We start from the raw sequence: 56,991 nt of genomic DNA on the forward strand, positions 1-56,991 counted from the left end.
TCGCCATGCGAGAGTAGGACACTGCCAGGCACCCAATACAAGAAACCCCGCTCATAAAGCGGGGTTTTTTATTGCCTGAAAATCAGCAAATCGCCTGATAATTGACCGTTCATTCTCTCTTCTCTGCCGTTTTCTCTGTTTTCCCTCCCTGATTTTCTCCGGTTATGCCATCGCGGCTGGCGGTGGTTGCCGTTATAATGGCCGCCCTCAAGCAAGGTGGTGGTATGAAAGCAGAATATCTACAGCGATTCGGGGGCATTGCCCGTCTTTATGGTCAGAGCGCACTGCGTTCCTTTAGCCAGGCCAAGGTCTGTGTGGTGGGTATCGGTGGCGTGGGCTCCTGGGCAGCAGAGGCGCTGGCCCGCGCTGGTATCAACCAGATCACCCTTATCGACATGGACGATATCTGCATCACCAACACCAATCGCCAGATCCACGCCATGCAGGGGACTGTTGGTCGCCTCAAAACCGAGGTGATGGCCGAGCGTATTCGCGCCATCAATCCTGATTGCGAAGTGATCGAGGTGGACGATTTCGTCACCGCTGATAACCTGGCCGAGCATATCAAGCGGGAGTTTGACTATGTGGTGGATGCCATCGATTCGGTCAAGGCCAAGGTGGCGCTGATTGCCTTCTGCAAGCGCAACAAGATCCCGGTGATTGTGGCGGGTGGTGCTGGCGGGCAGATGGATCCGACCCAGATCACTGTGGCGGATCTGGCCAAGACTATTCAAGACCCGTTGGCGGCCAAGGTGCGCTCCGATCTGCGCCGATTGCACAACTTCAGCAAGAATCCGGCGCGCAAATTCGGGGTGGAGTGTGTCTTCTCAACCGAGCAGCTGAGCTATCCGGATGGCAATGGTGGCACTTGCCAGGCCAAGGCAGCCAGCGATGGCACTATGAAGATGGATTGCGCCTCCGGTTTTGGCGCCGTGACGCCGGTGACGGCAACCTTTGGGCTGGTTGCCGCGTCCCGGGTATTGAAGAAGATTGCCGAGCGGGGCGCCCGAGTCGAGAAAGAGGCAGGGAATGAAGATGCTGGGTCGATTGGCGAAGCGTAATAGACCACTGAACAAGGCGGGTTAGACCGCTTGTTCCCGGATCGCCAGCACGATCGCTCTGAGCCCGTTACCTCGTGACGGGCTCAAGTGTTTCTCAAGTCCCAGTTCGGTGAAATACCCTTCCATATCAAATGCCTGGATCGCCGCAGACGATTGGTGGTTGAGTGCCGCCAGCACGATGACGATGAGGCCACGCACGATGCGAGCATCGGAATCACAGGCAAAGTGCCAGCAGCCATCCTCGCTTTGTTCTCCCTTCAGCCAAGCCTGGCTTTCACACCCCTTGAGGCGAAACTCCTCCTGCTGCCATTCGCCGGGTAGCGCTGGCAGCTGTTTGCCGAGCTGGATGATGAGCCGGTACTGGTTCTCCCAGCCGTGAGCGGCAGCAAACTGCTGGCGGATGGTGTCGGCGTTGGGCTCAAGGCCAATCTGGGTATAGCTTGCGAGGTCACTCATTCGGTTGTCTGCCTTAGAAGAAGTCACTGAGTTTGTGCAGGGCGGCCAGCAGGGCGTCGATATCATCCCGATTGTTGTAGCAGGCCAAGGAGGCGCGCATGGTGCCACCGATCCCGAGCGATTCCATCAGCGGCATGGCGCAGTGATGGCCGACTCGCAGGGCGATCCCCTGCATATCGAGCAGGGTGGCGGCATCTTGCGGGTGAATGTCATCGAGCAGGAAAGAGACCGCACCGGCGCGTTGGCCGGGTTCGCCTATCAGACGCAGCCCTGGTACCTGTTGCAGACCGGTGACCAGATAGTCGGTCAGTACCTGCTCATGCTTGGCGAGCCATTGCCGGTCTAGCCCCATCACAAAGTCGATGGCCGCAGAGAGGCCAATAGCACCAGCGATATGGGGGGTGCCCGCCTCGAACTTGAAGGGCAGAGTATTGAAGGTGGTACCGCTGAAACTGACCCGATCGATCATCTCGCCACCGGCTTGCCAGGGCGGCATCCGTTCCAATAGCTCGGTGCGGCCCCACAACACGCCGATGCCGGTCGGGCCATAGAGCTTGTGACCGGAGAAGGCGTAGAAGTCGCAACCGATGGCCTGCACATCCACCTCGAGATGAGCCACCGCCTGAGCGCCGTCGATCAGGGTCAGAGCGCCGACTGCCTTGGCCGCTGCCACCATCTCTTTGACTGGATTGACGGTGCCAAGGGCATTGGAGACGTGGGCCACGCTTACCAGTCGGGTGCGTGGCCCCAGCATGGCGTGATAGGCGGCCATATCGAGATCGCCCCGCTCATCGAGCGGGATAACCCGGATCACCGCTCCGGTACGTTGGGCGACCAGTTGCCACGGGACGATATTGGCGTGATGCTCCAGCGTGCTGAGGATGATTTCGTCCCCCGCTTTGAGCTCGCTCATCCCCCAGCTCTGGGCCACCAGATTGATCGCTTCTGTGGTACCACGGGTCCAGATAACTTCGTGGCTGCGGGGCGCATTGATAAAGCGGGCGACCGTCTTGCGGGCATCTTCGAAGGCGCGGGTCGCGCGGCCGCTCAGGGCGTGAGCAGCACGGTGCACGTTGGCGTTGTCGGCCCGATAGTAGTGAGCGATGGCATCCAGTACCGCGTGCGGCTTCTGGGTGGTGGCGGCATTGTCCAGATAGACCAGAGGGTGGCCGTTTACCGCCTGCGCCAAGGCCGGAAACTGGCTGCGCAGTTGGTCATGCTGTTGCTGATTCATGCTCCCCTCATCATCTGGAAAAAGTCATCATCTCGAAAGGTCGGCCATGATCCTGAAAATAGCGCTCGAACACAAGGCGCGATAAGCCCGATTGGCGGTTGCCTGCCGTGCAGCAGGTACGGCTCGTCGGGTGATTTCTGGTACAATGCCGCCCCTCATCATAAGCCAAGAGATCCGGCCCATGAAGCTCAACCCCAATCAGAACGAAGCGGTCAAGTATGTTTCCGGCCCTTGCCTGGTGCTGGCGGGTGCCGGATCGGGCAAGACCCGAGTCATCACCAACAAGATTGCCTATCTGGTGCAGCAGTGCGGCTACAACGCGCGCAATATCGCCGCCGTCACCTTCACCAACAAGGCGGCGCGGGAGATGAAGGAGCGGGTTGGCCAGACCTTGGGTCGCAAGGAAGCGCGGGGGTTGATGGTCTCCACCTTCCATACTCTGGGGCTCGAGATCATCCGACGGGAGCACAAGAGCCTGAATCTCAAGGCCAACTTCTCCCTGTTTGACGACACCGATCAGCTGGCTCTACTGAAAGAATTGACTGAAGATGAGCTAGACAACGACAAGGACAAGCTCTCGGCCCTCATTACCCAGATCTCCAATTGGAAGAACGACCTTATTCTGCCTGCCCGCGCGATGCGCATTGCCCGCGGGCCGGAAGAGGTGCTGATGGCTCAGCTCTATGAGCGTTATCACCGCCAGATGGTGGCCTACAACGCGCTGGATTTTGACGACCTCATCGTGATGCCGACCCTGCTGCTCAAGAGCAACGAGGAGGTGCGCACCCGCTGGCAGAACAAGATCCGCTACCTGCTGGTCGACGAGTATCAGGACACCAACACCAGCCAGTACGAGCTGGTGAAGCAGATCGTCGGTGAGCGTGCCCGCTTCACCGTGGTGGGGGACGATGACCAGTCCATCTACTCCTGGCGAGGTGCCAAGCCGCAGAATCTGGTGCTGCTGAATGAAGACTTTCCGAACTTGCGGCTCATCAAGCTGGAGCAGAACTACCGCTCCAAGGGGCGCATCCTCAAGTGCGCCAACATCCTGATCGCCAACAACCCCCATGTGTTCGACAAGGCGCTCTTCTCCGAGCTCGATTACGGGGTGCCGGTCAAGGTGCTGTTTGCCAAGAACGAGGAGCACGAGGCGGAGCGGATCGCCGCGGAAATGATGGGCCACAAGTTCATGAATCGCACCCGGTTCAAGGATTACGCCATCCTCTATCGGGGCAACCATCAGTCGCGCATCTTCGAGAAGGCGCTGATGACCAACCGGATTCCCTATCGCATCTCCGGCGGCACCTCGTTTTTCTCCCGCACCGAGATCAAGGACATCATGGCCTACCTCAAGTTGCTGGTGAATCCGGATGAGGACACAGCCTTCCTGCGGGTGGTCAACCTGCCGCGCCGCGAGATTGGCCCCACTACCCTCGAAAAGCTTGGCCAATACGCCAATCAGCGCGGCAAGAGCCTGTTTGCCGCCAGCTTCGAGCTGGGGCTGGAACAGCACCTCTCCGGGCGTGGCCTCGTGGCCCTGCAGGCATTCACCAACTGGTTGGTACGCCTTGGCGATGAGGCGTTGCGCGGCAATCCAGTGGAGGCGGTGCGGGACATGATCAAGGAGATCCACTACGAAGAGTGGCTCTACGAGACCTCGCCCAGCCCGAAAGCAGCCGAGATGCGGATGCAGAACGTCTCTACCCTCTATCGCTGGATCACCGAGATGTTGGAGGGGGATGAGCTGGAGGAGTCGATGACGCTGGCACAGGTGGTCACTCGCCTCACCCTGCGTGACATGATGGAGCGCAACGAGGGGGAGGATGACGCTGATCAGGTGCAGTTGATGACGCTGCACGCCTCCAAGGGGCTGGAGTTTCCCTATGTCTACATGGTGGGGATGGAAGAGGGCTTGCTGCCCCACCAGACTAGCATCGACGAAGACAACGTGGAGGAGGAGCGGCGTCTCGCCTATGTGGGCATTACCCGTGCCCAGACCGAGCTGACCTTTACCCTTTGCAAGGAGCGGCGTCAGTACGGCGAGTCGGTGCGTCCGGAGCCGAGCCGCTTCCTGCTGGAGCTGCCACAGGATGATCTGGAGTGGGAAAACCAGAAGAAGGTGACGGCCGAGGAGCGTCAGCAGAAGGGGCAGATGGCGGTGGCCAATCTGCGAGCCATGTTCAAGAAGGATTAACCCTAAAGGCTGGCCGGGGTAAGCAGCGGGACTATGTCGGTGCCTGGCATGGGCGGTGAGATATAACGCCCCTGTCCCATCCGGCAGCCAATATCGATTAGCTTCTGCAATTGCTGCTGGTTCTCTATACCTTCCACTACAAGGGTGTAATCGAGATCCTGACAGATGTCGCGCATGGCGCGGATTAGCGCGAGGTCTTTGGGGGACTGCAACATGCGCTGGGTAAAGCTGTCATCCACCTTGATGTAGTCCACCGGGAAGTGGAACAGAGCGTTGAGGGAGGAGAAGCCGGTCCCAAAATCGTCGAGGCTGATCTGGATGCCCTTGGCGCGCAGCTCGTGCAGCGAGGCCAGCGCATCGGAATCCTGCCGTGACAGCTCCCGCTCGTTGAATTCAAATATCAGGTAGCTGGGGGAGACCCCCTCCTCTTCCAGAATGGTTATCAGCCGCATGATATGGTCGTGGTTGACCAGATGCTTGCCGGAGAGATTTATCGCTACCTTGAACTTGCTCTGTCCCGACAGTGGCAACCAGTTTTTCAGCTGCTGGCAGGTGTGGCGCAGGATCTGGTAATCCAGCTCGAGAATAAGGCCGCACTGTTCCGCCAGCGGGATGAAATCAAAGGCATCTTTCAGCACACCTTCTTCCGTCAGCCAGCGAGCCATCACCTCAAGGCCGGTCAGCCGGCTGTCCTGCAGCCGGATCACTGGCTGGAAGTAGGGGACGATACGCCCTTCGCGCAGTGCTCTGGCCAGCATCTCTTCCGGCGAGTTCCAGTTCTGGTTGATGCAATCCTCCGAGTAGCTGACGATACGGCTGCGGCCATTGCGCTTGGCCTGATACATGGCGAGATCGGCCTGATGAAGCAACTGGCTGATGTCCGTTGTTTGTTCGGATGCGATGGAGACGCCCAGGCTGACGGTGATGCTCAGCTCGTTGCCGAGCAGCCTGAAAGGGTAGGAGAGCCGGCTGATGATCCGGTTCAAAACTGGGCTAATGTCGTCATCGTTCTTGCTGCTGTCCAGATAGATGACGAACTCGTCCCCTCCCAGCCTTGCCACCAAATCATTTTGCCGGATGCAGGTTTGCAGGCGGCGGCTTACCTCTTTCAGCAACTGATCCCCGGCGCTGTGGCCCAAGGTGTCGTTGATCTGCTTGAAGTGATCCACATCGATAAAAATCACGGCAAACCCGGGCGATTTGTAGCGGTTGTAGTGGGTCATGGCGTGGTTGAGGTGATTCATCAGCAAAGCCCGGTTGGGCAGCTGGGTGAGCGGGTCGTGCAGGGCGTCAAATTGCAGCCTGCGTTCCAGCTCCTGATGCTGTTTGAGCTGCTTTTGCAATCTGAGGTTGGTCTGGCGCAGCTGCTGGAGACGCTGGTTGATGGAGTCTTCGGTATTGATGTCGTTAAGCTGCTGGCGGATCCGCTTCAGCTCAAGCAGCAGCGTGAGCTGGCCACGCAAAAAATCGAGGAAAAGTTTGTCATCTGCTTCCAATGGGGCGGACGTGCTGATGATGAAGTGGGCGAAATACTGTTGTTGCAGGCGCAGCGGCATGCTGTGCCAGAACAGCGACTCTTTGCTGACCTCGATATTGCTGGTGCTATGACACAGACCGCTGATGAACTCATCGCTCTGATGCGGAGTCGCCGGGTAGACCTTTTCCAACTTGTGAGTATTGAGCCGAACCAGCAGCATGTCCTCAATGGCCAGCATCTGGCGCAGCACAGCTTCCAGTTGGGAGAAAAGGGCCTGACCGGGAAGGGTATTGGCCAGTCGCATGATGCGGCTGATGCTCTCGATTTTCTTCTGCCAGTTGGGGTCTTTACGGATCAGCGGAGAGGGGGGCTCTGCCAGATGGGAGCCTGCCTGGGTTTCGGTCAGCCGTTTGGCCAGACATTCGAGCAGCAGGCGCAGGGTCGGGAGATCTGTTGGTGTGCTGCGTGCCAGCAACCACTGTACCTGGCCATGTTCGATAGGAAAAACGCACCAGCCATCGGCTTCATCCAGCTGGGTCAGTTGATCGGTGATCCGGGACTGCTCCCGTCCCAGCTGCTGTTTGAACGAGTCACTGATCTTGTGGGCATAGACCCAGTTCAATCCGGTATCGGAGAGGCCAAGCATGCCAAAATGTTGCAGAGGGCAGAGTTGATCAATCTGCTGGATCAGGGCGTTGTAGTTGTCGGTCGTTGCTGTGTGCGGCGCGGGAAAGTCCATAATGGCCGAGACCAACGCCAGCAAAGGAGTTGAATAGTGGGATTCAATGGATTGGGACGACATGAGATGAGCAACTCCCGAGTATGTCTACCATACAAGAGTAGCTGGAAGGCGATAGATTGAAAGGGCCGCATATGCGGCCCTTTCAAATACTTAGAGCTTGTCGATCATGTAGTGGATGGCGTTCTCAATCTCTTCGTCACTACAAGTTGCGCAGGTGCCGCGCGGAGGCATCATGCCGGATTTGCCGGTAAAGCCACCGATGGCATGCTTCTTGAGCGTTTCAATGCCCTGGGCGATACGGGGCTCCCAAGCCGCTTTGTCGCCACGTTTGGGCGCGCCGGCTGCACCGGTGTCGTGACAGGCGAAGCAGGCGCCCTTGAACACGGTTTCGCCATCGCGCGGGCCGGAAGAAGCGGCTGCCGCAGGCGCTGCGCCTGCACCGGCAATACCTTCCAGATCCTTGGCGGTATAGACCTGACCGACCGGTTTGATCCGTTCGGCAATGGCATCCGGTGACATATCGTCAGCAGCAAATGCTGCCCCGGACAGGCTGACAGCGGTCATACCGACAGCCAGCAGATAGCTCAGTTTTTTCAGCACGCTCATATACTCCCAGCACTCTCTTATTATCCCTGTGAACCGGACGGATTATAACCGAATAGTTACAGCCATTTAAACGCTTGTGTGTGAAGTGTTAAACACTCTGCAAGCAAACTTTTGGCCCGTATCACGCTGTCTGACTGTGTGCTTCTGAAAAAGAAACCCGGCTGATGCCAGGTTTTAACAAGTTAAGGGCAACAGGTTAGTTATCCCAGCTCAGAATCACCTTGCCGGAGTGGCCGGAGCGCATGGCATCAAAGCCTTGCTGGAACTCGTCGATGTGGAAGCGGTGGGTGATGATGGGGGAGAGATCCAGTCCTGACTGGATCAGGCTGGCCATCTTGTACCAGGTTTCGAACATCTCGCGGCCATAGATCCCTTTGATAAACAGCCCCTTGAAGATCACCTTGTTCCAGTCGATGGCCATGGTGGAGGGGGGGATGCCGAGCATGGCAATCTTGCCGCCATGGTTCATCTTGTCGAGCATCTCCTGGAAGGCGCTCGGTACGCCGGACATCTCCAGCCCCACGTCAAACCCTTCCGTCATTCCCAGCTCGCTCATCACGTCGGCGAGCTTCTCCTTGCCGATGTTGACGGTACGGGTGGCGCCCATCTTGCGTGCCAGTTCCAGTCGGTATTCGTTGACGTCGGTGATCACCACGTGGCGGGCACCAACATGACGGCAGACGGCGGCAGCCATGATGCCGATAGGGCCAGCGCCGGTGATGAGTACATCTTCACCCACCAGATCGAAGGAAAGGGCGGTGTGAACCGCATTGCCAAACGGGTCGAAAATGGCGGCCAGTTCGTCCGGGATATTGTCCGGCAGCTTGAAGGCATTGAAGGCAGGGATCACCAGATATTCGGCGAAGGCCCCCGGCCGGTTGACGCCCACTCCCGTGGTATTGCGACAGAGGTGGGTACGGCCGGCGCGGCAGTTGCGGCAGTGGCCACAGGTGATGTGACCTTCACCGGAGACGCGATCGCCGATGGCGAAGCCGCGCACCTCCTGGCCGATAGCGACGACTTCACCGACATATTCGTGACCCACCACCATGGGGACAGGAATGGTCTTCTGCGACCACTCATCCCAGTTGTAGATATGGATGTCGGTGCCGCAGATGGCGGTTTTGCGAATTTTGATCAGCAGGTCGTTGTGGCCCAGCTCCGGTGTGGGAACGTCGGTCATCCAGATGCCGATCTCGGGCTTGAGTTTGGACAGGGCTTTCATGGCGGATCCTTTGCTATGAATGCAGAAAGAAGGGAGGGGCACAGGGCCCCTCGATGCAAATCAGATGATGGCGAGTTCGCGGCCAATGCGGATGAAGGCGTCGATCGCCTTGTCCAGCTGCTCTCGGGTGTGAGCGGCGGACATCTGGGTACGAATGCGCGCCTGACCTTTCGGCACTACCGGGAAGGAGAAACCTACCACGTAGATACCGGCCGCCAGCATGCGGCTGGCCATCTCGGCAGCCAGCTTGGCATCGCCCAGCATCACCGGAATGATGGCGTGATCGGCCCCAGCCAGGGTAAAGCCGGCAGCACTCATGCGCTCGCGGAAATAGCGGCTGTTTTCTTGCAGGCGGGCGCGCAGGTCGTGACCTTCGGCCAGCATGTCGATCACCTTGATGGTGGCTGCAACGATGGAGGGGGCCAGCGAGTTGGAGAAGAGGTAGGGGCGGGAGCGCTGGCGCAGCCAGTCGATCACCTCTTTCTTGCCCGAGGTATAACCGCCGGAGGCGCCACCGAGCGCCTTGCCCAGAGTGCCGGTGATGATATCGACCCGATCCATCACACCGCAATATTCGTGGGTGCCACGACCGTTTTCACCGATAAAGCCGACGGCGTGGGAGTCATCCACCATCACCAGCGCATCGTATTTGTCGGCCAGATCGCAGATAGATTTGAGGTCGGCGATAACGCCATCCATGGAGAAGACGCCATCGGTGGCGATCAGCTTGAAGCGGGCGCCATCGGCGTCAGCCTGTTTCAGCTGGGCTTCCAGCTCGGCCATGTCGTTGTTGGCGTAGCGATAACGCTTGGCCTTGCACAGGCGCACACCATCGATGATGGAGGCGTGGTTGAGTGCATCGGAGATGATAGCGTCTTCGGCGCCGAACAGGGTCTCGAACAGACCTCCGTTGGCATCGAAGCAGGAGGAGTAGAGGATGGTGTCTTCAGTGCCCAGGAAGGCAGACATCTTCTGCTCCAGCTCCTTGTGCTGATCCTGGGTGCCACAGATGAAGCGAACCGAGGCCATGCCGAAGCCGTGGCTGTCGAGGCCCTGATGGGCTGCAGCGATCAGATCCGGGTGGTTGGCCAATCCCAGATAGTTGTTGGCACAGAAGTTCAGTACCTGCTCCCCACCCACGGCGATGCTTGCCTGCTGGGCGGAGGTGATGATGCGTTCCTGCTTGTACAACCCTTCAGCTTGCACCTGATGCAGTTGCTCGGTCAGGTGACGATAGAATCCGTTAGACATCCTCGATCCTTATTAGCTATTTCAGCTGAGTATCAACAGAGGGCCACATTTTACTGCAGTTTGTTGCGGTTAATTCAAATTATTGTTCTGCAATTAAACAATTGTGAAACAGATCTCACCCAGCTGGTTGGGCCAGTTGGCGGTAGTGCTGCTCCAGCTGCTTGATCTGTTCGGCGACTTGCGGTTGCACGTAGGGGCGCAGTAGAAACAGCACCTTTAGTACTCCCTGATAGAGCAGTGGCTTGGTGATGCGGGTATTGGGGGCCTGGGCAATCTGGAACGGGATCCAGCAGGTGACCACCATCTTGATGGTTTGGCCGAGATCCGGCAGATCCGCGTCAGTCACATCTATGATGCCCCCTTCGCGCAGGCTCTTGAGCAGGGTCACGACCGAGGATCTCATCTGCTCCTGCGCCTTGAGGTATTTCTGCTGCAGTGGCTCGTCCCGGCTCAGGATGTCCGGCAGGTTGGCGTAGAAGAAGCGGAACTGCCACATCAGATAGAAGATGGCATCCAGATAACCCATCAAATCCTGCAGAGTGATTTCACGGTTGCGGGTCGGGATGAAGCTTTCGCTCAGGTGGCGGGCATATTGATCGAAGATGGAGTGGATGATGTCCTCTTTATTACGGAAGTGGTAATAGAGGTTGCCCGGACTGATGCCCATGTGCGCCGCAATATGGTTGGTGGTGATGTTGCGCTCACCCTGATCGTTGAACAGCTCGGTGGCGCTGTGAATGATCCTGTCTCTGGTCTTCATCACTCATTCCTCCAACGGGTTCCGTCCGGGGCAAATGGAACAAGGTCGAATCCCCAGACTGCCCGTGATAAACTTTTCGGCAATTTCAAATTGGCTCACTATACACAGCTTTAACAAGCAGTCACATGTAGCCATCAACGTACGAGAGGCAAACTCCATGATCGTAGTAACTGGCGGTGCTGGCTTTATCGGCAGCAATCTGGTCAAGCAGCTGAACGCTCAAGGACGGACCGATATCGTGGTCATTGATGACCTGACCGACGGCACCAAGTTCGTCAATCTGGTCGATCTGACCATCGCTGACTACATGGACAAAGACGAGTTCCAGGCGCGTATCGTTTCCGGCGACGAATTCGAAGAGTGGGACGGCATTGAGGTGATCTTCCACGAAGGTGCCTGCTCGGCGACGACCGAGTGGAACGGCAAGTTCATCATGGAGGTCAACTACGAGTACTCCAAGGACCTGTTCCACTACTGCATCGAGCGTGAAATTCCGTTCATTTACGCCTCTTCTGCCGCCACTTACGGCGGTCGCAACGACAACTTCATCGAAGATCCCAAGTTCGAACAGCCGCTCAACGTCTATGGCTACTCCAAGCAGCTGTTCGACCAGTACGTGCGCCGCTGGATGCCGGAGATCAACTCTCAGGTCGTTGGTCTCAAGTACTTCAACGTCTACGGCCCGCGCGAGCAGCATAAAGGCTCCATGGCCTCTGTTGCCTTCCACCTCAATACCCAGGTGAAGAAGGGCGAGAATCCCAAGCTGTTCGAAGGTTGCGATGGTTTCCCCAACGGCGGTCAGATGCGTGACTTCATCTATATCGACGACGTCTGCAAGGTAAACCTCTGGTTCTGGCAGAACCCGCAGCACTCCGGCATCTTCAACTGTGGTACCGGTCGCGCCGAGCCGTTCCAGAACGTGGCCGAAGCGGTGATCAAGCATCATCAGAAGGGTTCTATCGAATACATCCCTTTCCCGGATCACCTCAAGGGTCGCTACCAGAGCTTTACCCAGGCCGACATGACCAAGCTGCGCAACGCAGGTTATGACGCCGAGTTCAAGACTGTGGCCGAAGGGGTTGCAGATTACATGGCGTGGCTCAACCGCTAACGGGCGAGCTTTACACTGCCATGTAGACAAGCCGGAAGCAGGTTCTACCTGTTTCCGGCTCTGTTGTTTGTCACTGTTTTTCTCAGTTTCTACCGGGTAACCACGCAATGAACATATTGATGGCACTCTCCCAGCTCGAAGTGACGGGCGCCGAGGTTTATGCCACCACGGTCGGCAACGAACTGACCCGGCGTGGTCACAACGTCTTTTATGTGTCGGATACGCTGACCAAGCCAACCCTTGGTCCCGTCTTCAAGCTTCGGTTCAACAAGCGCAGTATCCTGCGCCGTTTCTGGCACGTCTTTTACCTTATCTATCTGATCAAGAAGCACCATATCCAGTTGGTACATGCTCACTCCCGTGCCTCCGGCTGGAGCAGCTATGTTGCCTGCAAACTGACCGGTACCCCGATGATCACCACGGTACATGGTCGTCAGCCGGTACACGCATCCCGCAAAGCCTTCCATGCCCTTGGATTCAGGGCGGTCGCCGTTTGCGAGGATATCGCCCGGCAGATCATCGACAACCTGGGGGTTGATCCCGCTATCGTTCAGGTTCTGCGCAACGGTATCGAGACCGACAAGTTCCAGCCCGTGCCGGCGCCGGATAATGACAAGCCGGTGATCGCCATCATTGGCCGTTTGAGCGGCCCCAAAGGGGAGCTGTGCTACCGCCTGCTCGACGAAGTACTCGATCTGGATGCCTGCAAGGTACGGATTGTGAGCGGTACCCGCGTGCCCGAGCGTTTTGCCCGTTTTCAGGATCGTGCCGAGTTTGTCGGTTATATCGATGATGTGCCAGCTCTGCTGGCGGGTTGCGACCTGGTAATTGGTGCCGGTCGGGTAGCCATGGAAGCGCTGCTCTGCGGTCGGCCCGCCTTCGCTATCGGCGAAGCCAAGGCCATCGGTCTGGTGACCGAACAGAATCTGGATGATGCTCTGGCCAGCAACTTCGGCGATATCGGTCCCAAGGATCTGGCTATCGATTTTGCTGCGCTGAAGGGCGAAATCAAATCCGCCCTGGCTAGCAAGGTGGTGCCGGAAGCCATTCGCCAGCGGATTCAGGACGAGTACGGCTTGCAGGGGGTAGTATCCGGCCTCGAAACCATCTATCAGGATGCCGTGGTCCAAACCCTGCGCCGCGAGATGCCGGTCATCATGTACCACCGCTTTATCGAACACGAGAGCGAGAAAGGGGTGCACGGCACCTGGATGCCGATCGCCATGTTCGAGAAGCACCTGCGCCTGATGAAGTGGCTCGGCTACGAGGCACTGACTTTCCGCGATCTGGCGGACAAAGGCTTTATCCACCGTCTGCAATACGGCAAGAAGTACCTGATGATCACCGCTGATGACGGCTATCAGGACAATCTGACCCGCATGCTGCCGCTGCTGGAAAAATATGGTTACAAAGCAGTGGTGTACGTGGTGACTGGCGAAGGTTATAACCGTTGGGATGTGGAGCATCCGACCAATCCCGATACGTCTGTTCCCCTGATGAATGGCGAGCAGATTAAGGCATTGGCAGCGAGTGGCCATGTGGAGATTGGGGGGCACACCCTGACCCATCCTCGCCTGAGCAAGCTCTCGCCAGAGCAGCAGTCCCATGAAATTCAGGAGAACAAACGCCAGCTGGAGGCCTTGCTTGGCCAGCCGTTGCTCTCGTTTGCCTATCCTTACGGAGACATCAATGAGAGTGCCAAGGAGCAGGTCATAGCCGCAGGGTATCGTTTTGCCGTTGCCACCAACAGTGGCCCCAAAGCGATGCACCAAGACCCCTACCAGATCCGCCGGATCGCCATCTTCCCCCGCACCGATGTGTTTGGGTTGTGGCGCAAAATCCGCGGGAATTATGTTTTCAGGGCATCAAAGTGATATCAAAAAACGTCATAAGCATGGAGCGATTTGCTCTTCTGATCTTTTCATTCACTCTGATTTTTGCATTCAGTGGAATGTTTTTCTTTATTGATGGCAAAACATATCTATCTAACCTCATTGTCGTGGCATCCATAATTGGCATGGTTTCTTTTTACATCCATCGTTATCCGGTGGGGCTTAGAAATCGTTATATAATATTGGTTTTATTATCTTATGCTATTTATATTTTCGTAAATAGACAGCTTCACGGTGACCAATATGGCATTATGCGGAGTATAATATATATTGTATGTTTCTCATTTTTAATGCCGCGGCACATTACTTTGCTCAAAGCTGGTTCTTATGGAATTATTTTTGGTGGATTTGGCTTGGGGGTTATTAGTATATGGCAGTATACTCATGGAGTAGCTAGGGTAGAGGGTTTTACAAACGCGATAATTTTTTCTCAAGCAGCCCTGACATTGGCAATTCTCAATTTTTGGTTTTCGGTTTATTTCTCAGGAAATCGCCTTGAAAAATGGCTTTATATTATTTCGGCACTATTCTCTCTCTGTGCTCTATATCTTTCACAAAGTCGTGGTGCTTGGCTAGCATTCATAGTTGTGATCACATGTGTTTTATTATTTAAAATTCAAAGAAAGCCATTGAAATATATTTCAATCACGCTAGGGTTATTCTTGGTATTCGGAATGCTATGTTTAAACAGCAATATCGTTAAAAATAGAATAGATGCTGGATTTTCTGATGTTGTAAACATGGAAAATGGAAATTACAGTACATCTCTTGGGCTCAGAGCGGTTGCATGGAAAAGCGCTTGGTTGGGGTTTATCGATTCGCCATTAATAGGCGTGGGTACCGATGGTTTTGATGCGTTAAAGCAAGAGCAAGTGAAGCAGGGTCTTGTGCCGCAAGCGTTGCTAAACCCCGAACTTGCGCATTCACACAATCAGTATTTACAGACTTTAGTTATTCGCGGTGGTATAGGATTCATTTTCTTACTGGGTATACTTATATTGCCGGCAATGTTTTTTGCGAAAGAAATGGGGTTTGTGTCTGCAGGCGTCTTTATCCCTATATCATTCGCTGTCGGAGCAGTATTTGATGTGCCTTTCGAACACCAAAGTATGATGTATTTATACTCATTAAGCCTAATATTTATTTTATTTTGTCATGAAATCAAGCAGGATTTATCATAACTATGATTCCCGTATTTATTATTAGTTTGACACGTAGTGCTGACAGGCGGGCGATGGTAGAGAGACAGATGTCTCATTTGGGGATTGCCTTTGAGTTTTTCGACGCAGTTGATGGCAAATCATTACCATCAGATCGCTTAGCGAAAGTGGATTTCAATCTGGCAAGAGAGACTTGCGGCCATGACCTTAGCTTGGGTGAGGTCGGTTGTGCCATGAGTCATATTAATGTATATGAAATGATGGTTGAGAGAAATATCCCTCGTTGTGTCATTTTAGAAGATGATATTTACGTCCACATGCATTTCAAAACTATTGTTAGAGAGATTATTAATAAAAATAATTCTGATATTGTATTTTTGCATCATGGCAAGGCGAAACATTTTCCAATATACTCATCTTTGCCAGAGGGGTACCGTTTGGCAAAATATTTAACACCCAGTAAAAACTCACAAAGAGGAATTATATCTACAGGAGGATATATTCTTACACAGGCTGGCGCTCTCAAGCTGCTGAAGATGGCTTATCCAATCAGAATGCCTGCTGATTATCTCACTGGGCGGCTGCAGTGGAATAAATTGAGAGCCGCTGGTGTTGAGCCATGCTGTCTGGATGTTGGACTATTCCAATCGACTATTGATGACAGAAATTATGGCCAACATATAGAGTGATGGAGGTGATTACTGTGATTAAAACCTTTCAATTATGGAGGGATGTCCTGCGCCGCAAGCTGGGTATTTTACTTTTTGATCGTCATTCATCAGTGAGATCATTATCGCACGGTGCCACTGTTTTTGTTAGGTGGGATGCTAAGCTTGGTGATGCAATCGTCTCTTCCTGGGTGGCAAGGGAGATTAAAAATAAATTTCCTGAGCGAAAAGTCTACGTTATTACCAGCTCTGGTATGGCGCCATTGTTTAGAGACTTTTTTAACTTTGATTGCGTCTTTGAAATACCCAAGAGAGCTGGCTATAGGGAGCTCAAAAAATTAGCCAATGACATGGGGAATGTAGATTATCTTGTGCATTTTAGCCAAAAAATGAAGATGAAGGACCTTTATTTCATCTCCAAAGTTGGGAGCAAAAATGTAGCAGGGATTGATGATGAGCTTGACTGTATTAATATCAAGCTGGGTAAAAAAACTACAGGGATGCACTTTGCGAAGAAATTTAAGGTGCTTTTGGAGCATATGGGGATTGCTAACCCTGATACCAGTTATATAGTGCCTTCGTGTAAGGGTGCTGAGGATTGGGTTGGCTCTTGGTGGCCAAGTAATAAAACGTTGTGCTTCAATCCATATGGCAGTGGGACATCCCGTTGTTTCAGTGTTGAGAAAACCATAGAGTTAATCAACACGATGCTTGATTCATCAAATTACAATATTTGTCTATTGTATCCACCTGGGCGTGAGAGGGACGTTGAACGAGTTTTATCTCATGTTTGTGACCCAGCCAGGGTTGTTATTGATCATGAGAAACCATCTCTTGCTTCGCTCTTTGCACAGACAAGGCATTGTGCCGGTATGGTGTCTGTGGATACTGCTACAGTGCATATTGCAACCGGTTTGAGTAAACCTGTTCTCGGTATTTACAATGATAATTTCGGGATGCCAGAAAATGTGGAGTGGCATCCAAATAATCCTCGCTCAAGTGTTATCTACGCAGAAACCAGGTCTGCACAACAAGACGTAAACTTTATAAACGTTGCTGAATTTAAAATGGCATTTAAAAAGTGGGTGGCTGATTATCTATAGAGAGTTGGGGTTTTCCCCAACTCTTTCTCATAAAGATATAAATTCTTCGGTCACTCTTTCACTAGAAAAAGGTTGATAATAGTTTGAATGAATGGGGATTCTTCTTCGCTCCATGCTTGTAATTGCCATAGCCAGTTCACTGATATCTTCCATCGGGATTAGAAATTTATCGAGTGGTGTTGTCAATATTTCAGCAGGCCCAGATGGGCAATCCACACTGATAACCGGTGTGTGGCAGATAAGTGCTTCAATAAGCACTGTTGGCAACCCTTCTGCATCTGATGTCAGAATAAGCGCTTGGGAAGCTTTGATATAGGGATAGGGATTCTTCTGAAAGTCGATGATCTTCACCTTGTTGGCAAGGTTCATATCCTCGATCATTGCTTCAATTTTCGGACGTAGTACCCCTTTGCCCATCAGCACGAGTGGCGTATCAACGCTGCTTAGCTGGTATGCCTGCAAGAGACGATCATGGCGTTTTCGCTCTTCGAAGGTGCCGACATGGATAAAATACTTGTCGAATGGCTTGCTGAAAGGCTCATTGGCCAACGCCTGAATTTTCTCGATATTAAACGGATTGTAGATAACCTGACACGATTTTGGTGTGGCTTTTACATTTTGTAAAATGTCGTCTGCGATACCACGGGATACGCAGATCAGTTTTTTTCCATTATAGAAGCGCTTGAATTTTTCATATCCCTTGGCATTGTCTTTGGAAAAACCGGTGACATTACCGTGGATCCAGTAATAAATATTCAGTGTTTCAGGAAGGTGTCTGGTAATTTTGTCACATGAACATGAGATGATGACGTCAGGTGAAATATCTTTGATTCTTTTCAGGATCAGTGACGCTTGTATTTTTTCAACCGCAATATTGGATATGGCTTTGGTCAGTTTTGTGACAATGCCAAGATCAATCGGATGGATATTATCGGGCAACGTATGATCTATTTTTTCCCGCAAGGTAAACAAGGTTACATCGGCACCGGCATCTTTTAGCAATGATGCAGTATTGAGCAGAACCTTTTCCGCACCACCACCATACAAGTCTTCAACAATGAATAAAAACTTTTTAACTGGTGGGGTCATAACTGCTCCGCAGGTCTCATAACTGACTGGTAAATCTACTAAAAATGTGAATCGTAAACGAGCAAAATCAGGTGGCAACTGTTAAAGTCGTTAGCAATTTTTTCAATAGGTGTGGATCAATGATTGGTCTTAGTGGGCGCTACCATAACGCATTATTCGCGGCCTGTATATTTGTCGGGCTGCTGCTCTCCTGGTTGTTTTCCGATCACCAACTCCTCACCGGCGATCAGACCCAGATGCTCTACAAGGGTTACCTTGGGGCCTATGAGGGGGTCTGGCTCAGCTATGGCAATGCGGCGAGTGCGGTGGGCAATGTGCCGGGCAGCTTGTCGGCCTGGCTGATCGGTGGGCCGCTGCTGCTGTGGGATTCTCCCTATGCCCCCATGGTGTTGCTGCTGGCGATGCGCTTGGTCGGATTCCTGCTGTTTGATGCTGTGATCCGTCAGGTGTTTGATGACAGGGTGCGCCTGCTGTTTCTGGTGCTCTGCTGGCTCAACCCCTGGTTCCAGTACGAGAGTCTGCTCTACAACCCCTCCTATCTGTTCCTCTTCTCGGCCATGCACTGCTGGTCAGCCTGGCATATGCGCGAGCGGGCCTCCTTCTGGCACATGATCGTGCACCTGCTGGCTATCGGCATGGCGATGCAGTTGCACTACTCCTGGCCGCTGCTGGCGGTGATGTCCACCTATCTCTTCTGGCGCCGCATTCTCAAGGTGAGCTGGAGCGGGGTGGTGGTGGCTGCCCTGCTGATCGGTGCTTCCCTGATCCCTTACGCGATGGAAGTGATGAGCAACAGCCACATCACCCAGAACGTCGATCCCGAGGCGCGGCAGCGCTATATCGGCTGGGGGCTGATGCATGTCTATCCGGTGCTGAAATCAGTGCTCTACTGGCTGCGCTACGGCTCCTGGCTGTTTGCCAGCAAGCTGGTCAACGACACCCAGTTTATCTGGCTGGCGGGGCACGAATACCTGCAGATGGCAGCGATCTGGCTGTGGCGGATCGTGATTTACGGCGTGGGTTCCGCAACTGTGTTGCTGGCGGCCAAGGCCAATTGGCAGCTGTGGCGGGAGCTCAAGCCGCGTCTGCTGCGCAGCGACCGTGCGCCACTGGATGGCGAGAGCTGGCTCGGCCTCTATGCACTGGCGGCGGTGCTGGCGGTGCTGGTGAGTGCAGCCCTGTCACCCATCATCTTCAACTACTGGCACCTGATGCTGATCTTCCCCTACGCATTGTTCCCGATCCTGCTGCTGCTGGTACGCTGGAGCCGTCGTTACCCGCAGTGGGTTGGCAAGGGGCTGCTGGCGGCCGCCCTGTTTTGCACTGCAGTCAACCTGATTGCGGCGAGCGACAGCACCAAGTTCTCTTATCAGGCGGACTACAAAACCCAGGTGCTGGAGTATCTGCAAGAGATGAAGCTGCAACCCAAGCAGTGAGTCATCCACGGCCAGCTCCCCGGTCTCGGGGGGCTGGCTGTCACTATTCGAAACGGTCCATATGGGCGAAGTTTTTTGCTTCGGCAACCCAACCCTCACGTCCTTGCTGGTCACGAATTTTTACCCACCACTGGCTTTTCGGTGTGGCGCCATATTTGATCTGGGTGCGCCCGTAGTCATAGTCCAGCGTGTAGGTCTTGCCCTTGTACCAGAACCGCATCGCCCCTTCCCCGATACTGGCCAGGGTATAGAGCTGTTCGCCCGCTTTCAGGTTGAGTAGCGGGCCCTCACCCTTGTCGTTATAGCCGAGCTTGACCGGTTTCAGAATCTTGACTGTCCCGGCCTTTTCGACGATGACCACGCCGGTCAGTCCCTCGACCTTTTTACCACGCGGTACCTTGAACAGAGCTTTGGCGGTCCAAGAGGGCTCGGCTCTGGCAATCACTTCCTGCTTGGTTGTCCACTGCTGATAGGTACATCCTTCAAAGGGGCAGCCACCCCAGTCATAGTAAGGCACGGACAGTTGTTCACTGGCGCTTGCAGTTGCAGCAAAAAAGGATAAGGCAATCAGTAATAGTCTCATAAAAGTACCACTTAAGAGATGGGTGTGAATTTTGGAGGCAATATACGCAATGATAAAAAGTCTATCAAAACAAAGGGTTTATTGATTTTCATCGCAATAGAACCGGCTGGTGATATCCGGCGGCAAGTTGGGGGCAAGGGGGGAGATAGCCCGCCCTACTGCCTTGTGCCATGCTGATGGCTATCAGGGTATCGGGTCGGCACTTATGGGCATTTCTCTTTCAGGTATGCGTTTGCTGTCAGTGCTCTCGGCACTTGTTCTTCCCTCTATCATGTTCAACTCATCTGTCGCGGCCAGTGCGCCCCTGCGGGGATGTGTTTTCCAGCTGGCTCCACTGGTTTCCATCGATCCGCAGGGCAAGGTCTCCGGGCCGGTGATCGACTATTTCAGACTTCATGTAGAGCCCGTGCTGGGGCGGCCGATCGCATGGCAGGGTCTCAATGTCGCGCGCTTGCTCAGTAATCTAGAAAGTGGTGAATGCGAACTGACGCCGTTGTTGAGCTATACCCCCGAGCGGGCAAAGCACATCCACTATGTCGAGCCTTATCTGTTGTTGCTGCGGCCTGTGCTGGTGGTGCTGGCGCCATCACGGTTGCGGTCGGTCGAGCGGCAGGCGGATCTCTACGGCGCCGCGATTGGCTGGTCGAGTCAGGCGATCGTGCCGCCACTGCTGCAGCATCCTCAGATCCGGATTGATGCTCTCTCCCAGCGTAACTGGGAGCATGGCAACATGCAGAAGCTGGTGCGTGGGCGGATCGATGCCGCGCTCTTTTCCAACGATATCTCGGCCAACTACTTCCGGGCCCAGCAGTCGGTGGCGACCCGTCTCATCTATCTGCCGGTTACCCCGCTGGAAGTGCACATGGCGCTGGCCAAAACGTTGGCGGCGCGGCAGCCCGCGTTGGCGCAGGCGTTGCAACATGTGTTCGAACAGCACCCCCTCGTCTCGCTGGTGGATCCGCCGGCTCGTTTGGGTGGTCGTTGAGCCAGCTGCAACCGCGCGGCCGGAATGCAATAATCTACAAGCTCTCCTGCTTGCTTGCGGTGTATCTATAGCCCATGAGTACTACTGATTCCCTTATCCGCTACTGGCAATCCCCGCACCTGCCGGGGGTCGAGCTGTCACACTCCCATCATCGGGCGTTCAGCTACGGCCGCCATGTCCATCTCGACTACCATATCGGGCTGGTGCAGCGGGGTGGCCAGAAGTTTATCCACAAGGGAAACAGCCACACCCTGGTGCGCGGCGAGCTGTCGACCGTCAACCCGGACGAGGTGCACGACGGCCTCAGCCTGCTACCGGAAGGGTACGAAGTGCGGGTCTTCGCCATCGATCCGCAGCAGCTCTCCCTCTGGCTGCCCGATCAGCCGGAGCCTTTCTTCGACAAGGGATTGCAGAGCCGCCCCGACCTCTATCAGGGCTTTGCCCAGCTGCACAGCTACCTCGACAATCCGCAGGCTGATGGCCTGCTGATCGAGGGACAATTGCTCGCCCTGCTTGGGGAATTGTTGCAACTGGCGCCCGAAGTGCACCAGCTGGCAGATCCCCAGCTGCGCTATCTGCGCGACTATCTGCTGGCCCGGCTCGACGAGCCTCACTCGCTGGAGGAGCTGGCGGGGCTGGTCGGTCTCGATCGCTTCGCCTTTTTGCGCCAGTTCAAGAAGCGCAGCGGCATGACACCCTACGCCTGGCTCAAGCGGCTGCGGCTGGAGCAGGGCAAGCGGCTGCTGGCGAGCGGCATGGTGGTGAGCGAGGTGGCGCTGGCGGTCGGTTTCTTCGACCAGAGCCACTTCCACCACGGTTTTCGCCAGGCTTTTGGCCTGACCCCCGCCGAATTTCGTGCCCAGATGCAATCTTTTACAAGCCGGACTCCCCGCTGATCCGCCATGCTGGCGGCATATCACTTTTTTGAGAGTTGCTATGCTGACCAGTCTTTTCCTTACCCTTGGCCTTATGCACCTGATCGGGCTGGCCAGCCCCGGCCCCGATTTTGCCCTGATCCTGCGTACCAGCCTGCACCGGCCGACAGCCCTTGGCGCCGCGCTTGGCATCTCGCTCGCCATCATGGTGCACGCCACCCTCAGCCTGACCGGCATCAGCATGCTGATTGCCAACAATCCCATGCTGTTTATGGTGATCAAGTGCGGCGGCGCCCTCTATCTGGGCTGGCTGGGCTGGGGCGCCCTGATGGCGGCCCGCCAGCAGAGCAGCACCGTGATGCAGAGCGCCGCCAGCGAGCTATCAGGTTGGGGCAAGGGCGTACGCGCCGGTATCGCCACCAACCTGCTCAACCCCAAGGCGCTGGTGTTCTTTATCGGCATGCTGGCGGCCATGGTGTCACCAGAGGTGGATGGAGTGACCCGCAGCCTGCTGGTGGTCGAGCTCTTTATCATCTCGGTCTGCTGGTTCGGCATGCTGGCCTGGAGCCTCTCCACCTCCCGCGCCCAGCAGTTGCTGCAACGGGTGCAGCGACCACTCAACCTGGTCACCGGCGTGTTGTTTGCGACGGTGAGCCTCTCCATTCTGGCCAGCATGGGCGTCGAGCTTATCGCCTGACAGAGAGGAGGTGGGGGATCCGTCCCCCGTCTCCCTGCACCGATTGTGGACATTTCCCCCATTTCCGTATGACAACTTGGATGGCGCCTGAACATTCGGTAGATGGCGCTTGTGAGATAGGGGGGAAATAGGGTATTTCTCTGGGGGAATCGGAGGCAACCAGCACGGGATCGCCCGCCGTGTAGAGCAAAATCCACAGTAAAAACAATCGGTCAATGCAGGAGCAAATATGAAAAAGGTCGTGATGGTTGCCATGGCGGCGGCCCTTCTGGGCGGCTGCGCCGTAAAAAATCAGGTCTCCTACAGCTTGCAGTCGCTGCAAACTGTTCCCTTCAGCGCCTTCCAGCCGAACGAGAGCAACCCCAACCAGCGGGTCTACAAGGAGCCGGGCGTTGATCTGCGCCAGTACAATGAGGTGCTGCTCGATCCGCTCCAGTTTATCCGACAGGAGAATGGCCAGTGGTATCTGCTGACCGCCAACGAACAGAACCAGATTGGCCGCTACTACCACGACAAGTTCCAGAGCGAACTGATCAAGCACGGCGTCAAGATTGCCACCGCCCCCGGCCCGAAAGTGATGCGGATCCAGGCTGCCGTCACCAACTTCGACCTGACCCGCCCCGACCCGAAACTGCGTGACCTGATGCCGGCCAAGATCGCCATCAACGTTACCCGCGAAGTGATCGGCAAGGAGCCCTACCTGCTCAAGGTGGGCAGCATGGCCCAGTTGCTCGACTCCCAGAGCGGCAAGCTGCTGGTGCGGGTGATGGATGCCCGCGAGACCCCGGACACCACCCACAAGGATTCGCCCATCACCGCCGAGGAGATGGAGAAGATGATCGACCAGTGGGCGGCCAACCGCGCCAAACAGCTGGCCGACAATCTTGGCAAGTAAGCTCGGCAAGTAAGCACCGACATCATCGAGAGGGGAGCCAGTGGCTCCCTCTTTTTTTGGCCCGCTGGCGGGCCGCCGCCATGGCTCGCAGCCCTTGCCAGTCGGGCGCTCAGCCCGTTGCCGAGTCCGCCACCACACCATCCGCTGTGCAACGGGCCGACCGATTTCTGCTTTTCTCCCCCACATTTTGGCAGTTAGGATGACCCTTCCGTGACCACCCCCTCATAGAAAAGGAATCGCTATGACCCGTCACCCCAACATCAAACACTGGCGCGAGCTGCAAGAGCCGGAGCCGGGATGCTATCCCGGTAGTCAGGAACAGATGTCCCTCGGCAGCGCACTGGGCAGGCACTTTGGCTTTAGCCGCATCGGTATTCACCACGAGCTGGTGGCGCCCGGCCACCGCACCAGCTGGCCCCACGCCGAAAAGACCGAGGACGAGTTCGTCCACGTGCTGGAAGGCACCCCCGATGTCTGGCTCGACGGCGTGCTCTATCGGCTGCAACCGGGCGACTCGGTCGGTTTCAAGGCCGGTGACGGGCTGGCCCACACCTTTATCAACAATACCGATGAGCCGGTGCGATTGCTCTGCGTAGGTGATCGGGATCGCGCCGACAACCGCATCCACTATGCCTTGCACCCCGAGTACAACCGCCAGATTGGTGCACGCCATTGGGATGACGTGCCCGAGCGGGAGCTGGGTGCTCACGATGGGCTGCCTGACCGGCTGCGCGAGCGCAACGGCCCTTTCTAACTGCCCCTCATAGCATCATAAGGAACCACTATGAACCGCCACCCCTGCATCAAACACTGGAGCGAGCTGCAAGAGCAGGAGCCGCGCTACTACTCCGGCAGTCAGGAGCCCCTGTCGCGCGGTTGCGCCCTCGGCAAGCACTTTGGCTTCAGCCGCATCGGCATCCACCACGAGATCGTCGAGCCCGGCCATCGCACCAGCTGGCCCCACGCCGAAAAGACCGAGGACGAGTTCGTCCACGTGCTGGAAGGCACCCCCGATGTCTGGCTCGATGGCGTGCTCTATCGGCTGCAACCGGGCGATTCGGTCGGCTTCAAGGCCGGTGACGGGCTGGCCCACGCCTTTATCAACAACACCGAAGAGATTGTCCGCCTGCTCTGCATCGGCGATACCGACCGGGAGGATAACCGCATCCACTACGCCGTCCATCCCGAGCGCAACATCACCCTCGGCAAGCTGCACTGGGACGACGTACCCGCACGCGAGCTGGGCGATCACGACGGTCTGCCCGACAAGCTGCGCGAGAGTAACGGCCCCTTCTAGCGCAGAGTGATGGCCATCCGATGGGGTGGCTTTTCGCGCTGGCGACTATCCTTTGGGACTCAATCCAGCAAGGAGGTGAACATGACAACAGGAACAGTGCGACTTCATCGCGTCATCAAGGCGCCGCCGATGCGGGTCTATCGGGCTTTTACCGAGGCGCAGGCGCTGGCCAAATGGCTGCCGCCCCACGGTTTTACCTGTCAGGTGGAGCATCTGGATGCCCGGGTTGGCGGCTCGTTCCGGATGTCCTTCACCAACTTCGCCAGCGGCCATAGCCAGACCTTCGGCGGCGAATACCTCGAACTGGTGCCGGGCGAGCGGATTCGCTACACCGATCGCTTCGATGAGCCCGGTCTCGCCGGGGTGATCCATGTCTCCATCATCCTGACCGCGGTGAGCTGCGGCAGCGAGCTGGCGGTGGTGCAGGAGGGGATCCCCGCCGCCATCCCGCTGGAGATGTGCTATCTCGGCTGGCAGGAGTCGCTGACCCAGCTGGTGGCGCTGGTGGAACCGGATATCCCCGCTTAATGGCCGGTGGCGGGCCGGGGATTCACCCGCTCGCCAGCCGCTTGCAACAAAAAGAGCCTGCCAGATGGCAGGCTCTCTTCATTCTGGTCGGGGCGACCTTATTGCATATTGAGCCCGCCCAGATAGTCGCGCTTGCCGAGATCGACCCCGGCGCGGCGCAGCAGGGCGTAGGCCATGGTGAGGTGGAAGTAGAAGTTGGGAATGCCGTACTCATGGACGCAGGTATGGCCATCCATCCCCTTGCCGCCCGCCCAGTGGGGCACGTAGCGACCGCTGGCGTACTGGCTGTAGTCCGCGTCCAGCTTGCCTTGCAGATAGGTGATGGTCTTGCCGATATGGGCGCGCAGATCCGCGATGGTCTTGGGCTCATCGCCCATGGCCGGCAGCTCGCTGTGGCTGGCGGTGGCGACCACGGAGCGGGCTGCATCGCAGCAGATCAGCACCTGCTTGCTGAAAGGCAGCATATCGACGATCAGCCGATCGCCGAAGAAGTTGTCCACGTTGAACTGCTTCGCCGCGGCATGGGCCTCGGCCTTGGCCAGACAGTGATCCAGATTGGTCAGCATCTTGATGAACTGGGCGGTGATATCGCGATTCATGAGCACTCTCCATCTTGTTGAAACAGCGGCCCGCGTGCGCGGCCACGGTGAATGAGACTGGCTAATCGGCCACCAATATACCCCAACCGCTGCCGGGTTCGAGCCCGGCGCGCACAAAAGAGCGGGGCAGGGGTCTGTGATACGACAGGAGGTGGCGATCAGCGGGCGGCGCGCTGCCAGAGCAGGGTCAGGCCGATGCCAAGCACCACAATGACGCCGAACACGAACTCCAGCCCGTCGGGCGAATCCCGGGTGCGGGCAACCAGAGCACAAGCGCCAAGGGTGCAGAGAAGCCCCACATAGACCCGCCAGAAGCGCGGGAAGTCGGTAATGAAATCGACAAGGTCGAGCAGGTCGTCGAGCAGTTGCAGCAGTGACATCATCCTCTCCGGTGGCGCCGTCGTACCAATTTCCCCTCAGCTTGGCACGACGGGGTGGCGAGCGATATCCGCGCGCGTGATAGCCAGCCGGGCCAACGCAGGGGGCGGTCGCTGCAACGCTGACTTTTTCGCCCTGTGAGTCCCTCTCTGTCCCTTTTTTGATCTGTGACATAAATCACCTTTTTTCAGAGGCGTAGGCTGATCCCGCTGCCCGGAGCACCCACCCGGGTACAAGAAAAGGAGAGTGTAATGAAGATCTATGACCGGAACCGAAATGTGCTGAACCAGGGTCAGCGTGTCATGATTGCCGCCACCGGCGCCGTCGACTTCCTGAAAGAGGCTCATACCGACAACATGACTCCCTATCAGGCGGAGCACGAGAAGTGCGTGCTGCTGGCAAACTCCGGTGAGCGCTACGCCCCCATCGAGTTGATTAGACTAGGCTGATCCCTTTCCCTGTCACCCTACTCTTTACAATTCACCCGGCCGCCACGCCTGACGGCCGGGTTTCTGATCTCCCTTCCTCTATTGCCGCCATCTCGTTTGGCCACTCTCTCTGCCGCTGCACACCGAATGCTCCCCGTCTATCACCGCTAGTCATCTTGCTGTTGTTGCTCCCTCGCCCTGTGGGAGAGGGTCGGGGTGAGGGAATCGGTTGTCACGAGCTGACCGGGGTTGCACCCTCGTCTTGCGGGAGAGGGCTGGGGTGAGGGCATTGCTTGCCACCCACTGGCCGCCGCTATCATCCGCCCGCTAACCCATCCCCTCTCACCACCCTATGGATCGATCGGCCAACCCCTTGTTGGCGCCTGTGATGACAGCCCCGAGCCTGAGTGACAGCCAAAACGGTTTGTATAAATTTAATTTATAGGTTTTGCGAAAATGCCATCGTTTTGTCTTATACAGGCAGGCGGCAAGCCACACGCCCCGTTTGGCCCCCAGTGGGGCGCTGGAGGGCAATGGCCGATTTGAGATAACGGGAATGGCTCGAAGTAAAAGGGATATGTAGGTTCGATTAGCGAAGCGTAATCGGACGATCGCGCAATGGAACATCCGCACCATCACGACCCGCAAGCAGATCGACGTGAGGCAAGACTATGCTTGGCTTTTCGGTCTCAACGAGGGGAAAAGGATGGCCAATTGGCGGCGGGCATGGTGGCCCGGAGGAGCCTGGTTCTTCACCGTCAACCTGCTGGAGCGGCGCAACAACCGGCTGCTGGTGGAGCAGATCGACCTGCTGCGTCAAAGTGTTGCCAAGGTGCAACAGGCTCACCCCTTCGCCATTCATGCATGGGTGGTGTTGCCCGACCATCTCCACTGCATTCTCTCTTTGCCGGAGGGGGACACCGATTTCCCCCTGCGTTGGCGGCTGATCAAAAGCCACTTTTCCCGCGCCTTGCCGGTAAACGAGCGGCGCAGCCAGACCCGGTTACGCCACGGGGAGCGGGGCATTTGGCAACGCCATTATTGGGAACACCTGATCCGGGATGAGCAGGATTACCGCCACCATATGGATTACGTCCATATAAACCCGCTCAAACATGGTCATGTCACGCGGGTGGCCGATTGGCCATATTCCACCTTCCATCGTTACGTGGCGAGTGGCGTCTATCCACCGGATTGGTGCGGGTCGGTGGATGGGGCGTTGGGGGGATTGGAGTAAACCTCTAAAAGGGTTGTTCCGTTGTTAGTGTCCGATTACGCGAACGTCTTACGCGATCGTCCGATTACGCTTCGCTAATCGAACCTACAGACCTATTTATCTTTAAGGTACGCATGAATTCCAACGTGTCTAAAAATAAATCAGAAAGTTCTTGTCGAGAAATCACCATATCTTCATTAACTTGCCAAGCTATACCGACATCATAATCAAAGCCTGGATACGATATCTGGAAGTCTGTTTTCTTGTAGTCTCTAGCTGGTTCCAGTTTTGCCAGTGGTATTCGCAAACGCGCGAATCGGGTTCTTGCATCCTGGAATCGATGCAATACTACTACTGGGTCATCACTTTTTTGTTCTTTAAGGAGCTGAGTTAGCGTTCGCACAACCTCATACGCCCCCAAAATCCATAAATAAGAATGTGTAAGATGACGTTGTATCAAGTCATAATCGTTATTGGCATCACCACCATTCTTGTATTTTTGAACCAACTCAAAATCTATCTTGCATAGGTTTGCATCCATTTCGCCAAGATTTTGCACAAGGCTCATTAAAAAAGGCTCAAACCTGATCAATCCAATTGATACTTTAAGCCAGCGTTCGAAACGTAATTCACTATTCATTATCTACTCCGTGGAAATGGAAATTTAAAAACTCCGTAGGTTCGAATAGCGAAGCGTATTCGGACGATCGCGTCATTAAAACTATCGCTATGAACGCTAGATAAAAACCAACCCGGCCTAAGCCGGGTTGATTGCATCAAGAACGGGAAAAATCAGAGCGCTTCCAATCTGGCATATGCCGTCACCAGCCACTTGGCGCCGACGTCGTCGAACTGGATCTGCACCCGGCTCTGCTGGCCGACCCCTTCGAAGTTGAGTACCACCCCTTCCCCGAATTTCGGATGGAGCACCCGCTGGCCGAGCTTGATGCCGCTGGCGTCGAAGCTTTGCTGCACCTCGTTCTGGCTAAAGCGGCCGTACTGGGTGGGGCGGCTGACCTGAGTGCGCAGCCGGATCTCTTCCAGACACTCGGCGGGCATTTCGCGGATAAAGCGGCTCGGCTTGTGGAACATCTCGCGGCCGTAGATGCGGCGGCTCTCGGCATAACAGATGTAGAGCTTCTCCATGGCGCGGGTCATGCCGACGTAACAGAGGCGGCGCTCCTCTTCCAGCCGGCCCGACTCCTCGGTCGATTGCTGGCTGGGGAACATCCCTTCCTCGACGCCGACCAGCAGCACCAGCGGGAACTCCAAGCCCTTGGCGCTGTGCAAGGTCATCAGCTGCACCGCATCGGCATATTCGTCGGCCTGATTCTCGCCGGACTCCAGCGCCGCGTGGGCGAGGAAGGCGGAGAGATCGCTCATATCTTCCAGCTCGTCCGGGCGCTGGTACTGGCGGCAGGCGGTGACCAGTTCGTCCAGGTTCTCTACCCGCGCCTGGGATTTCTCGCCCTTTTCCGCCAGATACATCGCCTTGAGGCCGGAGTTCTGGATGGCGATATCCGCCTGCTGGTGCAGCGGCAGCATGGAAACCTGCTCCTCCAGCGCGTCGATCAGCTCGACAAAGCCGCGCACCGCGTTGCCAGCGCGACCGGTCAGTACCTTGTCATTGAGCAGCGCCTTGGCCGACTGCCACAGGTTGAGCCCCTGATCGCGGGCGTTGCCGCGCAGGATCTCGAGGGTGCGATCGCCGATGCCGCGGGTCGGGGTGTTGACCACCCGCTCGAAGCTGGCGTCGTCACCACGGTTGTTGATAAGCCGCAGGTAGGCCATGGCGTCCTTGATCTCTTGCCGCTCGAAGAAGCGCAGGCCGCCGTAGATGCGATAGGGCATGGCATCCTGCATCAGCGCCTCTTCCAGCACCCGCGACTGGGCGTTGGAGCGATAGAGGATGGCGCAGTCGGCCAGGAGGCCGCCCTTTTCCTTCCAATCCTTGAGGCGGCCGACCACGAAGCGCGCTTCGTCCACCTCGTTGAAGGCGGCGTACAGCGAAATCGGCTCGCCCTCGGCCCCTTCGGTCCACAGCTCCTTGCCAAGGCGCTCGGCGTTGTTGGCGATGACGCTGTTGGCGGCTTTCAGAATATTGGCGGTGGAGCGGTAGTTTTGTTCGAGGCGAATGGTCTCGGCCCCCTGATAGTCGGTCAGGAAGCGCTGGATGTTCTCGATCTTGGCGCCGCGCCAGCCGTAGATGGACTGGTCATCGTCGCCGACGATCATCACCTTGCCGCTGTTGCCCGCCAGCATCCGCAGCCAGGCGTACTGGATGCCGTTGGTATCCTGAAACTCGTCCACCAGGATGTTCTGGAAGCGGTCGCGGTAGTGCTCGAGGATGTGCGGTTTGTTGAGCCACAGCTCGTGGGCACGCAGCAGCAGCTCGGCAAAGTCCACCAGTCCAGAGCGATCGCAGGTCTCCTGATAGGTCTTGTAGATCTGCTGATAGGTGCGGGTGACGGGGTCGCCGTAGAGGTCGATGTCGCCGGGGCGCAAGCCTTCATCTTTCTTGCCGTTGATGTAGCCCATCACGGCGCGCGGAGCCCAGTGCTTCTCGTCCAGATTGAGCGCCTTGAGCACCCGGCGGATCAGCCGGTACTGGTCGTCGGAGTCGAGGATCTGGAAATCCTGCGGCAAGCCCGCATCCAGATGGTGGGCCCGCAGCAGGCGGTGGGCGATGCCGTGGAAGGTGCCGATCCACATGCCGCGCACGCCGTCGCCGATCACCTTCTCGACCCGGCCGCGCATCTCGGCCGCCGCCTTGTTGGTAAAGGTGACCGCGATGATGGAGAAGGGTGAACAGCGTTCCACCTGCATCAGCCAGGCGATACGGTGCACCAGTACCCGGGTCTTGCCCGAACCGGCACCGGCCAGCACCAGCAGGTTGCTGCGGGGCGCCGCAACGGCATCTCTTTGCTTGTCGTTGAGCCCGTCGAGCAGGGTTGAAACGTCCATCACCACTCCTGTTTATTTATACAGGCGGCGATTATACGGCCATCCCCCCGTCAGACCAACTGCAAACTCCGCACGACGGGCAGGCGAGGGGAGTCAGGCAGGGCGGCTGCGCCGGTTTCTGGTCGGTAAAATGGTTGTGGGGAGGGGATGGTTTCCAGCTGTAGCCAGCGGCCGGATGGCGCGCCGTGCGGTTATTTTGCGAGCCGGATCACGGGGCGATGGGTGGGGCGGATGCCCAACCGGGGAAAACGGTTTAGAGTAACCAATTGAACAATAAGAGAAATGTCGTTTGGGTCTCTGAATTGTCAGCATAAACAACTGAAAAGCAGCTAAAAAACAACTGCTTATAAGGTTATTTGCTTATAATTCAAACCGTTAACGCAAACGTTTTTCCCTTATCATTTGCTTGACCCGCACCGGGGCTGACTTAGAGTAACCCTGCGTGCTAGATGACCCGCTTCGGCGGGCAAGCAAGTTCCCTCACTTAATAACAATCAAGGATACGATCGTGACTAAAGTGCTCAAACTGGCCACCGTGGCCTCCCTCACTCTCGCTGCTCTCTCTGCTCAGGCTGCTTCCGAGCCGGCCGTGATCTATGACACCGCGGGCAAGTACGACAAATCATTCAACGAAGCCGTGTTCCGTAACGGCGTCGAGCTTTACAACAAGGACAAAGGGGTAAAGGTCAAAGAGTTTGAGCCCCAGAACGAAGCCCAGCGCGAGCAGGGTCTGCGTCGTCTGGCCAGCCGTGGCAACGGCCCGATCGTGGCGGTCGGCTTCAACATGGGTTCTGCGGTAGAGAAGGTTGCGACCGAATTCCCGAAAACCCAGTTCACCATCATCGACATGGTGGTCGACAAGCCGAACGTCCAGTCCGTCATCTTCAAGGAGCATGAAGGTTCCTTCCTGGTGGGCGCACTGGCTGCCATCGCCTCCAAAACCGGCAAGGTCGGTTTCGTGGGTGGCATGGACATCCCGCTGATCCGCAAGTTCGAGTGCGGCTACGAGCAGGGTGCCAAGTACGTCAATCCGAAGATCGAAGTGTTCCAGAACATGGCAGGCTCCACTCCGGCCGCGTTTGCTGACCCGGCCAAGGGTGCCGAGCTGGCCAAGTCCCAGTTCGCCAAAGGCGCTGACGTGGTTTACGCCGCAGCCGGCGGTACCGGTATCGGTGTCTATCAGGCTGCCAAGGACAGCGGCAAGTTTGCCATCGGCGTAGACTCCAACCAGAACCACCTGCAACCGGGCACCATGCTGACCTCCATGGTCAAGTCTGTGGGTCTGGCTGCCTACCAAACCTGGGATGACGCGGCCAAAGGCCAGTGGAAACCGGGTATCAAGAACCTGGGTCTGGCCGAAGGCGGTGTGGATTGGGCGCTCGACAAGGACAACGAGAAGCTGATCACCCCGGAGATGAAAGCCAAGGTGGATGCCATCAAGGCCGAGATTATTTCAGGCAAGGTCAAGGTTCATGACTACATGAGCGACAATACCTGCAAATACTAATTAGATAGTTGCTGCTACGACTCTCAACGCACCGACCGGCCCGCACGGGCCGGTTTTTACAGTCTTATTTCATGAAACGCAGGGCTGCATCATGGACCAGACAGATCGCTATGCCATCGAATTAAGAGGTATCGATAAGCGGTTCGGCGAAGTGTACGCCAACAAGCTGATCGACCTTAAGGTTCGGAAAGGCAGTATTCACGGCATCGTTGGCGAAAACGGCGCCGGTAAATCCACCCTGATGAGCATCATTTACGGCTTCTACCATGCCGATAAAGGCGAGATGTTCATCGACGGGAATCCTTTCAAACCCCACGGTTCACAAGATGCGATTGCCGCAGGCGTGGGCATGGTGCACCAGCACTTCATGCTGGTGAACAACTTTACGGTTTTGGAAAACGTCATCCTCGGCGCTGAAAATGGCTGGCACCTTCAGCAGAGCGTGGCGTCGGCAGAGAAGCTGCTCGGCGAGCTGGCGCGGGACTATGGTCTCGAAGTGCCACTGCACGAGAAGGTGGAAGATCTGCCGGTGGGCCTGCAACAGCGGGTCGAAATTCTCAAGGCGCTCTATCGCGGTGCCCGCATCCTGATCCTCGACGAGCCGACCGGGGTACTGACTCCGCAAGAGGCGGATCACCTGTTCAAGGTGCTGGAGAAGCTGCGGGATCAGGGGGCTACCATCATCCTCATCACTCACAAGCTGCGCGAGATACTGGCCATCACGGATCAGGTCTCCATCATGCGCCGCGGCGAGATGGTGGCGCACGTTGCTACCAAGGATACCGACAAGGAGCAGCTGGCCGAACTGATGGTGGGCCGCAAGGTGCGCCTCAAGGTCGACAAGGGGCCGACCCAGCCGGGCGAAGCCAAGCTGAAGGTCGAGGGGCTCAGCTACTTCGACGCCAGCAAGGTGGAGCGGGTCAAATCGGTCAGCTTCGAGGTGCGCGCCGGTGAAGTGGTCGGCATTGCCGGGGTCTCCGGCAACGGCCAGTCCGAGCTGCTCAGCCTGCTTGGCGGCATCATCAAGCCGAGCAAGGGCGGCTTTACCATCAGCAGCCGCAGCGGCGTGCACAAGGTGAGCGCCGAGCAGGCAGCCGATCCCGAGATGGTGCGCAACTTCGGCCTCGGCCATGTGCCGGAAGATCGCCACAAGATGGGTCTCATCAACCGCTTCGAGGCGAAAGAGGCCTTTATCCTCGGTTATCACCGCCGTCCGCAATACAACAAGGGGTGGCTGCAGAACAAGGAGGCGATCCAGCAGGATTGCCAGGCCAAGATGGAGAAGTGGGACGTGCGCCCGCCCCATCCCGACCACAAGACCGCCAACTTCTCCGGTGGCAACCAGCAGAAGCTGGTGATCGCCCGTGAAGTGGAGCAGGACCCGGATGTGCTGTTGATCGGCCAGCCGACCCGCGGGGTCGATATCGGCGCCATCGAGTATATCCACCAGCAGATCATCGCCATGCGCGACAAGGGCAAGGCGGTGCTGCTGGTCTCGGTCGAACTGGACGAGATCATGAGTCTCTCTGACCGCATTCTGGTTATTGCCGACGGTCGCATCGTCGGCGAGCTGGATGCCGCCAAAGCGGACGAGCGCACTATCGGCCTGATGATGGCCAACATAGTGCCGGATGAAGTTGCCAAGGAGGCCCACTGATGAGCCAAGTACGTATTCCTGCCTGGGTCTCCGTGGGCGTCGTGTCTGCGGTCAACATCCTGCTGGCCTTCCTAGTGTCGGCCATCCTGTTCTACTACCTCGAGATCAACCCGGTCGATGCCGCCAAGATTATGTGGTACGGCGCGTTCGGCACCGGTGAAGGGTTTGGCTTTACCCTCTACTATGCAACCGGCTTTATCTTCACCGGTCTGTCGGTAGCGGTCGCCTTCCACGCCGGTCTGTTCAACATCGGCGGTGAAGGGCAGGCCTATATCGGTGGTCTGGGTGTCGGTCTGGTCTGTCTGACCCTCGGCGATGTGCTGCCGTTCTCCCTGCTGTTGCCGCTCTCCATCGTTGCCGGTGGTCTGTTCGGTGCGGCCTGGGCCTTTATTCCGGCCTGGCTGCAAGCCAAGCGCGGCAGCCACATCGTTATCACCACCATCATGTTCAACTTCATCGCCGCCTCGCTGATGGCCTATCTGCTGGTGGAGGTGTTCAAGCCGCCCGGTTCGATGGCAACCGAGAGCCGGGTCTTCGCCGAAGCGAGCTGGCTGCCCAAGATGACCGGGCTGGCGAGCCTGTTTGGCGTCGAGATGCCGAACAGCCCGCTCAACATCAGCTTCTTCTGGGCGCTGATCTGTGCGGCGCTGGTGTGGGTCTTTATCTGGCACACCCGCTGGGGCTACGAGATCCGCTCGGTCGGCGCCAGCCAGAGTGCCTCCGCCTACGCCGGTATCTCCTATCCCAAGGTGGTGATCCTGGCCATGGTCATCTCCGGCATGCTGTCGGGCTTCTTCGCCCTCAACGTGCTGCAGGGTGAGCTGCACCAGATCAAGCTCAACTTCGTGGAAGGGTTCGGCTTCACCGGTATCGCGGTGGCGCTGATGGGGCGTAACCACCCGGTTGGCGTCATCATCGCCAGCCTGCTGTTCGGTTTCCTCTATCAGGGGGGCGCCGAGCTCAGCTTCGAGTTCGGTGTCGACCGCAACATCGTCGTGGTGTTGCAGGGTCTGGTGATCCTGTTCTGTGGCGCCCTTGAGCACATGATGCGTCCGCGCATCGAGCAGCTCTATCTGGCGTTTGCCAACCGCTCTGCGCAAGTCAAGGGGGCCTGATCATGTTTGAAATTCTGATCCTGATGCTGGATGCCACCATCCGTACCGCGCCGCCCCTCATTCTGGCCGCCATGGCCGGCATGTTCTGCGAGCGCTCCGGGGTGGTCAACATCGCGCTGGAAGGCAAACTGCTGGCGGCGGCGTTCGCCAGTGGTGCGGCGGCAGCGGTCTCCGGTTCCGCCTGGGTGGGACTGGGTGCCGGGATTGCCATCTCGGTGCTGTTTGCCCTGATGCACGGCTTTGCCACCATCACCCACCGCGGTGATCAGGTGGTGAGCGGGATGGCCATCAACATTCTGGCGGCCGGTCTGACCGTGACGCTGGGTCGTTACTGGTTCGATCAGGGTGGCCAGACGCCGGCGCTCTCCGGCGATGCCCGCTTTGCTCCCATCGACTTCCCCTATGCCAAGGAGCTTTACGATGTGCCGGTGATTGGCCAGCTCTACAGCGAGCTCTTGAGCGGCCACTCCCTGCTGGAGTACGTGGCGTTCGCCTGCGTGCCGCTGGCCTGGTGGGTGATGTTCCGTACCCGCTTCGGTCTGCGGCTGCGGGCGGTGGGCGAGGCGCCGGCTGCGGTCGATACCGCCGGTATCTCGGTGGTGCGGATGCGCTACACCGCGCTCATCATCGGCGGCCTGCTGGCCGGTATCGGTGGCACCTATCTGGCGGTAGCCCAGACGGCCCAATTCATCCCCAACATGAGTGCGGGCAAGGGCTTTATGGCGCTGGCGGCGCTGGTGTTCGGCAAGTGGCGCCCCTGGAATGCCATGGCAGCCTGCCTGCTGTTCGGCTTCCTCGATGCGGTCGCCATCCGTCTGCAAGGGGTGACCATCGGCGACTTCCCGATCCCGGTACAGGCCATCGAGGCACTGCCCTACATCCTGACCGTGTTCCTGCTGGCCGGCTTTATCGGCCGCGCCGTGGCGCCGAAGGCACTTGGTACACCCTATGTGAAGGAGCGGGAGTAGCGTTCCTTAGCGCGATATTCCCGACCACCCAGATAACAACAGGCCCACTTCGGTGGGCCTGTCTTTTTATGGCTGCTGTGGCGCGGATAGTACGGCCGCCTTGCCGGGTGGGCTGGAAATAAAAAAGCCCCCTCATACGGGAGGGGGCTTGGCCTGATGGCTGGTTTCTGAATCAGGGAACCAGCTTGTAGACACCAAAGCCGGGGTGCTTGGGATCGCTGGCCGGCAGGGTCTCCACATAGTTCAGCTTGCCGCCGGTCAGGGCTTGCGCCTCGCTGCGCGGAGAGCTGTAGATACGCAGATCCAGCGTGCCGGGCAGAGGGGCCAGCTGCCAGTTGTTGTCTGCCGCTGGCGTGAAGCCGCCCGGATTGTTGGTGGCCAGCAGCTTCAGATACTCGGAGAGTACTTCGCGTGTTTCGAAGGGATCTTCATGGACGATCACCTTGCTGTTGATGCCCGGGAAGTTGCCACCGCCGCTGGCGCGGTAGTTGTTGGTCACCACATAGAACATCTGGGCCGGATCGACCGGTTGCCCCTGATAGGTGAGATCGGTGATGCGGTAGCTGTCGCTCACCTTGTTGCCATCCACGTCGTAGCGGGCTGCCTTGGTCACATCAACCTTGTAGTTGACCCCGTCGATGACATCGAAGTTGTAGGTACGGTACTTCTCGTTGACCAGCCACTGGGTTGCTGTATTCGCAGGGTCGATCTTGTTGAACTGGACAGCGCTCTTCTCCAGCCACTCCTTGACGGTGGCACCGTTGATGGCCACGACCTGCAGGGTGTTGGGGTAGACATAGAGGTCGGCCACATTGCGCAGGGAGATATTGCCCGCCGGCACATAGGTGAAATCGGTCGGGCCATTGCGGCCCCCGCGGAACGGTGCGGCGGCGGAGAGGATCGGCCACTTCTCCTTGAGCTGACCATCCTGCTGCAACTTCTTGGCGTGCCAGAGCTGGGCATCGCTGACGATCTGGATGGAGGGGTCATCCTGTACCAGCGCAAAGAAGCTGTGGATGGGTTGGGTAATCTTGCTGAGGGGCTCGTCCAGCCACTGGTTGGCCTGCTCGTGTTCGGTGATGACCTGATCGACCACCGCCTGATCTTCCACGCTGGTGGCGCTGCTGTCGATCTTGCGCAGCTGTGCCTGGCTGGAGCTGACCTGCCAGCGACCATCCTGCCAGGTCATATGCAGGTCGATGATGCCGAGGTGGTTGCCCCATACGCCGGGCATGACAGCCGGTACGCCCGCCAGGGTGCCTTTGTCGTTGTCCACATCGGTCATGTTGGGGTAATCGCCTGGGAAGGTGCGGTGGGCATGGCCCAGCAGCAGGGCGTTGACCCCCTTCACCTTGGCCAGCGGCAGAGCGGCGTTCTCCATCAGCGGTTCGCGCGGGTCGCCAATGATGCCGGTGTGAGCGACCACCACTACGATGTCGGCACCTTTGGCCTGCATCTCGGGCACATAGTGCTCGGCAGTCTCGACCATATCGGCCACCACTACCTTGCCCTCCAGATTGCGCTTGTCCCACTGGGTGATCTGGGGCGGGGTCAGGCCGAGTACGCCAACCTTGATGGTCTGGTTGTTGCCGTTGGCATCTTTCACCTGACGATCAAGCAGCACGTAGGGTTTGAACTTCTGCTTGCTCCAGTCGATGGTGCCCTTGCCATCGCGACTGAAGGCATCGGCCTCGAAGACGTTGGCGTTGATATAGGGGTAGTTGGCCCCCTTGAGCGTCGCAGCGAGGAAATCGAGCCCGAAGTTGAATTCGTGGTTACCCAGGTTGCCGACATCATAGTTCAGGGTGTTCAGCGCCTTGATGGCGGGGTGGGTCTGCTTGCTCAGCCACTGCTGCTTGACCTGCTGGTCGTGGATGTAGTCGGCCAGCGGGGTGCCCTGAATCAGATCGCCGTTATCGATCAGCAGGTTGTTGGCGTTTTCCTCGCGCGCCTTGCGGATCAGAACTGCAGTACGGGAGAAGCCGAGTGAGGCATCCGGCTTGTTCTGGTAGTAGTCATAACCCAGCAGGTTGGAGTGGATATCCGAGGTCTCTATCAGCCTCAGGTTGACGTCACTGGGAGCCTGAGAGTTGTTGTCGTTGCAGCCGGACAGCAAAAGAATAACGGCCACTGCGCTCAATTTGAGAGTGGTTTTCATGGGTAGGGTTCTCTTTGTTATGGGAATTGCCAGCATCGGGCATTTTATCGGCGACCAAAGAGGGTGGATGTGAGCCTGCTAACACTCCCGGCTAAGATGGCTCCTATCAATAGAGCTATGGGACTGATTTGGCGGTTTTTTCCAATTTTGGCTCGCCATGCGTGACGTCTTGTATTGCTGCGGTTTCGCTAAAAAAAGGGTGGGGTAACTGGATTTTTTTGTGGCCTTTTGGCTCGTCTGTAATGGTTGGTTACAGATCTCCATTCGACTGCCGAGTGACCTCTCAATTAAATTCAGCGCCGATTTATTGCACCTCTAATTACAAAGCAATCGCAAGGAACAACAACCATGAGAATGTGTAACAAGGCGCTGCTGGTCTGGCCTGCACTGCAGCACTGTCTGCTTGTGATGGCGAAAAAGCCGCCAACAGTATTGCCAAGCGTGATCCGTTGATCATGCAAGAAGCCGGTTTGTATCAGGCTCAGCTGCTGAGTGGTACCAGTGAAAAGTCTCCATTAAGAATGCTGTCCGGTCTGGATGGTGTGGCGTTGATCTACCCGAAAAGCGATATCGAGCAGCGTTGGGGTGTTTGGGTTGATAACAACGATAAGGGGGTTGTCACGGCAAGCCAGTGGGTTGGTAAGGCAGCCCAACAGCTGCCGAAAGACAAAGACTTTTACCCTGTCGTGCTGACCCGCAATTCTGAGCGGTTCCAAGAAAGCGGTGGATTACCTGCTGGCGATAATTCGAGTAATGACCATAACTTAATCTCTTTCAAAGATCAGTCCGTGCGTGATTCTCAAGATAAAGAAGTCAAACGCTGGGTCTTTGATTTCCGTCGTACAGGGATCGAGTTTGGTACAACCAAATCTCCGCTCTACCCGCAGTGGGAGGGAATGATAGCGCTCAATCCAATAGTTGGTGGGACAAAGTCAGTTGAGCCTGCTCTCTGGGTTAGCAAGGATGATCAGGGTTTTAGCTATGCCATGACCGGCAATCTCGAAACCGCAATTGCCGCTGATGGTAAATTGAGCGTTCTGATTGAAATGCCTGCTGCAGGCTGCACTCTGATTGGTAAGGGAGACAAGCCGACTAAAGGCCTCAACAAGCTGACTTTCAACCTGAAGTCACCGGATAAGGGTGTTTGTGTGTTCGACGAGGCAAAAGTTCAGAGCGTGCTTGAAATGCGTTGGACTATGGCATTGGCGAAGGCTGAAACGGTCACAGCATATACCACAGCATTTAGCGTTGAAGGGCGAGATCAGCTAGTGATCGGTTTCCCTGAGATGGATGGCTTTATGCTGGTTGCGGAAAAGAAGAAATAATTTTTACCTGTAGTTTTCCTCTCCGTTTTCACCCCGGCTATGCCGGGGCTTTTTGTATGCAGAGGAGGGGATTTTCTTGCGCGGGTTTAGAGCAGGAACAGGGTCGCCAGACCGAGGAAGATAAAGAAGCCGCCGGTGTCGGTGATGGCGGTGATCATCACGCTGGCGCCTACGGCCGGATCGCGGCCGAGCCGGTTCATGGTCATGGGGATAATCACCCCCATCAGCGCCGCCACCAGCAGGTTGAGCACCATGGCCAGGGTCATCACGGCGCCGAGCGCCGCATCCTGATAGAGCAGGAAGGTCGCCACCCCCATGGTGCCGCCCCACACCAGCCCGTTGATCAGCGCCACCCCGAGTTCGCGCAGCAGCAGGAAGGAGAGGTTGCCCGCCTGAATGTGCTGCAGCGCCAGCGCCCGCACTATCATGGTGATGGTCTGGTTGCCGGTGTTGCCGCCGATCCCGGCGACGATGGGCATCAGGGCCGCCAGTGCTACCAGTTGCGAAATGGTGTGCTCGAACAGGCCGATCACCCGCGAGGCGACAAAGGCGGTGCAGAGATTGATGGCAAGCCAGGCCCAGCGGGTCTTGACCGCCTTGGAGACAGGGGCGAACACATCCTCCTCTTCACTGATACCCCCCATCCGGCGCAGGTCGGTGTCGCTCTCCTCATAGACCAGATCCACCACCTCTTCGACGGTGAGGCGGCCCATCAGCTTGCCCTTGCCATCCACCACGGCGGCGGAGAGCAGGTCATCCCGCTCGAAGGTGCGGGCGGCCGCTTCGTCGTTATCCTCCGGATCGAAGGTGACCGGGTCCTGCTCCATCACCGCATTCACCCGGGTATCCGGCTTGTGCAGCAGCACCGTGGTGAGCGGCAGCTCCCCCAGCAGGTGGTTGCGCCGGTCGATGACGAACAGCTTGTCGGTGTTGGCGGGGATCTTGCCGCGCAGGCGCAGATAGCGCTGGACGGTGGCGAGCGTCACCTCGGGGCGGATGGTGATGATCTCGAAATCCATCATGGCGCCGACGGTGTGCTTGCCGTAGCGGATCACCTCGCGCACCCGATCCCGGTCGGCGGGGGCCATGTAGGTAAGCAGCCGTCCCATCAGGTTGCGGGGCAGGTATTGGCCCAGATAGATCTGATCGTCGATGTCGAGGGTGCGCAGGGCATCGAGCAGCTCTTTGTCGCTCATGCCGCTGATGAGGCTGTCCCACACCGTCTCCGACGCCTCGACCAGAGTCTGACCGCGCTTCTCTTCACTCACCAGCGCCCACAACACATGGCGCTCATCCGGCGGCAGCGACTCCAGCGCATCGGCGACGTCGGCGGCGGGCAGGCTGTTGACCAGCCGGGTCAGCTCGCTGGTCTGGTCGCGCTGTTCGGCATCCTGCACCGCCTGCGGATCGAGCAGGCTGTCGGTGAGGGCGTCATCGCGCAGCAGCAGGGTGAGAATGCGGGATCTGTCTTCCGCACGCTGCCTGGCGCTGTTTTTGATGGGAAGAGACATGGAGAGGTTCCTGAGCTGGTGGCCATAGGGCCGAATAGCCATAGGATACCAGACTTAAAACAACAGGTTATGACGGCGCGCAGTGGTGCAGAGATTTATCCGGCAGAGATCGGGCGAGGGCTTGGCGCAGGCGCAATGGCAGGAGGAGGACGGTTTGGGGGGGGAAATGACTCAGTATAAATTTAATTTATGGATTTTCCCTGCTTGGCCCAACTTTAACTTATAGCGAGTGGATTGATCCCTTCAGCCTGTTTCAATGCTCACAGATTGCCAGCCATGGCCATCGCCCGATCCCGGTGAGACGGTTGCTCGGCCGGGATCGGGTGACGGACAGGTTCAAATGGTCAGGCGAGGGCTCGCTGAGCCTGTGGTGCCTCACCAAACCAGGCAAGCTGGTCCGCCAAGGTCACCACAGATCCCACCATGATGAGGGCCGGGCTCTCGACCCCCATCGCCAGCGCGGGCAACTGGTCGAGGGTGCCGCGAATGACCCGCTGGCAGGGTTGGGTGCCGCGCTCGATCAGCGCCACCGGAGTGTCGCCCCCCTTGCCGTGGGCCAGCAGCTGCTCGCGGATAGTGGCGCAGGATGAGAGCCCCATGTAGAAGACCAGCGTCTGTTTGTCCTTGGCCAGCAGCGGCCAGTCGAGATCCCGGGCGCCTCCCTTGCCGTGCGCGGTAACGAAGCGGACGCTCTGGGCGTGATCGCGGTGAGTGAGCGGAATGCCGGCGTAGGCGGCGCAGCCGCTGGCCGCGGTGATCCCCGGCACTACCTGCAAGCCAATCCCAGTACCAACTAGCGTCTCCAGCTCTTCGCCGCCACGGCCGAAGATAAAGGGGTCACCCCCCTTCAGCCGCACCACCCGCTGGCCCTTCTTCGCCTCCTCCAGCAACAGCTGGTTGATCCCCTCCTGCGGCACGCAGTGGTTGCCCGCCTGCTTGCCGACGAAGATGCGCTTGGCGTCGCGGCGCACCAGTGCCATCACCTCGTCCGAGACCAGCCGGTCATAGACCACCACGTCGGCCTGCTGCATCTGGCGCAGGGCGTGCAGGGTGAGCAGGCCAGGATCGCCGGGGCCGGCTCCCACCAGCACTACTTCGCCAGCGGTGTTGCATTCGTCGGCAAACAGGTTGTCGGCCAGCTGATTGGCGGAGGCGCTATCACCGCGCGCCAGCGCTTGACCGAGCCGGTCGGCCCCGAGCAGCCGCTCCCAGAAGCGACGCCGCTCCCCCATGCTGGCGAAGCGCGCCTTGACCCGCTCCCGCAGGCTGCCGGCGAAGGTCGCGACGGCACCCAGATGCTGGGGCAGCAGGGCTTCCAGTTTTTCCCGCAGCAGCCGGGCCAGCACCGGTGCCTTGCCGCCGGAGGAGATGGCCACCATCAGCGGCGAGCGGTCGATGATCGACGGCATGATGAAGCTGGAGCGCTTCGGGTCATCCACCACGTTGGCAAAGATCCGCGCCCGGTTGGCGCTCTGGTAAACCAGCGCATTCACCTCGCGCCGATCGGTGGCGGCCACCACCAGCCACTTGCCCGCCAGTTGCGCCGGTGTGAATTCATCGGCCAGCCACTCGATGCTGCCGTTGGCAGCCAGTTCCGCCAGCTCGGGGTCGAGCTTGGGCGCGACCACGGTGAGGTGGGCACCGGCATCCAGCAGCAGGCGCGCCTTGCGCTCCGCCACCTCGCCACCGCCGACCAGCAGCACGGGTTTGTTGTCGAGTCGGCAAAAGATGGGCAAGTAGTCCATGGGGCCTCCTGATCAGGCGGTTCTGGTCTGGTTGGCGGTGCTGGTGGTTTCGCTCACCGCGACCGGGCGCTCAGCCTTGGGGGTGGCATACCAGTAGCCGAGGCCCATAAAGAGGGCGCCGGAGACGGTGTTGCCGAGGGTCACCCACAGCAGGTTGTGGCCGATGCCGCTCAGGGTGTAGGCATCCGAGTGGGCACCGAACCAGGAGAGGGCGAACAGGGTCATGTTGGCGATGGAGTGCTCGTAGCCGGAGGCGATGAAGGCCAGCAGGCACCACCAGATGGCAATGAAGCGGGCGGCACCCTCGGTGCGCAGTGCCATCCAGATAGCGAGGCAGACCAGCCAGTTGCAGAGGATCCCCTTCATAAACAGGGTCAGCGCCGGTGCCTGGGTCTTGGCCAGCGCCACCTTGTGGGCCAGACTGCCCGCGTCCGGCAGCAGGCTGCCGCCGTAGGAGTAGATGAGCGCCACCACGATGGAGCCAATCAGGTTGCCGGCCCAGGTCTGCGGCAGGATGCGCAGCAGGTCGGCCATGGTGATTTTGCACGTCTTCACCCCGAAGGTGAGGAACATGGTGTGGCCGGTAAACAGCTCGGAGCCGGCGATGATCACCAGCGTCAGGGCGATGCCGAAGGTGGCCCCCATCACCAGCGGCCGGATGGCGGGATCCACCAGATTGCCGAGGGTGAAGATGAGGATGATGCCGAGGCCCACATAGGCCCCCGCCATGGCGGAGCTGAGCCAGAAGCCGAGCTTGTCGCTGCGCTCGAAGCGGTTGATGCGGGCCGCGTTGGCGGCGCACTTGTTGATGGTTTCCGTGTACATCTAGTGAGTCCTTGAAAGGGCTGCTCTCTGGCAGCCCGAAAGAGAGTGAATTTGGCTTTAGACGGCGACCCAGACCTGCTGGTCGCGTACTTCAACGGGGTAGCTTTGAACCGACATCGCAGGGTTGTCGAAACAGTGGCCATCGCTCAGGCGAAAGCGCTGCTTCTTGAGCGGGCTGGCGACCCAGAGCTCGCCGTCGTGTTCGCAGATCAGGCCCCGCGACAGCACGTTGGCGGCGAAGAAGGGATCCCGGTTGTCGATGGCGAACACTTCGGCGGCCGCGCTCGGGCGGAACAGGGCGATCTGACGACCCTCGATCAGAGTGCAGACGCCGGTTCCCGGCAGGATGTCGTTGAGTTGGCAGGCAAGTTTCATCATTTGGTCTCCACCTCGATCTGGTAGACGGGGATGCGCTCGGCCGGGGTCGCCGGTCGATGCTGGTCGCGCTCGGCGACGAACTGAACGTCCGGATCGCGCTTGTCGCTGTTGATGAAGTGGCTGAATCGCTTGAGTGCCTCCTCTTCGTTGAGGGTGCGCGACCATTCGCACTCGTAGCTGTCGATCAGGGTCTGGATATCGCGCTCCAGGGTCTCGGCCAGCCCCAGCTTGTCGTCGACGATCACCTCGCGCAGGTAGTCGACGCCCCCTTCCAGATTGCCGAGCCAGACCGAGGTGCGCTGCAGTTTGTCGGCGCTGGTGACGTAGAACATCATAAAGCGGTCGATCAGCTTGATGAGGGTTTCGCGGTCGAGGTCAGACGCCAGCAGATCGGCGTGGCGCGGCTTCATGCCGCCGTTGCCGCCCACATAGAGGTTCCAGCCCGCGTCGGTGGCGATGATGCCGACATCCTTACCTTGGGCTTCCGCACATTCGCGGGTACAGCCGGAGACGCCGAACTTCATCTTGTGCGGGGTGCGAATGCCCTTGTAGCGGTTCTCGAGGAAGACCCCGAGGCCGACGCTGTCCTGCACGCCGAAGCGGCACCAGGTGCTGCCGACGCAGGTCTTGGCCATGCGCAGCGCCTTGGCGTAGGCCTGACCGGTCTCGAATCCGGCTGCCAGCAGTTTGCGCCAGATGGCGGGCAGATCATCCTTCTGAGCCCCGAACAGGCCGATGCGCTGGGCGCCGGTGATCTTGGTGTAGAGCTTGTAGTCGCGGGCCACTTCGGCCACCGCCAGCAGCCCTTCCGGAGTCACTTCGCCACCGGCCATGCGCGGGATGACGGAGTAGCTGCCGTCCTTTTGCATGTTGCCGAGGAAGATATCGTTGGTGTCCTGCAACGGGATGTTGCGCGGGCTCAGCACATGCTCGTTCCAGCAGGAGGCGAGGATGGAGCCGACGGTCGGTTTGCACACCTCGCAGCCATAGCCCTGACCGTGCTTGGCCAGCAGCTCGTCGAAGCTCTTGATCCCCTCCACCTTGACCAGATGGAACAGCTCCTGACGGGAGTGGGGGAAGTGGGCGCAGAGGTGGTTGTTGACCTCGATGCCCTGCTTCACCAGCTCGGCGTTGAGCACCTGACTGATGAGCGGCACGCAGCCGCCGCAGCCGGTACCGGCCTTGGTGTGCTGCTTGATGGCGGCCAGGGTGGTGTGCCCCTCGGCCACCGCCTTGGCGATGTCGCCCTTGGAGACGTCGAAGCAGGAGCAGATCTGGGCACTTTCCGGCAGGGCATCCACCCCCAGCGTCGGCTTGGCACCGGCGTAGGCAGGCAGGATCAGGGTGTCCGGGTGGCTCGGCAGCGGCAGGGCGTTGAGCATCATCTGCAGCAGGTTGCCGTAATCTTCCACGTCACCCACCAGCACGGCGCCGAGCAATCGGCTGTTGTCCTCGCTCACCACGATCTTCTTGTAGACGCCGGCCTGATCGTCCTGAAATACATAGCTGTGGCTGCCCGGGGTGCGGCCGTGGGCATCGCCGATGGAGCCGACGGAGACGCCGAGCAGCTTGAGCTTGGCGCTCATGTCCGCCCCTTCGAAGCGGCTGTCGCCGCCGAGCAGATGGTCGACGGTGATCTGGGCCATCTTGTAGCCCGGTGCCACCAGCCCGAAGAAGCGGCCCTGCCAGGCGGCGCACTCGCCGATGGCGTAGATGTCGGGGTCGGAGGTGAGACAGTGATCGTCGATGACGATGCCGCCGCGCTCGGCGATGACGAGATCACCGTAACGGCCGAGGGTATCTTGCGGACGAATGCCGGTGGAGAAAACCACCACGTCCACTTCCAGCTGGCTGCCGTCGGCAAAGGCGAGGCGGTGTTTCGCCTGCTCGCCGCCATGCATCAGGATCTCGCTGGTGCTCTTGCTGGTGTGTACCTGCACGCCCATGGATTCAATCTTGCGGCGCAGCAGCTGGCCGCCCTGACCGTCGAGCTGCTCGGCCATCAGCACAGGGGCAAATTCCACCACATGGGTTTCGAGACCCAGTGCCTTGAGGGCGCCGGCGGCTTCGAGGCCAAGCAGGCCGCCACCGATCACCACCCCGCTCTTGCCGCTCCTGGCGGCGCTGCGGATGGCTTTCAGATCCTCGATGGTGCGATAGACGAAGCACTCGTGGTGCTGACTGCCCGCAATGGGCGGCACCCAGGGGTAGGAGCCGGTGGCCAGCACCAGCTTGTCGTACCCGACCACAGTGCCCTTATTGGAGTGCACTTCGCGGTTGGCCCTGTCGATTTTTTTCACCGCTTCGCCGAGCAGCAGGCGGATGCCGTGCTTGTCGTAGAAGCCGGGTTTGACGAGGGAGAGATCTTCGCTGGTGTGATGGGAGAAGTAGGAGGAGAGATGGACGCGATCGTAGGCGGGACGGGGTTCTGCACCGAAGACGGTGATCTCGTAGCGGCCCGGGTCGGCCCGCTCGATCAACTCTTCGATGAAGCGGTGCCCCACCATGCCGTTGCCCACAACGACCAGTCTGACTTTGCTCATGATTGCCTCTAGTTTGGAGTAATAAAACATCATTCTGGGGCTAGGCTACCCAGTCAGTCGGGGCGGGCAATTGATGCAAATCAAGTGTCTATTTATATATCTCGTCAGGGGTAATTCGATAAAATTCAAAGATATACAAAATTAGGTATACCAGTTGATGATTTCTGGGGTGGCTCGGGGTGAGGGGGTGTGGAGGGAAAGCCCGGTTTACCCACGGCCGGGGAGTGAAAACTTCTGGCGGAAAATGGCCGGCCTCGCGCTGGGCGAGACCGGCATCAGCTGAACAAGGTGGCGCGTCAGGCGATATGGTGGCGGAACATGGCGAGCGCCAGCGACAGAGTGACGCCGGCGATGGCGAGCAGCGGCCAGAGCAGGGGCCAGGCGGCCGACCAGTCAAACCCCTTGAGGAAGACCCCCTTGAGCAGCACGATGAAGTGGGTGAGGGGGTCGATGGCCGCCAGCCACTGGAACACCTGCGGCATATTCTCCACCGGCGAGATGTAGCCCGAGAGGATCACCGCCGGTACGGTGAAGGAGAAGACACCGAGAAAGGCCTGCTGCTGGGTCGAGCAGAACGAGGAGATGAAGAGCCCGATCCCGGCCAGTGCCAGCCCGTAGCAGACCATGCCCGCCATCAGCAGGCTGAGGCTGCCGGCAAAGGGGAGGTGAAAGACAAAACGGGCGGCCAGCGCGACTATGCACCCTTGTCCCACCGCCACCATAATGCCGGGCACCGCCTTGCCCGCCATGATCCAGCCTGCGGTGAGGGGGGAGACCAGCAGCTGATCGAAGGTGCCCTCTTCCCGCTCCCGCGCGACCGAGAGGGCGGTGACAATCAGACAGCCGGTGGTGGTGATGATGGCCACCAGCGCCGGCAGGATATGCCAGTGGAATTCGACGTTGGGGTTGTAGAGGTTGCGTACCGCCAGCTCGGGTTGCCCCTTGCCCTCACTTTGCCAGCGGGCGATCACCTGACTGATGTAGCCAGCCGCCACCTGACCGCCGTTGGAGCGGCGCCCGTCGATGATCAGCTGCACCTTGGCCGGTTCGCCGCGTGCCAGCCGGCGCGAGAAATCCCCCGGAATAATCAGCCCGAGCAGTGCCTGTTGCCCGGTGATGGCCTCGGTCATGCCCGCCTCGCCCGCCACCGGAATGATGGTAGTGAAGGCGGGCATATGGGTGAGGCGCTCCAGCAGCTCGCGGCTCTGGGCTCCGCCATCCTGGTTGTAGATGGCCAGCGTGTTGCCGGTCACCTCCAGAGTGGCGGCGAACGGGAAGAGGGCGGTCTGCAGCAGCACCGGCATGATGAGCAGAAAGCGCCCCTGAGTATTGCCCATCAGGGCCTGCAGCTCTTTTCGGATCAGCCACCAGAGTCGGATCAGCATGGGTTACTCCAGAGTGCGCCGCGTCTTGCGGGCGGTCAGGGCCAGCCAGAAACCGGCCAGCAGCAGCAGACAGAAACCGTTGACCAGCAGGATCGAGAAGACGCTGCCCGCCTGATAGAGGGTCTGCAGGGAGCTCGCGAAGTAACGGGCCGGAATGAGGTGGGTGATGGCCCGCAGCAGCGGCGGCATGCTGGCGATCTCGAACACGAAGCCCGACAGCATCACCGCGGGCAGAAAGGCGGCGATCAGTGCAGCTTGCGCGGCGTTGAACTGGCTGCGCATCACGGTGGAGAGAAACAACCCGAGCCCGAGGGCGCTGCCGAGAAAGACGCTGGTGACCAGAAAGAGCAGCAGCAGGGAGCCGCGCCACGGCACGCCCATCACCGCCACCGAGAAGAGCAGGCAGAGCAGCATGGCGATGATGCCAAGGCCGTAGTAGGGCAACAGCTTGGAGAGCAGCAGCTCCCCCTTGGTGACTGGGGTGGCGAGCAGCGCCTCCATGGTACCGCGCTCCCACTCCCGCGCCACCACCAGCGAGGTGAGCAGGGCACCGATGATGGTCATCACCACCGCAATGGAGCCCGGCACCAGAAAGTTGCGGCTCACCAGCGCCGGGTTGAACCAGGCGCGGCTCTCTATCGACACCGGCATGGCGACCCCCTCGCCCGCGAGCCACCCCTGCCAGATCCCCTGCACATAGTTGGTGACGAAGTTGGCGGTGTTGGGTTCGGAGCCATCGGTCAGCAGCAGCGCCTGCGGCGTGCCATTGCCCTGACCGGCCATGGCGCGGGAGAAGCCGTCATCGATCACCAGCAGGCCGCGGATCTCGCCACGGGCCAGACTGGCGAGCAGGGACTCCTTGCTCGGGCCGCTGTGGATCTCCAGCGCGGTAGAACCGCGCAGGGCCTGCTCCAGCCGCACCGCCGGGGCGCCGCTGTCGGTACGCCAGATGCCGAGGCGCAGATGGTCCACATCGAGATTGATGGCGTAACCCATCACCACCAGCAGCACCACCGGCATGATGAAGGCGATGAGGATGCTGCTCGGATCGCGGAGGATTTGCAGCGTCTCCTTGCGGCAGAGGGCCAGCAGTCGCCGACGGTTGATGCTCATGCGTCCTCCTCGCTGGCCCGCTCGACCAGGGTGATAAAGGCCTCTTCCATTGTTGGCAAAGAACAGGTCGGCAAGGAGCCGGTTGGCAAAGAGGTCGCCGCCTCTTTGGCGGCCAGCCCTTTGAGATCGTCCGGGGTGCCGAGCGCCAGCAGCTTGCCGCGATAGATGAGGGCGATGCGGTCGCAATACTCCGCCTCATCCATAAAGTGGGTGGTGACCAGCACGGTGACGCCGTGGTCGGCCAGCGCGTTGATGTGCGACCAGAACTCGCGCCGGGTCACCGGATCGACCCCGGAGGTGGGCTCGTCGAGAAACAGCAGCGGCGGCTCGTGCAGCAGGGCGCAGGCCAGCGATAAGCGCTGGCGCAGGCCGAGGGGCAGGGATTCCGCCTTCTGATCGAGCCAGGGGGCGAGGGCAAAGGCAGTCACCATGGCATCGATCCGCGTCTGCTGGTGGCGGCCGAACAGGCCGTAGATACCGGCGAAGAAGGAGAGGTTCTGGGCCACGGTGAGCTGCTTGTAGAGGGAGAACTTCTGCGCCATGTAGCCGAGGCGCTGGCGCGCCGCCGAGGGGCTGTGAGCCAGATCGATGCCGGTCACCAGCGCCTGTCCCTCGCTCGGGCGCAGCAGGCCGCACTCCATCTTGAAGGTGGTGGACTTGCCCGCCCCGTTGGGGCCGAGCAGGCCGAAGATCTCGCCGCGGCGCACCGCAAAGCTGACATCATCGGTGGCGGCAAAATCGCCGAAGAGCTTGGTGAGGTGGCGCGCCTCGATCACCGCCTCGGGGGAGACCCCCTGCGGCAGTTCGGCTTCCCGCATCCCGGCCGCCAGACTCGACTCCCCGCCGGGGCCGCCGCCGAGCAGGTCGATAAAGGCATCCTCCAGCCGGGGCTGGGCCGGTTGAAAGGCGCCGTTGGTCATTTGCAGCTCCGCCAGCGGCGGGGGCGTCATGCCCGGGTGCAGCAGCAGGCGAACCCGCTCCCCCGCCACCGCGCCATCCATCACCGCTGGGTGAGCCAGTGCCCGGCGCAGCAGGGCACGCCGCTCGCGGCCATCCAGTTGCCCCGCCTCCAGCAGCCAGCAGCGGCTGGCCATGGCCCCCATCAGATCGGCTGGCGTGCCGCTGGTGCGCACCTCGCCATCCGCCATCAGCAGCACGTGGTCGCACAGCTCCGCCTCATCGAGATAGGCGGTACTCCAGAGCACCGTCATCCCTCCCTTGGCCAGCTCGCGTACCATCTGCCAGAGGGCGCGGCGGGAGATGGGATCTACCCCGACCCCGGGTTCGTCGAGCAGCAGCACATCCGGGGTGCCGAGCAGGGCGCAGGCCAGCCCGAGCTTCTGCTTCATCCCGCCAGAGAGCTTGCCTGCCGGCCTTGCGGTGAAGCGGGCAAGATCGGTGAAGGCGAGCAGCCGCGCAAAGGTGGGCGTGCGTTCGGGCTCCAGTACGCCGCGCAAGTCAGCGTAGAGGGTGAGGTTCTCCAGCACGCTGAGATCCTCGTAGAGGCCGAACTGCTGGGGCATGTAGCCGAGGCGCTGACGCAGCAGATCCCCCTCGCTTACCGGATCCAGCCCCAGCACCCGGATGGTGCCCGCTTCGGGGATCAGCAGACCGGCCAGCAGGCGTAGCAAAGTGCTCTTGCCCGCGCCGTCGGGGCCGACCAGCCCGGTGATGCCGCCAGCCGGAATGGTGGCCGAGATGGCATTGAGGGCGACCCGCTCGCCAAAGCGTTTGGTGAGCCCCTCAAGGGAGATGGCGCAGCTCATGGCACCAGCCTGACGGTGACCGGCATCCCTTGGCGCAGGGCCGGGTCTGGGTCCTGCACCACGATGCGCAGCCGGTAGACGAGGTGAGTGCGCAGGTCAGGCGTCTCCACCGATTTCGGGGTGAACTCGGCGGTCGGCGAGACAAATCCCACCACCCCGTGATAGGGCTTGTCCGGCCGCGAGTCGGTGGTGAGGGTCACCTTGGCGCCGCTCGGGAAGTGGCCGAGCCAGGGCTCCTCCACATAGGCGCGCACCCAGACTGGCGCGGTCAGGGAGAGGTTGAAGGCGGTCGCTCCGCTCTGCACCATGCTGCCGTTCTCGACGGCGCGGCTGATGATGATGCCGTCGCTGGGGGCGGTCAGGCTGGCATCCGCCAGCGCCAGTTCGGCACTGGCGAGCGCCGCTTTGGCTCCTTCCAGCTGGGCATCGGACTGGGCAATCTCTTCCGGGCGGTAGCCGGTTTCAAGCTGGGCGAGCTGCTCGCGGGCGGAGCGCACCTGCGCCTGGGTCTGATCCCGCTGGGAGCGGGCGGTATCGAGCTGACCGCGGGAGATGGCGCCGGTGGCTGCCAGTGCGCTCTGGCGGCGCCACTGCTGGTCGGCCTCCAGTGCAGCTGCTTCGGCGGCGGCCAGTGCGGCCCGGGCGCGGTCGGTCTCTTCGCTGCGATAGCCTTTGTGGATCAAGGCGTTGGCGGCAGTGAGCGCGGCCAGATTGGCGCGGGCGCTGTCGCGGCTGTGGGTGAGGGGAACCGGATCGAGGCGGGCCAGCAGTAGACCGGCTTTTACCCTATCCCCCTCATCGACCAGCACCTGATCGACACGGCCGCCGACCCGAAAGGCCAGATTGACGTCGCGAATATCGACGTTGCCGTAGAGGATGGAGCCGTCGGCCGGGCGCCCCTGCCACCAGAGGTAGCCACCGATAACGGTTAGCAGCAGGGCCACGATTGCAATGCGTTGCTTCATACCGCTTCTCCTTGAGGATGGCTCTGCAACCAGAGGTAACCACTGAGAACCGCCAGCAACAGAGCTACCATCGCGATGCGTTGTTTCATGCCGCTTCTCCTTCTTTCATGTCGGTGGGGCGCAGGCCGCGCAGGGCCCATACCAGCCGCTGTCTGGCGGCCTCGGGGTTGTCTATCTGGCTGAGAAAGGGGGCGGCCTGTTCGGGCAGCCAGCCGAGCTGGCGACCGCTGCCGGCGATCACCAGCGGCAGGCCGACCGACCCCATGATGAAGATCATCAGCTGGAGCGGGTGACCCGCGACCAGCGACCCTTCGGCCTGTGCCATCCGAACCTGCTCGATCAGCAGCAGGGGATGACGGCGCGGCAGGCTGAGCAGAAAGCGCTGGGCCGCCCCTTCGCCTGCCAGCGCATCGCCAAACAGGTGGTTGATAAAGCCGCGCTGGCGCGCCACCAGTCCGATCAGTGCCTTCATGGTCGCCTCGAACATGGCGATGGCAGAGGGGTAGGAGCCCTTGGCTGCCACCGCCTTGAGCTCGTCATAGAGGGGGGCGTACCAGAGCTCGACCAGCTCGTCGATAAAGGCGTCGCGGTTGCCGAAGTGGTAGACGAAGGAGCCGAGGTTCACCTCGGCCGCTGCCGCCAGCTCGCGCACCGTCAGGCCGCGCAGCCCCTTCTCGGTGGCGATGGCGAGGCCGGTATCGAGCAGTTTCTGCCGGGTTGGATTCATCTTTCTGGTTCCTGCTGCACAGATTTTGATCTGATTTATACATATGTATAAATCAGCTACCGAGAATAGGAAAGATCTTTTTTTGAGCAGATTTCAGCGGGGATGAAAAAACGGCGGGCGTTGGCAAGGAGAGGTTTGGAAACGGCTTGGGATTGAACGGGTTGCCGCAGGTGTGGGCCAGAATCCGGGCAGATGACGGAGGTGGTGGAGAAATAAAAACGCCTCCGCGAAGGGAGGCGTTTTATCGGGAGGGCGCGTTTACAGAATAAAGCGGCTCAGATCCTCGTCTTCAATCAGCTTGCCGAGGTGGGCGTTGACGTAGTCGGTGTTGATGACGAAGGTCTCGCCGGACTTCTCGGAGGCGTCGTAGGAGATATCTTCCATCAGGCGTTCCATCACTGTGTGCAGACGGCGGGCACCGATGTTCTCGGTACGCTCGTTGACCTGCCAGGCCGCTTCGGCCAGACGGCGGATACCATCCTGAGTGAACTCGATGTTGACCCCTTCGGTGGCCATCAGCGCCTTGTACTGATCGGTCAGGGAGGCGTTCGGCTCGGTCAGGATCCGCTCGAAATCTTCAGTGGTCAGCGCGGTCAGCTCGACCCGGATCGGCAGACGACCCTGCAGCTCGGGGATGAGGTCGGACGGCTTGGCGATCTGGAAGGCACCGGAGGCGACAAACAGGATATGGTCGGTCTTGACCATGCCGTGCTTGGTGTTGACGGTGCAGCCCTCGACCAGCGGCAGCAGGTCGCGCTGAACCCCTTCACGGGAGACATCGGGGCCGGAGCTCTCGCCGCGCTTGCAGATCTTGTCGATCTCGTCGAGGAAGACGATGCCGTTGTTCTCGACCGCAGCGATGGCTTTCTGCTTCAGCTCTTCCGGGTTGACCAGCTTGGCCGCTTCCTCTTCGATCAGCGCCTTCATGGCCTCTTTGACCTTGATCTTGCGCTTCTTCTTCTGGTTCTGGCCCAGGTTCTGGAACAGCCCCTGCAGCTGGTTGGCCATCTCTTCCATGCCCGGCGGGGTCATGATTTCGACGCCCATCGGGGAGGCGGCCAGATCCAGCTCGATCTCCTTGTCATCCAGCTGACCTTCGCGCAGTTTCTTGCGGAAGATCTGGCGGGTGTTGGAGTTGTCGGCTTTCTCTTCCTCACCCCAGGTGTTGCGCGGGTTGGGCAGCAGGGCGTCGAGAATGCGCTCTTCGGCGGCTTCCTCGGCGCGGTATTTCATCTTCTCCATCTCGGTCTCGCGCACCAGCTTGATGGCGACATCGGTCAGATCGCGAATGATGCTGTCCACTTCCTTGCCGACATAGCCCACTTCGGTGAACTTGGTCGCTTCCACCTTGATGAAGGGGGCGTTGGCCAATTTGGCCAGACGACGGGCGATCTCGGTTTTGCCGACACCGGTCGGGCCGATCATCAGGATGTTCTTCGGGGTCACTTCATGGCGCATCTCTTCGTTGAGCTGCATCCGGCGCCAGCGGTTGCGCAGGGCGACGGCCACCGCACGCTTGGCATCGGCCTGACCAATGATGTGACGATCCAGTTCGTGGACGATTTCTCTCGGGGTCATCTCGGACATGATGGAGTTCCTGTATCAGGGGCGGGCAGTGCCCACCCCTTGGAGAATTGGTTGCTATGTAGCCGGCTTATTTGGCCGAATAGTCCAGCACTTCGACGGTGTGGTGCTGGTTGGTGAAGACGCAGATGTCGCCGGCGATCTTGAGCGCCTTCTCGACGATGCTCTTGGCATCCAGATCGGTGTTTTCCAGCAGGGCGATGGCCGCGGACTGGGCAAAGTTGCCGCCGCTGCCGATGGCGATGAGATCGTGCTCCGGCTGCACCACGTCACCGTTGCCGGTGATGATGAAGGATTTTTGCTCGTCGGCGACGGCCAGCAGTGCTTCGAGGCGGCGCAGGGCGCGATCGGTGCGCCAATCTTTGGCCAGCGCCACGGCGGCGCGCTCCAGATTACCCTGATGGGCCTGCAGTTTGGCTTCGAAGCGTTCGAGCAGGGTGAAGGCGTCGGCAGTACCACCGGCAAAACCGGCCAGTACCTTGCCGTTGTAGAGGCGATGAACCTTGCGGGCGTTGCCCTTCATGACGGTGTTGCCAAGAGAAACCTGGCCATCGCCACCGATGACGACCTGACCGTTGCGGCGAACTGAAACTATGGTAGTCACTTTACTTACCTCGCTTGAGCCGAATGACGGCCTGACTGTGCATGGGAGAAAAGATGGGGATGGCAAAACGGCTTTTCAAGCCTGCAATCGGTCAGGATCAGGACGAGATGGGGCTATGGGTGCGAAGGGAGCCCAAAGAAGAGGGGCCGGGTGTTGCCACCCGGCCCCTCATGGTGAAACGGGCGCTTACCCTTTCTTGGGGATGCAGCCGCTGATGCCCGAGCTCTGCAGCTTGCGGTTGGCCGCGTCGGCGGCGGCCTTGCCGTTGAAGGGGCCGACCATCACCTTGTAGACGGTGCCGTTGGCGCCATTGATCACCTGCAGGCTGGAGGAGAGGCCGGCGGTGAAGGCGATGCGTGCCTTGAGCGACTCAGCAGAATCCTGCGAGCGCAGGGCGGCACACTGCATCATATAGCGGCCGCTGTCGGCAGCTGCGGTCTGGGCAGGTTGGGCTGCCGGTTGGGCTTTGGCGGCAGCGGCTCGCTCACGCTCCAGCTCGGCACGGATCTCCCGCTCCATCCGCTCACGCTCGGCCTTGCGGTCGATCACCTGCTCCTGGGCGCTGGCAACCGGCGCACCGGAGGTGGAGGGAGTTGTTGCCGGATTGGGCTGATAGGGCTTGGGCTGGCCGATGGGCGTTCCCGGCTGGGGAATGTCGGTCGGTACCGGCTGCGGCAGCTTCTCCGGTTGCAGGGTCATGGTATCGGCAGGAGGTGGCGGCAGAACGCCCGGCTGGGTCGGCGGCTCTATGATATCGACCTGCTTGTTCTCAAGCCGTTCGATGTAGCTCCACTTCTCCTGAGGCAACCCGTTGTTCTGCGGTTTTGGCTTGTTGGCTTTGACCTGCTCTTCGATGGTCGGGGCATCGTGGCCCTTGCCATTGATCATGTAGAGGAAGCCGCCAAAGCCTGCCAGCAGCGCCCCGGCCAGCAGGGCCGGGATAACAGGAAAGCGGCGCGGAGCCGCTTTCTTGGTGTTGCGACCGCCCGCGCGACGTCGCGGACGGTTGCCGACATAATCCCGGGTCGCCATCTATTACATGCGCTCCAGGGTGTAGATACCCAGTACACCGAGGCCCAGCTTGAGCACCTTGGCGGTGGCAGCACACAGCAGCAGACGGCTCTGACGGGTCGCTTCGTCCACGCCATCCTTGTTGATCGGGCAGGCTTCGTAGAAGGTCATGAAGTTGCCGGAGAGCTCGTACAGATAGGTACAGAGCAGGTGCGGCATCCCCTTGTCCGCCACGCCGTTGACCGCGTCGGAGAACTGGATCAGCTTCTGGGCCAGGGTCTCTTCCGCTTCCTCGTTCAGGGTCACATTGCCGGTCAGGGTAGCGGCATCGACGCCGGCCTTGCGGAAGATGGATTGAATACGGGTGTAGGCGTATTGCAGGTAAGGAGCTGTGTTGCCTTCAAAGGAGAGCATCAGATCCCAGTCGAAGATGTAGTCGGTAGTGCGGTTCTTGGAGAGATCCGCATACTTGACCGCACCCATGGCAATGGCGTGCACCACTTCGGCCTTCTCTTCAGCGGAGAGGTCGCTGTTGCGGCTCTCCAGCAGGGCGGCGGCGCGCTCTTCCGCTTCGTTCAGCAGGTCAACCAGCTTGACGGTGCCACCGGAGCGGGTCTTGTAGGGACGACCATCCTTGCCCAGCATCATGCCGAAGGCGTGGTGCTCGAGCGGCACGGATTCCGGCACATAACCCGCCTTGCGGGTGATGGTCCAGGCCTGCATCAGGTGCTGGTGCTGACGGGAGTCGATGAAGTACATCACCCGGTCGGCGCCCAGAGTTTCGTAACGGTATTTGGCACAGGCGATGTCGGTGGTGGTGTAGAGGAAACCGCCATCGCTCTTCTGAATGATGACGCCCATGGCCTCGCCATCCTTGTTCTTGAACTCGTCCAGGAAGACAACGGTGGCACCTTCGCTCTCGACCGCCAGCCCCTTGGCTTTCAGGTCGGCAACGATCTCCGGCAGCATGTCGTTGTACATGGACTCGCCCATGATGTCCTTGTTGGTCAGGGAGACATTCAGGCGGTCGTAGTTGCGCTGGTTCTGCTCCATGGTCATGTCGACCAGCTTCTTCCACATGGTACGGCAGTACTCGTCGCCACCCTGCAGTTTCACCACGTAGTTACGGGCGCGCTCGGCGAAGGCTTCGTCTTCGTCGTAGCAACGCTTGGCCTGGGTGTAGAAGGCTTCCAG

Annotated in this window: 50 protein-coding genes (1 of these 50 only partly in view); 22 read left to right on the plus strand and 28 right to left on the minus strand. The window is 58.9% G+C overall.

What is annotated here, in order from left to right:
• Window positions 1–224 precede the first annotated feature (224 nt).
• On the plus strand, window positions 225–1,061 hold the full coding sequence (tcdA, locus tag AAHA39_RS13320) for a tRNA cyclic N6-threonylcarbamoyladenosine(37) synthase TcdA (RefSeq protein ID WP_320657133.1): 837 nt from the start codon (window positions 225–227) through the stop codon (window positions 1,059–1,061).
• Window positions 1,062–1,082: 21 nt separating this feature from the next.
• Here the strand turns inward: tcdA and AAHA39_RS13325 are convergent, their stop codons facing one another.
• On the minus strand, window positions 1,083–1,517 hold the full coding sequence (locus tag AAHA39_RS13325) for a SufE family protein (RefSeq protein ID WP_201948443.1): 435 nt from the start codon (window positions 1,515–1,517) through the stop codon (window positions 1,083–1,085).
• A 13-nt stretch (window positions 1,518–1,530) separates the two neighbouring features.
• Window positions 1,531–2,751 carry an aminotransferase class V-fold PLP-dependent enzyme gene (locus tag AAHA39_RS13330; RefSeq protein ID WP_320657134.1) on the minus strand — a complete coding sequence of 407 codons (1,221 nt, stop codon included), beginning with the start codon at window positions 2,749–2,751 and terminating at the stop codon, window positions 1,531–1,533.
• A gap of 181 nt (window positions 2,752–2,932) precedes the next feature.
• Between AAHA39_RS13330 and rep the strand changes: the two genes are divergently transcribed.
• A complete protein-coding gene (rep, locus tag AAHA39_RS13335; protein WP_041209814.1) occupies window positions 2,933–4,945 on the plus strand; it encodes a DNA helicase Rep in 2,013 nt (670 codons plus the stop codon).
• Between the two features lie 2 nt (window positions 4,946–4,947).
• On the opposite strand, the gene AAHA39_RS13340 is transcribed toward rep, so the two are convergent.
• The 5 genes from AAHA39_RS13340 to AAHA39_RS13360 all read right to left on the minus strand — a co-directional run bounded on the left by AAHA39_RS13340 (window position 4,948) and on the right by AAHA39_RS13360 (window position 11,006).
• A complete protein-coding gene (locus AAHA39_RS13340; RefSeq protein WP_320657135.1) occupies window positions 4,948–7,224 on the minus strand; it encodes a putative bifunctional diguanylate cyclase/phosphodiesterase in 2,277 nt (758 codons plus the stop codon).
• A gap of 90 nt (window positions 7,225–7,314) precedes the next feature.
• The gene (locus AAHA39_RS13345) at window positions 7,315–7,770 is read right to left on the minus strand and encodes a c-type cytochrome (RefSeq protein WP_041209812.1); all 456 of its coding nucleotides are present in this window, start codon (window positions 7,768–7,770) and stop codon (window positions 7,315–7,317) included.
• A 196-nt stretch (window positions 7,771–7,966) separates the two neighbouring features.
• Window positions 7,967–8,995: an L-threonine 3-dehydrogenase gene (gene tdh / locus AAHA39_RS13350; RefSeq protein ID WP_043850580.1), complete on the minus strand. Its 1,029-nt coding sequence runs from the start codon at window positions 8,993–8,995 to the stop codon at window positions 7,967–7,969.
• 60 nt (window positions 8,996–9,055) lie between these two features.
• Window positions 9,056–10,246 (minus strand): glycine C-acetyltransferase, encoded by a 1,191-nt coding sequence (locus AAHA39_RS13355; RefSeq protein WP_042029591.1) that lies wholly within the window; start codon window positions 10,244–10,246, stop codon window positions 9,056–9,058.
• A gap of 115 nt (window positions 10,247–10,361) precedes the next feature.
• On the minus strand, window positions 10,362–11,006 hold the full coding sequence (locus AAHA39_RS13360; RefSeq protein WP_201931206.1) for a TetR/AcrR family transcriptional regulator: 645 nt from the start codon (window positions 11,004–11,006) through the stop codon (window positions 10,362–10,364).
• 157 nt (window positions 11,007–11,163) lie between these two features.
• Between AAHA39_RS13360 and rfaD the strand changes: the two genes are divergently transcribed.
• The 5 genes from rfaD (at window position 11,164) to AAHA39_RS13385 (ending at window position 16,940) form a co-directional block, all read left to right on the plus strand.
• Window positions 11,164–12,117: an ADP-glyceromanno-heptose 6-epimerase gene (rfaD, locus tag AAHA39_RS13365; protein WP_042029589.1), complete on the plus strand. Its 954-nt coding sequence runs from the start codon at window positions 11,164–11,166 to the stop codon at window positions 12,115–12,117.
• A gap of 107 nt (window positions 12,118–12,224) precedes the next feature.
• Window positions 12,225–13,991, plus strand: coding sequence for a polysaccharide deacetylase family protein (locus tag AAHA39_RS13370; RefSeq protein WP_320657136.1), 1,767 nt, complete (start codon window positions 12,225–12,227; stop codon window positions 13,989–13,991).
• A gap of 20 nt (window positions 13,992–14,011) precedes the next feature.
• Window positions 14,012–15,190 carry an O-antigen ligase family protein gene (locus tag AAHA39_RS13375; RefSeq protein ID WP_342690019.1) on the plus strand — a complete coding sequence of 393 codons (1,179 nt, stop codon included), beginning with the start codon at window positions 14,012–14,014 and terminating at the stop codon, window positions 15,188–15,190.
• Between the two features lie 2 nt (window positions 15,191–15,192).
• The gene (locus tag AAHA39_RS13380) at window positions 15,193–15,858 is read left to right on the plus strand and encodes a glycosyltransferase family 25 protein (protein WP_320657138.1); all 666 of its coding nucleotides are present in this window, start codon (window positions 15,193–15,195) and stop codon (window positions 15,856–15,858) included.
• 14 nt (window positions 15,859–15,872) lie between these two features.
• Entirely contained in the window at window positions 15,873–16,940 is a 1,068-nt protein-coding gene (locus AAHA39_RS13385) for a glycosyltransferase family 9 protein (RefSeq protein ID WP_320657139.1), read from the plus strand.
• Window positions 16,941–16,967: 27 nt separating this feature from the next.
• On the opposite strand, the gene AAHA39_RS13390 is transcribed toward AAHA39_RS13385, so the two are convergent.
• The gene (locus tag AAHA39_RS13390) at window positions 16,968–18,029 is read right to left on the minus strand and encodes a glycosyltransferase (RefSeq protein WP_041209803.1); all 1,062 of its coding nucleotides are present in this window, start codon (window positions 18,027–18,029) and stop codon (window positions 16,968–16,970) included.
• A gap of 236 nt (window positions 18,030–18,265) precedes the next feature.
• On the opposite strand from AAHA39_RS13390, the gene AAHA39_RS13395 reads away from it, so the two are divergent.
• Complete coding sequence (locus AAHA39_RS13395; protein WP_320657150.1) at window positions 18,266–19,465, plus strand: 3-deoxy-D-manno-octulosonic acid transferase; 1,200 nt, start codon at window positions 18,266–18,268, stop codon at window positions 19,463–19,465.
• 43 nt (window positions 19,466–19,508) lie between these two features.
• On the opposite strand, the gene AAHA39_RS13400 is transcribed toward AAHA39_RS13395, so the two are convergent.
• A complete protein-coding gene (locus tag AAHA39_RS13400) occupies window positions 19,509–20,048 on the minus strand; it encodes a hypothetical protein (protein ID WP_320657140.1) in 540 nt (179 codons plus the stop codon).
• A 271-nt stretch (window positions 20,049–20,319) separates the two neighbouring features.
• Here AAHA39_RS13400 and AAHA39_RS13405 point away from each other — a divergent pair, with 271 nt between their 5' ends.
• The 7 genes from AAHA39_RS13405 to AAHA39_RS13435 all read left to right on the plus strand — a co-directional run bounded on the left by AAHA39_RS13405 (window position 20,320) and on the right by AAHA39_RS13435 (window position 25,325).
• Window positions 20,320–21,033 (plus strand): substrate-binding periplasmic protein, encoded by a 714-nt coding sequence (locus AAHA39_RS13405; RefSeq protein WP_320657141.1) that lies wholly within the window; start codon window positions 20,320–20,322, stop codon window positions 21,031–21,033.
• 74 nt (window positions 21,034–21,107) lie between these two features.
• On the plus strand, window positions 21,108–21,929 hold the full coding sequence (locus AAHA39_RS13410) for an AraC family transcriptional regulator (RefSeq protein WP_320657142.1): 822 nt from the start codon (window positions 21,108–21,110) through the stop codon (window positions 21,927–21,929).
• Window positions 21,930–21,969: 40 nt separating this feature from the next.
• Complete coding sequence (locus AAHA39_RS13415) at window positions 21,970–22,605, plus strand: LysE family translocator (RefSeq protein ID WP_041209799.1); 636 nt, start codon at window positions 21,970–21,972, stop codon at window positions 22,603–22,605.
• A gap of 229 nt (window positions 22,606–22,834) precedes the next feature.
• On the plus strand, window positions 22,835–23,500 hold the full coding sequence (locus AAHA39_RS13420; RefSeq protein WP_042029579.1) for a DUF3313 domain-containing protein: 666 nt from the start codon (window positions 22,835–22,837) through the stop codon (window positions 23,498–23,500).
• 241 nt (window positions 23,501–23,741) lie between these two features.
• Entirely contained in the window at window positions 23,742–24,254 is a 513-nt protein-coding gene (locus tag AAHA39_RS13425) for a cupin domain-containing protein (protein ID WP_071913902.1), read from the plus strand.
• A gap of 30 nt (window positions 24,255–24,284) precedes the next feature.
• On the plus strand, window positions 24,285–24,797 hold the full coding sequence (locus AAHA39_RS13430) for a cupin domain-containing protein (RefSeq protein WP_156854398.1): 513 nt from the start codon (window positions 24,285–24,287) through the stop codon (window positions 24,795–24,797).
• Window positions 24,798–24,878: 81 nt separating this feature from the next.
• Window positions 24,879–25,325: an SRPBCC family protein gene (locus tag AAHA39_RS13435; protein WP_104016115.1), complete on the plus strand. Its 447-nt coding sequence runs from the start codon at window positions 24,879–24,881 to the stop codon at window positions 25,323–25,325.
• A 98-nt stretch (window positions 25,326–25,423) separates the two neighbouring features.
• Here AAHA39_RS13435 and AAHA39_RS13440 read toward each other — a convergent pair whose 3' ends face one another.
• Both AAHA39_RS13440 and AAHA39_RS13445 read right to left on the minus strand, forming a co-directional pair.
• On the minus strand, window positions 25,424–25,924 hold the full coding sequence (locus AAHA39_RS13440; RefSeq protein ID WP_041209789.1) for a DUF1993 domain-containing protein: 501 nt from the start codon (window positions 25,922–25,924) through the stop codon (window positions 25,424–25,426).
• Window positions 25,925–26,082: 158 nt separating this feature from the next.
• Window positions 26,083–26,307 (minus strand): hypothetical protein, encoded by a 225-nt coding sequence (locus AAHA39_RS13445; RefSeq protein WP_320657143.1) that lies wholly within the window; start codon window positions 26,305–26,307, stop codon window positions 26,083–26,085.
• Window positions 26,308–26,553: 246 nt separating this feature from the next.
• Here AAHA39_RS13445 and ydfZ point away from each other — a divergent pair, with 246 nt between their 5' ends.
• Together ydfZ and AAHA39_RS13455 are read left to right on the plus strand one after the other, a co-directional pair.
• Window positions 26,554–26,751, plus strand: a complete 198-nt coding sequence (gene ydfZ, locus AAHA39_RS13450; RefSeq protein WP_005357022.1) for a putative selenium delivery protein YdfZ — start codon at window positions 26,554–26,556, stop codon at window positions 26,749–26,751.
• Between the two features lie 685 nt (window positions 26,752–27,436).
• Window positions 27,437–27,967, plus strand: coding sequence for an REP-associated tyrosine transposase (locus AAHA39_RS13455; RefSeq protein ID WP_320657144.1), 531 nt, complete (start codon window positions 27,437–27,439; stop codon window positions 27,965–27,967).
• A gap of 64 nt (window positions 27,968–28,031) precedes the next feature.
• Here the strand turns inward: AAHA39_RS13455 and AAHA39_RS13460 are convergent, their stop codons facing one another.
• Both AAHA39_RS13460 and uvrD read right to left on the minus strand, forming a co-directional pair.
• Window positions 28,032–28,586, minus strand: coding sequence for a hypothetical protein (locus AAHA39_RS13460; protein ID WP_156854390.1), 555 nt, complete (start codon window positions 28,584–28,586; stop codon window positions 28,032–28,034).
• Window positions 28,587–28,738: 152 nt separating this feature from the next.
• On the minus strand, window positions 28,739–30,910 hold the full coding sequence (uvrD, locus tag AAHA39_RS13465; protein ID WP_139410479.1) for a DNA helicase II: 2,172 nt from the start codon (window positions 30,908–30,910) through the stop codon (window positions 28,739–28,741).
• 508 nt (window positions 30,911–31,418) lie between these two features.
• On the opposite strand from uvrD, the gene AAHA39_RS13470 reads away from it, so the two are divergent.
• The 4 genes from AAHA39_RS13470 (at window position 31,419) to AAHA39_RS13485 (ending at window position 36,157) form a co-directional block, all read left to right on the plus strand.
• The gene (locus AAHA39_RS13470) at window positions 31,419–32,417 is read left to right on the plus strand and encodes a BMP family lipoprotein (protein WP_033115676.1); all 999 of its coding nucleotides are present in this window, start codon (window positions 31,419–31,421) and stop codon (window positions 32,415–32,417) included.
• Between the two features lie 91 nt (window positions 32,418–32,508).
• On the plus strand, window positions 32,509–34,074 hold the full coding sequence (locus AAHA39_RS13475) for an ABC transporter ATP-binding protein (protein ID WP_071913910.1): 1,566 nt from the start codon (window positions 32,509–32,511) through the stop codon (window positions 34,072–34,074).
• On the plus strand, window positions 34,074–35,189 hold the full coding sequence (locus AAHA39_RS13480; RefSeq protein WP_041209784.1) for an ABC transporter permease: 1,116 nt from the start codon (window positions 34,074–34,076) through the stop codon (window positions 35,187–35,189). The genes AAHA39_RS13475 and AAHA39_RS13480 overlap by 1 nt, the downstream gene beginning before the upstream one ends.
• A gap of 2 nt (window positions 35,190–35,191) precedes the next feature.
• Window positions 35,192–36,157 (plus strand): ABC transporter permease, encoded by a 966-nt coding sequence (locus AAHA39_RS13485; protein WP_033115673.1) that lies wholly within the window; start codon window positions 35,192–35,194, stop codon window positions 36,155–36,157.
• Between the two features lie 172 nt (window positions 36,158–36,329).
• Here the strand turns inward: AAHA39_RS13485 and AAHA39_RS13490 are convergent, their stop codons facing one another.
• A complete protein-coding gene (locus AAHA39_RS13490) occupies window positions 36,330–38,315 on the minus strand; it encodes a bifunctional 2',3'-cyclic-nucleotide 2'-phosphodiesterase/3'-nucleotidase (RefSeq protein WP_320657145.1) in 1,986 nt (661 codons plus the stop codon).
• A 455-nt stretch (window positions 38,316–38,770) separates the two neighbouring features.
• Here AAHA39_RS13490 and AAHA39_RS13495 point away from each other — a divergent pair, with 455 nt between their 5' ends.
• Window positions 38,771–39,640, plus strand: a complete 870-nt coding sequence (locus AAHA39_RS13495; RefSeq protein WP_320657146.1) for a hypothetical protein — start codon at window positions 38,771–38,773, stop codon at window positions 39,638–39,640.
• Between the two features lie 86 nt (window positions 39,641–39,726).
• On the opposite strand, the gene mgtE is transcribed toward AAHA39_RS13495, so the two are convergent.
• The 14 genes from mgtE to argS all read right to left on the minus strand — a co-directional run.
• Window positions 39,727–41,151, minus strand: a complete 1,425-nt coding sequence (gene mgtE, locus AAHA39_RS13500; protein ID WP_041209780.1) for a magnesium transporter — start codon at window positions 41,149–41,151, stop codon at window positions 39,727–39,729.
• A gap of 344 nt (window positions 41,152–41,495) precedes the next feature.
• The gene (gene cysG, locus AAHA39_RS13505; RefSeq protein WP_320657147.1) at window positions 41,496–42,896 is read right to left on the minus strand and encodes a siroheme synthase CysG; all 1,401 of its coding nucleotides are present in this window, start codon (window positions 42,894–42,896) and stop codon (window positions 41,496–41,498) included.
• 12 nt (window positions 42,897–42,908) lie between these two features.
• Entirely contained in the window at window positions 42,909–43,721 is an 813-nt protein-coding gene (gene nirC, locus AAHA39_RS13510) for a nitrite transporter NirC (protein ID WP_320657148.1), read from the minus strand.
• Between the two features lie 57 nt (window positions 43,722–43,778).
• Window positions 43,779–44,096 carry a nitrite reductase small subunit NirD gene (gene nirD / locus AAHA39_RS13515; RefSeq protein ID WP_320657151.1) on the minus strand — a complete coding sequence of 106 codons (318 nt, stop codon included), beginning with the start codon at window positions 44,094–44,096 and terminating at the stop codon, window positions 43,779–43,781.
• Window positions 44,096–46,642, minus strand: a complete 2,547-nt coding sequence (gene nirB / locus AAHA39_RS13520) for a nitrite reductase large subunit NirB (RefSeq protein ID WP_320657149.1) — start codon at window positions 46,640–46,642, stop codon at window positions 44,096–44,098. Before nirB ends, nirD begins: the two co-directional genes overlap by 1 nt.
• 296 nt (window positions 46,643–46,938) lie before the next feature.
• Window positions 46,939–48,027 (minus strand): ABC transporter permease, encoded by a 1,089-nt coding sequence (locus AAHA39_RS13525; protein ID WP_320656262.1) that lies wholly within the window; start codon window positions 48,025–48,027, stop codon window positions 46,939–46,941.
• 3 nt (window positions 48,028–48,030) lie between these two features.
• Window positions 48,031–49,140 (minus strand): ABC transporter permease, encoded by a 1,110-nt coding sequence (locus AAHA39_RS13530; RefSeq protein ID WP_320656263.1) that lies wholly within the window; start codon window positions 49,138–49,140, stop codon window positions 48,031–48,033.
• On the minus strand, window positions 49,137–50,906 hold the full coding sequence (locus AAHA39_RS13535; protein WP_320656264.1) for an ATP-binding cassette domain-containing protein: 1,770 nt from the start codon (window positions 50,904–50,906) through the stop codon (window positions 49,137–49,139). The genes AAHA39_RS13530 and AAHA39_RS13535 overlap by 4 nt, the downstream gene beginning before the upstream one ends.
• Window positions 50,903–51,871, minus strand: coding sequence for a secretion protein HlyD (gene hlyD / locus AAHA39_RS13540; RefSeq protein ID WP_320656265.1), 969 nt, complete (start codon window positions 51,869–51,871; stop codon window positions 50,903–50,905). Before hlyD ends, AAHA39_RS13535 begins: the two co-directional genes overlap by 4 nt.
• 85 nt (window positions 51,872–51,956) lie before the next feature.
• The gene (locus AAHA39_RS13545; protein ID WP_320656266.1) at window positions 51,957–52,598 is read right to left on the minus strand and encodes a TetR/AcrR family transcriptional regulator; all 642 of its coding nucleotides are present in this window, start codon (window positions 52,596–52,598) and stop codon (window positions 51,957–51,959) included.
• 258 nt (window positions 52,599–52,856) lie between these two features.
• A complete protein-coding gene (gene hslU, locus AAHA39_RS13550) occupies window positions 52,857–54,185 on the minus strand; it encodes an HslU--HslV peptidase ATPase subunit (RefSeq protein WP_033115662.1) in 1,329 nt (442 codons plus the stop codon).
• Window positions 54,186–54,252: 67 nt separating this feature from the next.
• Window positions 54,253–54,786, minus strand: a complete 534-nt coding sequence (gene hslV / locus AAHA39_RS13555; protein ID WP_033115661.1) for an ATP-dependent protease subunit HslV — start codon at window positions 54,784–54,786, stop codon at window positions 54,253–54,255.
• A gap of 186 nt (window positions 54,787–54,972) precedes the next feature.
• On the minus strand, window positions 54,973–55,818 hold the full coding sequence (locus tag AAHA39_RS13560) for an SPOR domain-containing protein (RefSeq protein WP_108572117.1): 846 nt from the start codon (window positions 55,816–55,818) through the stop codon (window positions 54,973–54,975).
• A gap of 3 nt (window positions 55,819–55,821) precedes the next feature.
• Window positions 55,822–56,991: the 3' portion of an arginine--tRNA ligase gene (gene argS, locus AAHA39_RS13565; RefSeq protein WP_042029550.1), read on the minus strand. 576 nt of this gene lie beyond the right edge of the window; only the last 1,170 of its 1,746 coding nucleotides appear in the window; its start codon lies beyond the right edge, outside the window — the gene reads right to left on this strand; its stop codon occupies window positions 55,822–55,824.

Source organism: Aeromonas sp. SE22 (assembly GCF_038739755.1).
Taxonomy (GTDB): domain Bacteria; phylum Pseudomonadota; class Gammaproteobacteria; order Enterobacterales; family Aeromonadaceae; genus Aeromonas; species Aeromonas jandaei.

What these genes read in the sequence shown, in the direction of transcription:
- AAHA39_RS13480 (WP_041209784.1), top strand. Translation starts at nt 34,074, where the DNA reads ATGAGCCAAGTACGTATTCCTGCCTGGGTCTCCGTGGGCGTCGTGTCT.
- AAHA39_RS13485 (WP_033115673.1), top strand. Translation starts at nt 35,192, where the DNA reads ATGTTTGAAATTCTGATCCTGATGCTGGATGCCACCATCCGTACCGCG.
- AAHA39_RS13360 (WP_201931206.1), bottom strand. Translation starts at nt 11,006, where the DNA reads ATGAAGACCAGAGACAGGATCATTCACAGCGCCACCGAGCTGTTCAAC.
- AAHA39_RS13325 (WP_201948443.1), bottom strand. Translation starts at nt 1,517, where the DNA reads ATGAGTGACCTCGCAAGCTATACCCAGATTGGCCTTGAGCCCAACGCC.
- AAHA39_RS13410 (WP_320657142.1), top strand. Translation starts at nt 21,108, where the DNA reads ATGAGTACTACTGATTCCCTTATCCGCTACTGGCAATCCCCGCACCTG.
- tcdA (WP_320657133.1), top strand. Translation starts at nt 225, where the DNA reads ATGAAAGCAGAATATCTACAGCGATTCGGGGGCATTGCCCGTCTTTAT.
- AAHA39_RS13490 (WP_320657145.1), bottom strand. Translation starts at nt 38,315, where the DNA reads ATGAAAACCACTCTCAAATTGAGCGCAGTGGCCGTTATTCTTTTGCTG.
- hslU (WP_033115662.1), bottom strand. Translation starts at nt 54,185, where the DNA reads ATGTCCGAGATGACCCCGAGAGAAATCGTCCACGAACTGGATCGTCAC.
- nirC (WP_320657148.1), bottom strand. Translation starts at nt 43,721, where the DNA reads ATGTACACGGAAACCATCAACAAGTGCGCCGCCAACGCGGCCCGCATC.
- AAHA39_RS13355 (WP_042029591.1), bottom strand. Translation starts at nt 10,246, where the DNA reads ATGTCTAACGGATTCTATCGTCACCTGACCGAGCAACTGCATCAGGTG.
- AAHA39_RS13375 (WP_342690019.1), top strand. Translation starts at nt 14,012, where the DNA reads ATGGAGCGATTTGCTCTTCTGATCTTTTCATTCACTCTGATTTTTGCA.
- AAHA39_RS13460 (WP_156854390.1), bottom strand. Translation starts at nt 28,586, where the DNA reads ATGAATAGTGAATTACGTTTCGAACGCTGGCTTAAAGTATCAATTGGA.
- AAHA39_RS13435 (WP_104016115.1), top strand. Translation starts at nt 24,879, where the DNA reads ATGACAACAGGAACAGTGCGACTTCATCGCGTCATCAAGGCGCCGCCG.
- AAHA39_RS13330 (WP_320657134.1), bottom strand. Translation starts at nt 2,751, where the DNA reads ATGAATCAGCAACAGCATGACCAACTGCGCAGCCAGTTTCCGGCCTTG.
- AAHA39_RS13475 (WP_071913910.1), top strand. Translation starts at nt 32,509, where the DNA reads ATGGACCAGACAGATCGCTATGCCATCGAATTAAGAGGTATCGATAAG.
- AAHA39_RS13455 (WP_320657144.1), top strand. Translation starts at nt 27,437, where the DNA reads ATGGCCAATTGGCGGCGGGCATGGTGGCCCGGAGGAGCCTGGTTCTTC.
- AAHA39_RS13400 (WP_320657140.1), bottom strand. Translation starts at nt 20,048, where the DNA reads ATGAGACTATTACTGATTGCCTTATCCTTTTTTGCTGCAACTGCAAGC.
- AAHA39_RS13405 (WP_320657141.1), top strand. Translation starts at nt 20,320, where the DNA reads ATGTTCAACTCATCTGTCGCGGCCAGTGCGCCCCTGCGGGGATGTGTT.
- AAHA39_RS13430 (WP_156854398.1), top strand. Translation starts at nt 24,285, where the DNA reads ATGAACCGCCACCCCTGCATCAAACACTGGAGCGAGCTGCAAGAGCAG.
- AAHA39_RS13445 (WP_320657143.1), bottom strand. Translation starts at nt 26,307, where the DNA reads ATGATGTCACTGCTGCAACTGCTCGACGACCTGCTCGACCTTGTCGAT.
- ydfZ (WP_005357022.1), top strand. Translation starts at nt 26,554, where the DNA reads ATGAAGATCTATGACCGGAACCGAAATGTGCTGAACCAGGGTCAGCGT.
- AAHA39_RS13440 (WP_041209789.1), bottom strand. Translation starts at nt 25,924, where the DNA reads ATGAATCGCGATATCACCGCCCAGTTCATCAAGATGCTGACCAATCTG.
- AAHA39_RS13425 (WP_071913902.1), top strand. Translation starts at nt 23,742, where the DNA reads ATGACCCGTCACCCCAACATCAAACACTGGCGCGAGCTGCAAGAGCCG.
- AAHA39_RS13395 (WP_320657150.1), top strand. Translation starts at nt 18,266, where the DNA reads ATGCTCTACAAGGGTTACCTTGGGGCCTATGAGGGGGTCTGGCTCAGC.
- AAHA39_RS13530 (WP_320656263.1), bottom strand. Translation starts at nt 49,140, where the DNA reads ATGAGCATCAACCGTCGGCGACTGCTGGCCCTCTGCCGCAAGGAGACG.
- AAHA39_RS13560 (WP_108572117.1), bottom strand. Translation starts at nt 55,818, where the DNA reads ATGGCGACCCGGGATTATGTCGGCAACCGTCCGCGACGTCGCGCGGGC.
- mgtE (WP_041209780.1), bottom strand. Translation starts at nt 41,151, where the DNA reads ATGTCTCTTCCCATCAAAAACAGCGCCAGGCAGCGTGCGGAAGACAGA.
- AAHA39_RS13495 (WP_320657146.1), top strand. Translation starts at nt 38,771, where the DNA reads ATGCAAGAAGCCGGTTTGTATCAGGCTCAGCTGCTGAGTGGTACCAGT.
- cysG (WP_320657147.1), bottom strand. Translation starts at nt 42,896, where the DNA reads ATGGACTACTTGCCCATCTTTTGCCGACTCGACAACAAACCCGTGCTG.
- rfaD (WP_042029589.1), top strand. Translation starts at nt 11,164, where the DNA reads ATGATCGTAGTAACTGGCGGTGCTGGCTTTATCGGCAGCAATCTGGTC.
- rep (WP_041209814.1), top strand. Translation starts at nt 2,933, where the DNA reads ATGAAGCTCAACCCCAATCAGAACGAAGCGGTCAAGTATGTTTCCGGC.
- AAHA39_RS13380 (WP_320657138.1), top strand. Translation starts at nt 15,193, where the DNA reads ATGATTCCCGTATTTATTATTAGTTTGACACGTAGTGCTGACAGGCGG.
- hlyD (WP_320656265.1), bottom strand. Translation starts at nt 51,871, where the DNA reads ATGAAGCAACGCATTGCAATCGTGGCCCTGCTGCTAACCGTTATCGGT.
- AAHA39_RS13340 (WP_320657135.1), bottom strand. Translation starts at nt 7,224, where the DNA reads ATGTCGTCCCAATCCATTGAATCCCACTATTCAACTCCTTTGCTGGCG.
- AAHA39_RS13415 (WP_041209799.1), top strand. Translation starts at nt 21,970, where the DNA reads ATGCTGACCAGTCTTTTCCTTACCCTTGGCCTTATGCACCTGATCGGG.
- nirB (WP_320657149.1), bottom strand. Translation starts at nt 46,642, where the DNA reads ATGAGCAAAGTCAGACTGGTCGTTGTGGGCAACGGCATGGTGGGGCAC.
- uvrD (WP_139410479.1), bottom strand. Translation starts at nt 30,910, where the DNA reads ATGGACGTTTCAACCCTGCTCGACGGGCTCAACGACAAGCAAAGAGAT.
- nirD (WP_320657151.1), bottom strand. Translation starts at nt 44,096, where the DNA reads ATGAAACTTGCCTGCCAACTCAACGACATCCTGCCGGGAACCGGCGTC.
- AAHA39_RS13420 (WP_042029579.1), top strand. Translation starts at nt 22,835, where the DNA reads ATGAAAAAGGTCGTGATGGTTGCCATGGCGGCGGCCCTTCTGGGCGGC.
- AAHA39_RS13535 (WP_320656264.1), bottom strand. Translation starts at nt 50,906, where the DNA reads ATGAGCTGCGCCATCTCCCTTGAGGGGCTCACCAAACGCTTTGGCGAG.
- AAHA39_RS13545 (WP_320656266.1), bottom strand. Translation starts at nt 52,598, where the DNA reads ATGAATCCAACCCGGCAGAAACTGCTCGATACCGGCCTCGCCATCGCC.
- AAHA39_RS13345 (WP_041209812.1), bottom strand. Translation starts at nt 7,770, where the DNA reads ATGAGCGTGCTGAAAAAACTGAGCTATCTGCTGGCTGTCGGTATGACC.
- AAHA39_RS13525 (WP_320656262.1), bottom strand. Translation starts at nt 48,027, where the DNA reads ATGCTGATCCGACTCTGGTGGCTGATCCGAAAAGAGCTGCAGGCCCTG.
- tdh (WP_043850580.1), bottom strand. Translation starts at nt 8,995, where the DNA reads ATGAAAGCCCTGTCCAAACTCAAGCCCGAGATCGGCATCTGGATGACC.
- AAHA39_RS13370 (WP_320657136.1), top strand. Translation starts at nt 12,225, where the DNA reads ATGAACATATTGATGGCACTCTCCCAGCTCGAAGTGACGGGCGCCGAG.
- AAHA39_RS13390 (WP_041209803.1), bottom strand. Translation starts at nt 18,029, where the DNA reads ATGACCCCACCAGTTAAAAAGTTTTTATTCATTGTTGAAGACTTGTAT.